This is a genomic window from Rhizobium sp. AN80A (genome assembly GCF_030053015.1).
GTDB lineage: Bacteria > Pseudomonadota > Alphaproteobacteria > Rhizobiales > Rhizobiaceae > Rhizobium > Rhizobium metallidurans.
This window is the reverse complement of the sequence record NZ_JASJPX010000001.1, coordinates 1329044-1378329: the sequence shown is the minus strand read 5'-3', so window position 1 is coordinate 1378329 and position 49286 is coordinate 1329044. Positions and strand designations below refer to the sequence as shown.

Here is a 49286-nt window from a genome sequence, read left to right as displayed (position 1 = left end):
CGCCGAATTGCCCGACGACCTGACCTCCCGCCAGTGATGGAAGCAATAGCGCTGGGGCCGAAAGGCCCCGGCGAATTTTCGGGATGTGAGGTCATCAGCGCGCTCGGCGCCAACGCCGACAGTCTGTACGATTTGCTTATGTCATGTTGCTCCTGCTAGGACCGAGCCGGCGGGCGTTAGACTGACAGCTCAAGCATTTGAAATGACATACTTTCGAGCGTGCCTCGAACTTGTCGACCACGAGTGACGCAAGTCCAAATGCTTCGACGGGCAAAGAGTAAAGTTCCGCGTCCTCCGTCTTCGAAACATGCGCCGCGCGTCTCAGCCTTAAACTCCAATTCAAAATCAGTACCGCACCTTCGGACGCTTCCCGAGGGGGGCGGCGTCGCACAACTCGTCGCCCCACGAAGCGTGCATTTGCGCCTGCGGGATAATACCAGTATACATCCAGTTGATTTTTCTTGAGTTCTCCTTCGGCGGATTTCCCATGACAGACAATCAGGTCATCGATGCAATCGGGAAGTCTCTTGACCGGCTTCCAGCCGATATCCCGCGCTACAAGCGATTGAAGCTGGCAATCGAGGAGGCGATCCAGACACAGGCCTTTCAATCCGGCAGCGTCCTGCCTGGCGAGAGGGTGATTGCCGCGACTTTTTCGCTCTCCCGCGTAACCGTGCGCAAAGCTTTGGCACTGCTTGACGAGGAGGGCCTGCTGAACCGCCGCCATGGCTTCAAAACGGAAATCGGCTCGCGCGTCGAGAAATCTCTTTCCACGCTCACCAGCTTCTCCGAGGATATCCGCGCCCGAGGCCAGATGCCTGGATGTATCTGGATATCAAAGCAGATAACCCGCGCGTCTTCGACCGAGATGATGGCACTCGGAATTGCGGGAAATGCCAATGTGATCAGGATGAAGCGGATTCGAACCGCGAACGGCCTGCCGATAGCACTGGAGACATCGATCGTCCCCGTCCGCTTCGTGCCCTCACCCGACCTGATTGGCCAGTCGCTCTACGAGGTGCTGGAATCCGCGGCTTCATGCCGGAACGGGCGATCCAGCGCATGCGCTCGCGAGCGGCGACCGCCGAAGATGCCGACCACCTTCACTGCGAGGCAGGCTCACCGCTGCTGGTGACCGAGCGCCGTTGTTACCTGGCGGATGGCCAGACCGTCGAGCTGTGCGAAACCCGCTACAAGGGCGAGGTTTACGACTTCGTCTTCGAACTGCAGCGATGATACCAGTCATTAACTGGTTGCTATCTGGTATTTTCTATCTATCGTGATCTCCGAAATGGAGCATCCCGTGAAGCCTGAAGACATCAAAAGCAGCCTCATCGTTTCCTGCCAGCCGGTGCCCGACGGCCCGATGGACGATGCGCGCTTCGTCATCGGCTTTGCCAATGCCGCAGCGGCCGCTGGCGCAAGAGCCGTCCGCATTGAATCCGTCGACTACGTGAAAGCCGCCCGGCCGCATGTGACAGTGCCGATCATCGGCATCGTCAAGCGCGATCTCGACGACAGCCCTGTGCGCATTACGCCCTTTATCGCTGATGTCGAGGCGCTGGCGGATGCGGGCGCCGACATCATCGCCTTTGACGCGACCGATCGCATTCGCCCTGCACCTGTCGAAGCGCTGGTGTCTGCGGCAAGAGCCAGGGGCAAGCTGACCATGGCGGATTGCTCCTCGCTCGACGATGCCAAGCGCGCACTGGCCGCCGGTGTCGATTTCGTCGGCACAACGCTGTCAGGCTATGTCGGCGGGCCCGAACCGGTCGAACCCGATATCGCGTTGATTTCTGCGATGCGCGCGCTGACGCCTTATGTGATCGCCGAGGGCCGCATTCGCACACCGGAGCAGGCGGCGCGTGCAGCCGATGCCGGCGCGCTCGCGGTCGTCGTCGGCTCCGCCATCACCCGCACGGAACATTCGACGGCCTGGTTTCGCGAGGCGATCGAGGCGGCGTTCTCGGCGCGCGGGGCCGCGGCCAAGCCGGTCCTCGCGATCGATATCGGCGGGACCAAGACAATGATCGCCCTCGTCGACCACGACAAAGTGCTGGAGGAACGCGTCGTGGGCACGCGGCGCGCGGACGGTCCTGACGCCTGGCTGGACGCAATCGCCGCCGAGACCGCCGGGTGGACCGGCCACTTCGTCCGCGCTGGTATAGCCGTGACCGGCTTCGTCGAAGCCGGCAGCTGGTCGGCGCTCAATCCGGCAACCCTTGGGATTCCAGACAACTATCCGCTGGTGACGCACGCAAGGGACCGTCTCGGGGTGCCCGTCACAGCGATCAACGACGCGCAAGCAGCAGCCTGGGGCGAATACAGGTTCGGCGCCGGACGCGGCGAGGATATCGTCTTCCTGACGATCTCGACCGGGATCGGCGGCGGCATCGTCATCAATGGCAGGCTCGCCTCCGGCCTCGCCGGTCATTTCGGCCTGATCCGCGGTCCGTCGCAGGACGCGGAACCGCTGGAAGACATGACATCCGGCCTCTGGATCGCCGCACAGGCGAAAGCGGCCGGCCATCACGCTGACGCGGTGACCGTGTTTGCCGAGGCTGCGAACGGCGCGATCTGGGCGAAGGCGATCGTCGAGCGGTCCGCCGGGCGCGTTGCCCTGCTTTGCCGTGATATCAAGCTGATGCTCGATCCGAAGCGGATCGTCATCGGCGGCGGCATCGGCCTCGCTCCTGGCTATCTCGATCAGGTGCGGTCACAGCTTGGTGGCTTGAATTCACGCATCACTCCCGACCTCGTCGCGGCGGAACTCGGCAGTCGCGCGGGCATCGTCGGCGCCGCGGATCTGGCGCGCACCAAAGCATGAAGAGACGACTTCTGCGACAAGCTGCAGGCCGATATGGCGCCGGTTCGACGGCAAGCAATATGGCGTTCCGACCGATCTTTCCCTGCACTTCATCTTCGGCTTCATCACCGCCTGGAATGAGTTCCTGTTCGGGCTGATGTTGACGACCAACAAGGCGGTGCCGATGACCGTCGGCGCATCGTTCTTCTTCGCCGCCAGCGGTGGCGGCGTGCAATGGGGGGTGGCGTCGGCAGTCATGACACTTGGTGCACTGCCTCCCGCCCTGCTTGGGCTGTTGATGTACCGACAGATCTCGGGTTCGATGACATCGGGTGCCGTCAAGGGCTGACGCCGCCCGATGCTCGGTAAAGCGTCGGCTGCAACAGCGGTTTCGATCCTGGCCACCTTCTATCGCCGGCGTGAGCGGCCATGCCCTTTTGCATACGCCTTGGCCACTTGCCAATCGCCAACATCCACCATCACGGGCGCCGTCCCGGCGATCCGGTCCGCGGCCGCAATCCTCTGAGTTCTGCCAATGGCTGTCGCGCCCTCTTCGGATCGCGATGAGCGACGGAAACTCATCCAGTTGACAGATATCCTACAAGTGGATATCTACTTATTGACCCTGATAGAAAGCCGGAAGAAGCATGGCCCTTAAGTCGATCAAACCTTTGACACGCGCTCCCCTGCTTCACGTTTCCGTGCAGGAAAGCCTGCGGGCATACATAGACGACAACGGGCTCGAGCCGGGCACGATGATGCCGCCGGAGTCGGAGCTTGCGACGCAGCTCGGGGTCAGCCGCAATTCGTTGCGCGAAGGCATCAAGGCCTTGGAATCGGTCGGCGTGCTGGAATCGCGACGTGGCATCGGGATCTTCGTGAAGGCGTTCTCGTTCGAGCCGCTGCTCGACAACCTGGCCTATGGCCTCGGCGGCGCGCTTCGACAGATCGAGGAAGTCATCGAGATCCGTCGGACGCTCGAAGTCGGGCTGATCGGCAAGACGCTCGAGATGATCGGCGATGAAGACATTTTGGAATTGCGGGCAACTGTAAATCGGATGGGCGAACATGCTCGGCGCGGCAGAATCTTTCGCTGCTGACGACCAGCAGTTCCATACGCTGCTGTTCCGGTGCCAGAACAACGAGATGCTGGCCCGCCTGCTCGATGTGTTCTGGCTTGCCTTCTACAAGGCATCCGATTTCGTAAATCTCGCAAATATCGACCCCCTTTCAACCTGGAAGGATCATGCCGCGATCGTCGAGGCGATCGAAGCCAAGGACGTGGCGGAAGCGCAGCGGCGCATGGACCGTCACTACGAAGGCATCTTGCAGGTTATCGCCGCCAACAAGACGAATTCAAATGTGGGAGGAACACGATGAATCGACTGGCAAGACTATCATCCGCCATTACGCTCGCCGCGATGATGGCAACGACCGCCGTTCCGGTCTTCGTTGCCGCTCGGGCGCAGGCGGCGACCTTGTCGGGGGGCTTCGACGTCGGCCCCGGCGGCTTCCAGGGCAATTTCAATCCACTCGCGGCGACAAGCGGCTTCACCTGGCTCAGCATCTATTTCGAGCCCCTCGTCACCTATGACGAAAAGCTCCAGAAAGTCGTCGGCAAGCTCGCCTCGTCCTATGAGGTCACCCCCGACAAGCTGACCTATACCTTCAAGCTCGCGGATGCCAAGTGGCACGATGGCAAGCCATTTACCGCCAAGGATGCGAAGTTCACGATGGGTCTGGCGCAGAATGCCAAGACCGGCTCGGTGCTGGCTGCGCGCCTGACCGCCGTTTCTTCGGTGGAGGCACCTGATGACAAAACGCTCGTGATCAAGCTTTCGGCGCCCTCGGCCAGCCTGATGGACACCTTGACCAAGGTCATGATGCTCCCGGAGCACGCGCTTTCACAGATCCCCGCCGATCAGCTCGCCAAGAATAGCTGGTGGTCCACGTCACCGATCGGGACCGGTCCATTCAAGTTCACCAAGTATGTGAACGACCAATATGTCGAGCTCGCCGCCAATGCCGATTATCGCGGCGGAAAGCCGGCCCTCGAGAAGATCATCAACCGCTATTTCGCAAATCCGGCGGCCGCCATCGCAGCCTTGCGGGCTGGCGAGATCCAATTCACCTATGTCGACGCCAACGATCTGACGGCCTTCAAGGACAGCAGCGACTTCAAGGTGATCGAGGGCGACTCCTTCGTCGTCAACTATCTCGGCTTCAATCACGATTCGCCGATCTGGAAGGATCTCCGCGTCCGCCAGGCGGTGATGTATGCGATCAACCGCGATGCCATCATCCAGAGCCTTTATGGCGGGGCGGCAAAGCAGGCAAACTGCGCCTACGTTGCCGACCAGATCGTGCCGAAAGATGTCGAAACCTATGCCTACGATCCCGAGAAGGCAAAGGCCCTGCTCGCAGAGGCTGGCTGGGATAAGATCAACGGCGACAAGCCGATAACCCTCTTGACCTATTATACGACGCCTCTTGCCGCGAATGTCATGGCGGCGGTGCAGGCAATGCTGGCGCAGGTCGGCATCAACGTCACGCCCCGCGCCGTCGACACGCCCACCTATAACAGCATCGTGCTCAACGCGAAGCCGGATACAGCGCAATTCCAGATGGTCTATGCGGGCCTGCAGAACGGCCCTGATCCGGGCAGTATAAATGTCGGACTGAACGAGAAGCAGATTCCGCCGGCGGGTCCGAATGTTGCGCGTGTCCGCATGCCCGATCTGACGAAAGCACTCGATGCGGCTCTTGCCGAAACCGATGCCGGAAAGCGGGACGCTCGCTATCAGGATGTCTGCAAGGTGATGAACAGCCAATTGCCCTGGGGCACGCTCTGGGTCGCAAATCGCTACGGCGTCGTCTCCAGCAAGCTCAAGGATTTTGTCTGGACTCCAGCACCGGGCGGTGGGCCCTACGAGGCACAGCCGGAAAAGTGGGCGATCTCCGAGTGAGGATGCCTTAACAGCAAAGAGGTGGTGGCCAATGCCGCCACCTCATTGAAGCGGAAATCTCATGTTGACCTACAGTCTCCGGCGCTTGCTGATCGGAGTGGGCATGCTTGTTGCCTTGAGCGTGCTGATCTTCGTGATGCTGCGTCTCACACCCGGCGATCCGATCGACGCCTATATAGACCCCAACGTTCCGGTTTCTCCGGCCGTGCTTGCGGAGCTGCGCCTCAGGCTCGGCCTGGATCAGCCTTTGCCGGTTCAATATCTCGCCTGGCTGCAGGAGGCTCTTACCGGCAATCTCGGCTACTCCACGAAGCGTCCGGATCAACCCGTCCTCGGTCTCGTTCTCTCACGCATCGGTCCGACTGTCCTGCTGATGGGAACGGCGATCGCCATTGCAATCGTTGCCGGCATCGCCTCGGGCATCATCAGCGCCGTGCGCCGCAATTCCATTGCCGACTTCTCGTTTTCCATCCTTGCCGTGACGGGCATTTCCAGCCCGCCTTTCCTGAGTGCGCTTGTCGGCCTATATCTCTTCTCCGTCTATTTCAGCATTCTCCCCTCGGGCGGCATGCTGACGCCCGGGCGCGATTTTTCTCTTGGCGACCTGCTCTATCACCTGATCCTGCCGGCATCCCTCCTGGCGGTAGCTCAGACGGCGCTGATCATGCGGTATATGCGCGCCTCGATGCTGGAAGTGCTGAACCAGGACTATGTCCGTACCGCCCGTGCGAAAGGCGTGTTCGAGTTCTGGGTGATCGTCAAGCACGCCACCCGCAATGCGCTGCTGCCCGTGGTAACGCTGATCGGCTCGACCATCGGGCTGGCCATCGGCGGCGCCATTTTCATCGAAAGCGTCTTCAACTGGCCTGGCATGGGGCTCTTGATGGTCAATGCCGTCGAGACGCGCGACTATCCCGTGATCATGGGCTCGACCCTGGTGATCGGCGCCTGCGTGATCTTCGTCAACATCCTGACCGATCTTGCCTATGCCGTGATCGATCCGCGCATCAAGGTGGGCTAAGCGATGCTGGCAAGAACACCCCAACGCAGTCCCGGCCCGCTGGCACGCGCTTTCGACCGCTTCTGTCTGAACAGGGCGGCACTCCTCGGCGTTGCGATCATCGTTCCTGTGCTGGCTGCAATCCTCAGCTATTCTCTCTGGCTGGGGTTCAAGCCCAACGACATTGATCTCCTCGCCATGAATGCCGGGCCGAGTGCCAAGCACTGGTTTGGCACCGACGGCGTCGGGCGCGATATATTTGCCCGTGTCCTGGAAGGTGGCCGCATATCGCTGATGGTTGCGCTTGCATCGACGGTGATCTCCGCTGCTATCGGCTTCCTGGTGGGCGCAATCTCGGCTCTTGCCGGCCGACTCACGGACGCATTCACCATGCGTTTCGTCGATCTCGTCATGACCCTTCCGCCGGTCATCTTCCTGCTGGTACTCGCCTCGATAGCGGGAACCGGCATCGTCCCGACGGTGTTCGTCATCTCGTTGCTCTCCTGGCCTCTTCTGGCCCGTATGGTTCGCGCGCGGCTTCTGGAGCTTCGCGAGCGTGATTTCGTCACCGCGGCAAGAGGAATGGGCGCCGGGCTCCCGCATCTTCTGTTCCGGCACGGTCTTCCGAACTCGATCGATATCCTCGTCGTTTTCGCAACGTTGCAGATCGCCAATGCGATCCTGCTGGAGGCCGGACTTTCCTTCCTCGGGCTCGGCATCGCTCCGCCGGCGGCAAGCTGGGGCAACATGCTGAATGCAGCCCGTTCGACCGCCGTCCTCGAGCAATATCCCTGGCAATGGCTGTTTCCCGGTGGGGCGCTCGTCCTCACCGTCCTTGCCATCAACTTCATCGGCGATGGTCTTCGCGACGCGTTCGACCCTCGCGCGGACCTAAACTGACCATCGAAAGAAAGCTAAAATGAGCAAGTTCAAGGGTGTCGTTCCTCCTGTCGTCGTACCGCTGAATGTGGATTTCACCGTCGACTATCCGTCCTACACGCGGGTTCTCGAAAATCTTATCGAAGCGGGGTGCCACGGGCTTTTCGTTCTCGGCTCCACCAGCGAGGTCGTCTTCCACGATGCCAAGACGCGCCGCGAGATCATCGAACACTCGGCCAAGGTCAACAATGGGCGGGTACCACTGATCGTCGGCGTGATCGACGCGACGACCGATCTCGTCATCAATCATACGAGGATCGCGAAGTCGGCGGGGGCGGATGCCGTGGTCGTTACGGCGCCCTACTATACCGTCACCAGCCAGAGCGAGATCCTCGATCACTTTCGCTTCATCCGCGACGCCGTCGATGTGCCGCTGATCGCCTATGACATTCCGGTCTGCGTCCACGTCAAGCTGCAGCGTCAGACGACAGTCACGCTCGCCAAGGAAGGCACGATCATCGGCCTGAAGGATTCCAGCGGCGACGACGGCAATTTCCGCTATGTCCTGCTCGATCTCGCCGGCAACAAGGAAATCTTCCTGATGACGGGCTCCGAGATCGTTGTCGACAACGCGCTTCTCATGGGTGCCCATGGCGTCGTGCCCGGAATCGCCAACGTCGACCCGCACGGCTATGTCCGCCTCTGGAACGCTGCGAAGAGCGGCGACTGGGAAGCCGCCCGCAAGGAGCAGGAACGCCTCTGCAAGCTGTTCGAGATCGTCTGGGTGGGAAGCGGCCGCGTCAGTGGCGGAGCCTCCGGCATCGGCGCCTTCAAGGCTGCGATGAAGAGCCTCGGCATCATCGACACTGCCCTCATGCCCCGTCCGCGTGCAGCACTGAACGAAGCCGAGACCGCCAGGATCAACGACATCCTGCGCGCTACGGGCCTTCTTTCCTGATGGAAGCGATGACCATGACGGCTGGCACCATTCTCGACGTCAAGGGGTTGCGAACCGTCTTTCGCATCCGCTCGGGCGAAGTGACGGCCGTCAACGGCGTCGATCTGACGGTTGCCGCCGGCGAGACCTTGGCGCTCGTCGGCGAATCCGGCTCCGGCAAGTCGGTGACGAGCCTCTCGGTCATCCGCCTCCTCACCCGCGGGATCGGCCAGATTGCGGACGGCTCGATCCATCTGAAACGGAAAAACGGAACGGTCAGCGAACTGACCGCTCTTGGCGAACCGGATATGCGGGCAATTCGTGGCAATGATATCGGAATGGTGTTCCAGGAGCCGATGTCGAGCCTCAATCCGGTCTACACGATCGGCGACCAGATTTCCGAGCCTCTGCGTATTCACCGCCGGGCGGACAAGAAGTCCGCCATGGAAGCGGCAATCGCGTTGCTCGACATCGTTGGCATTCCGGATGCGCGCCGCCGGGCCAATGAGTATCCGCACGAACTGTCCGGCGGCATGCGCCAGCGCGCCACGATTGCCATGGCGCTCGCCTGCGATCCGACATTGCTGATTGCCGATGAACCAACGACCGCGCTCGATGTCACCATCCAGGCGCAGATCCTCGAGCTTCTGCAGAGGCTGCAGCGCGAGCGTGGCATGGCGATGCTGTTCGTCACCCATAATCTCGGCGTGGTCGCCGAAATCGCTCACCGGGTCGCCGTCATGTATGCGGGCCGGATCGTCGAGACGGGTCCGGTGGCAGACGTCTTCCGCAATCCGAGGCATCCCTACACAATGGGTCTCCTCGCATCGATGCCGAAGCTCGGCGACGCAACCCGCATGAAGCAGGCGGGGGAGATGCTGAACGCCATTCCGGGCGTGGTGCCGAGCCTTGGAAACATGCCGCCCGGCTGCGCCTTCGAACCGCGGTGCCGCTTTGCGACAGAGGACTGTCGTCGCGCCATACCGCCGCTTTTCGACGTGGATGCAAAGCACAAGAGCCGCTGCATCCATTGGCAGGAGATCTAGACGATGAGCGAACCACTCCTTTCGGTCCGGGACCTTGCAAAGGATTATGTTTCCGGCGGCAAGACGATAAGGATCCTGCGCGGCATCTCCTTCGAGATCGGCAAGGGCGAAGTCGTCGGTCTGGTTGGAGAATCGGGCAGCGGCAAGACAACGATCGGCCGCGCCGTGCTGCGGCTGGTCGAACCGACCGCCGGCAGCGTTCGCTTTGCGGGAAGCGATATCACCAAACTATCCGCATCCGAACTGCGGCGCGCGCGACCACGGATGCAGTATATCTTTCAGGATCCGTTTGCCAGTCTCTCGCCGCGCATGACAATCGGCGAAATCCTCACCGAAGGCCTGAAGATACAGAGGATCGGCACCTCCAGGGAGCGGGCCGAACGGGCTCGCAAGGCGCTGGAGCAGGTCGATCTGCCGGCCGATGCCGTCAATCGTTATGCTCATGAATTTTCAGGCGGGCAACGCCAACGTATCGGCATCGCCCGGGCCCTGACGCTTGCCCCGGAGTTCATCGTCGCGGACGAGCCGGTCTCGGCGCTCGACGTGTCGATCCAGGCGCAGGTCATCAATCTGCTGCGTGATCTGCAGCAGCGGCTCGGCCTGACCATGCTGTTCATCAGCCACGATCTCGCCGTGGTCGAATATATCTGTGACCGTGTAATCGTCCTTTATCTCGGCCGCATCATGGAGATCGCCCCGAGCGCCGAACTCTACGCCCGGCCCCAGCACCCCTATACGAAGGCGCTCCTTTCGGCGATCCCCTCGCTTGATCCCGGCGCTCCGCGCAACCGGCAGATACTGAAGGGCGACATTCCGAGCCCTGCCAACCCTCCAAGCGGCTGCGTCTTCCGCACCCGCTGTCCCAACGCCCTGCCAAAATGCGCTGACATCATACCCGAGCTCAGAGAAATAAGGCCCGGTCATTTCAAGGCCTGCATCCGCGATGATCTGAACTGACAGAGAAAGACACACGATGACCAAGGCCGCGCGGCGCCATCCAATTTCCGGCAACTGGGCAACCCTGGTCCTGCCGATCGCTGAAGACGACAGCATCGATTTTGCCGCTCTCGAAAAGGAAATCGACGCCCTGATCGCGGCTGGAGTTGACGGCATCTATTCGAATGGAACGGCCGGCGAATTCCACAACCAGACCGAAGACGAGTATGACCAAGTCCAGGAAATTCTGGCCAGTCGCTGCCAGGCAGCCGGGATGCCTTTCGTGATCGGTGCCTGCCAGCCCGCTCCTGTCATCATGCTCTCGCGTCTGCGCCGCGCCGTCTTGCTGAAGCCATTGGCAATCCAGGTCATTCTTCCCGACTGGTGGCCCGTCACCGATCTCGAAGCCATCGACTTCCTGAAGCGGGCATCCGAGGCCGCGGACGGCATCCCGTTGATCCTCTACAACCCGCCGCATGCCAAGCGCGTACTCGGCCCCAGGGAGCTCAACGACATTTGCTCTCCCTGCCCTTCCGTTGTCGGCATCAAGCTCGCCGATGGCAACGCAGATTGGTATACAGAGGCTCGGGCTCATCTGGGCCAATACAGCCTGTTCATCCCGGGTCATCACCTGGCGACGGGCGTGAAGGAAGGGGTTGCCGCGGGGGCCTTTTCCAACGTCGCGTGCCTGAGCCCGAAAGGTGCCCAGATGTGGACCGAGTTGATGAAGACAGACATCGATTCCGCTCTCGACATCGAGCAGCGCATCTGCGCTTTCATGGACCGCCATATCGTGCCGTTCCGGCGCGATCAGGGCTATTCGAACGCGGCATTGGACAAGTTGCTCACGGTCATTGGCGCCTGGGCCCCGGTTTCCAGCAGGTTGCGTTGGCCGTATCGATCGATTGACATGGACCGGGCCGCTAGCCTTCGAGACGTCGTCATCGGGATGGTTCCGGAACTCTTCGTCTCCGAGGTGCGGTAGCGAGCCGGAGCACGCGCGGCATACGAGGCTCGCCTGCCTGATCGCAAGGGCAGCGCTCATGGCTCGGCCTCACATATTCGGATAGACCGGCCCGTCGCCGCCCTGCGGCGGCACCCAGTTGATGTTCTGGTTGGGGTCCTTGATGTCGCAGGTCTTGCAGTGCACGCAGTTCTGGGCGTTGATGACGTAGGTCTCCTCGCCATCCTTCTCCACCCACTCGTAGACGCCGGCAGGACAGTAGCGCGTCGAGGGGCCGGCGAAGACGTCGTGCTCCGACGACTTCTGCAGCGCCATGTCCCTGACCTTCAGATGCACAGGCTCGTTCTCCTCGTGATTGGTGTTCGACAGGAACACCGAGGAGAGACGGTCGAAGGTGAGTACGCCATCGGGCTTGGGATAGTCGATCGGCTTGTGCTTGGAAGCCGGTTCCAGCGACTGGGCGTCGGTCTTGCCGTGACCGAGCGTGCCGAAGAAGGAAAAGCCAAGCAATTGGTTGGTCCACATGTCGAGACCGCCGAGTGCGACGCCGACAGCCGTGCCGAACTTCGACCACAGCGGCTTGACGTTGCGCACCTTCTTCAGATCCTTGCCGATGTCGCTTGCGCGCCATTCGTTCTCGATCTCGATGACCTCGTCATTGGCGCGGCCCGCCGCGATGGCGTCTGCGATCCTGTCCGCCGCCAGCATGCCCGAAAGCACCGCGTTGTGGCTGCCCTTGATGCGGGGGACGTTGACGAAGCCGGCCGAGCAGCCGATCAGGGCGCCGCCCGGGAAGGTCAGCTTCGGCACCGACTGGTAGCCGCCCTCGGTGATGGCGCGGGCGCCATAGGACAGACGCTTGCCGCCCTCGAACGTGGTGCGGATCGATGGGTGCGTCTTGAAGCGCTGGAATTCCTCGAAGGGATAGAGATAGGGGTTCTTGTAGTTCAGATGCACCACGAAGCCGACGGCCACGAGGTTGTCTTCCAGATGATAGAGGAAGGAACCGCCACCGGTCTTCATGCCGAGCGGCCAGCCGAAGGAGTGCTGCACGAGGCCCTGCCTGTGGTTCTCCGGCTTGACCTGCCAGAGTTCCTTGATGCCGATCCCGAATTTCTGGGGCTGGCGATCCTTCTGGAGGTCGAACCTTGATATCAGTTGCTTGGCGAGCGAGCCGCGCACGCCTTCGCCGATCAGCGTATATTTGCCGAGCAGCTCCATGCCGCGGGTGAAGTTCGGGCCGGGTTCGCCGTTCTTCTCGATGCCCATGTCGCCGGTGGCGACACCGATGACGGCGCCCTCCTCGTTGTAGAGCACTTCGGTGGCAGCGAAGCCCGGATAGATCTCGACGCCCAAGGCTTCCGCGTGGCCCGCCAGCCAGCGACAGACGTTGCCGAGCGAGACGATGTAGTTGCCGTGATTGCTCATCAGCGGCGGCATGGCGAAGTTCGGCAGGCGGATCGAACCGGCCGGGCCAAGCAAGAGGAAGTGGTCGTCCTTGACCTCGGTCTTGAAGGGATGATCGGCCTCTTCACGCCAATCCGGCAGCAGGCGATCGATACCGATGGGATCGACGACGGCGCCAGAGAGGATATGCGCGCCAACCTCCGCCCCCTTCTCCAGCACGACGACGGAGAGCTCGGGATTGACCTGCTTCAGCCTGATCGCCGCCGACAGGCCGGCGGGACCGCCGCCGACGATCACCACGTCGAATTCCATGCTTTCGCGTTCGGGCAGGTCTTGCACTGGAGGGGTTGTCTCGCTCATCATTGCTCCTCGAGGCTGCGAATGCGCGCAAGTATCGAGCGCGCCCGCGTTCTGACAGGCTCATCGATCATTTTCCCATCAATCTTGACGGCACCGGACGAAGGTTCCAGCACGCGCTTCGCCCACGCGATTTCCGTATCCGTCGGCCGAAAGCCCTCGAGGGCCGGAGCGATCTGTGACGGATGGATACAGAGCTTGCCACCGAAGCCGAGACTTCGAGAATAGCGGGCGTCATCTGAAACGTCTTGAGGGGCATCGATGCTGGCCGTGACACCGTCCAATGGTGCCAGAAGGCCGGCCAGCCGTGATGCCAGCACCAGTTCGAGACGTGCCAGCAGAAGGGCCTCCCGAACGTGACCGCAACCCATATCCGCGCAGAAATCGATCGAACCAAAGGCAACTCGCGCCACCCCCTCGGTCTCAGCGATCCGCCGTGCGTTCGCGACGCCCCGCGCCGTCTCGATGAGCGCGATGACCGGCATTCCCGTGCGCTTGTGGACGTCGCGCAGGAAGTCGGCATTTTCCGCCTTGGGCATCATGACGCCCGCGAACGTCCGCTCGGTCAATGCCGCGACATCGTCATCGAACCAGGCGGTATCCCGCCCGTTTACTCGCACGACCACCGGCAGCGCGGTGAAATCGGCCCGAATGGATGCGCGCGCCTTATTCTTGTTCTCCGCCGCTACCGCATCCTCCAGATCGATGATGACGGCATCCGCGCCACGGGCGGCCGCCTTCGAAAACCGGTCCGGCCTGTCGCCGGGAACGAAGAGCGGTGCGACGAAATCGAGACCCATCGCCGTCAACCTTTCGCCATCGGCCGCTGCAGCAACCCGCGCGCGATTACCTGCGCCTGAATCTCGGCGGCACCTTCGAAGATGTTGAGAATGCGCGCGTCACATAGCACACGCGAGATGGCATATTCGGTCGCGTAGCCATTGCCGCCGTGGATCTGCAGGGCATTATCGGCCGCGGACCAGGCGACCCTGGCCGCGACGAGCTTCGCCATGCCCGCTTCGACGTCGCAGCGGGCACCCGTCTCCTTCAACCGCGCCACCCGCTTGACCAGCTGCCGGACCATTGCCTGTTCGACCGCCATCCAGGCGAGCTTGCCGAACACGCGTGGAAACTCGATCAGCGGCCTGGCGAACTGAACCCGATCCGTCGCATATTGGAAGCCGAGCTGAAAGGCATTCTGGGCAACGCCAAGCGCCCGCGCCGCCGTCTGGATACGCGCAAGCTCGAAGGTCGTCATCAATTGTCGAAAGCCCTGGCCTTCGACGCCGCCCAGCACGTTGCCCGCCGGGATTTCAAAGCCATCGAATCCGAGCTCGTATTCACGCATGCCCCGGTAACCGAGGACATGGATCTCGCCGCCGGACATGCCCTTCGCCGGGAACAGATCGCCCTCCGTGCCGCGTGGCTTCTCCGCGATGAACATGGTCAGGCCGCGATGGCCGGAATTGGCTGCGCCGGTACGCGCCAGGAGAACCATGATATCGGCGCGCGCCGCATGCGTGATCCATGTCTTGGCGCCATGGATGCGATAGACATCGCCGTGGCGTTCGGCGCGCGTGGTGAGGTTGGCGAGATCCGAACCGGTGTTCGGCTCGGTGAAGACAGCGGTCGGCAGAACTTCACCCGATGCGATGCGCGGCAGCCAGCGTTGCTTCTGCTCTTCCGTGCCGCCCAGACGGATCAGTTCGCTTGCGATTTCCGAACGCGTTCCAAGCGAGCCGACCCCGATATAGCCCGCCGACAGTTCTTCCGTCACCACGCACATGGCCTCGGCGCCGAGTTCCGATCCGCCGAATTCCGCCGGTGTCGTCATGCCGAACACACCGAGTTCGGCGAGTTCGGACACAAGCTCGATCGGGATCAACTGGTTCTCGCCGTGCCATGTCTGGGCATGCGGCACGATCTTGTCGCGGGCGAAGGATCTGAACTGTTCGCGGATCATGGCGGCGGTTTCGTCAGTGGCGTCGCCGCTGTCGATCACCGCGTCCGGACCGGCCTGTCGCAGAAGCGCGATCAGCTCGGCGTGTCTTTCGGTTCCGGTCGATGTCAGCGAGCGAACGTCGGCAGAGGTCAGGAAATCCTGCGCTTCGCGACCCAGGCCGTAGCTGTCCGGGCGGATGATTTCGTCCTGCGACATGGCAATGCCATGCCCGATCTGGGCGAGATATTCGCCAAACCCGATTTCGAGCACGAGCCCAGGCAGGCGCCCGAGCGCACCTTCGGCCTCGAGCTCTTCGGCCCAGCTCAGCGTCGCCTTGAGGATTTCGACGTAGGACGCCATCCAGGCATAGCCGTGCGCCTCGATCTGGTTCGCGTTGAGCGCGGCGGCATCGAAATCCTCGTCCGGCAGACAGAGCGCGGCGACACGGGCGCCTACGGCCGCGAGCAGCGTTTCGGCCGCCTGCAGCGCCGCCTTCGCGCGGCCAAGTGTCTCGGTGCTGGTCGAGAGTGTGTGGTCAACGGTCATCGCTGTTCGTCCTTTTTCATGCACGGAGAGCTTCGGCCGTCATCGCGACGGCGCCGGCCTGGTCAAAAGCGGTCAGTGAAATTGCGCCGTTCTCTTCACACGAGCCTCTCAGCGAGACGGTGCCGTCGCGAAAGAGCGGCTTCTGGGCCCGGAAGGAAAACGAGGACACTGCGGCGCCGCCGGTCTCGGCGAGCCCGCTCAGCATCATCGCCGTCAACGGGCCATGAACGACGAGGTCCGGATAGCCCTCGACGCCGGTCGCATAGGGATGATCGTAATGGATGCGATGGCTGTTGAACGTGAGGGCGGAAAACCGGAAGAGCCTGACGGCGTCCGCCGTGAAGGAGCCAGACAGCGCGGCATCGGGGATGGGCTGGCCGGCGGATTGCCCAGGGTTTCCAGGTTGAGGGTCGAGATAAACGTAACTCTGCTCCTCCTCGAGGCAGGTCACGCCATCCTGCACGAAGCGATACGAAACCGTCACGAGCACCATCGGGCCGTTGCGACCCTGCTTCTCCTCGATCCGCTCGATCGTTTCGCGGCGCACCGCCGGCGTTCCGAGTTTCAACGGCGAACGTATCGTCGTTCGGCCGCCGGCGAACATGCGGCGGTGCAGAGGGACGGGAGGCAGGAAATCGCCGCGCCTGGGGTGACCGTCATCGCCCGTTTCGGCTTGCGAAACGACAGGCAGGAAAAAGACCCATTGCCACAGGATCGGCAGTGCGTCGCCACTCTGGAAAGTATCGCCCCGCCCGAGGACGGCCGCGAGAGCCGAGGCTTTCCAGGGGTCGAGCATATCCGTGGCTTGCCGGGACCGGCCCAGATAGGTGTCGAACTCGCTCATCGGAACTGACCCCCCATGCTTGGATCGGCCTCTGGGCCTGCAACGATGCCCTGGTCGTGCAGCTTGCCGATCGCGCCGCTCGACAGGCCGAGAACGTCGGACAGGACGGCGTCGGTATGTTCGCCGAGAACCGGCGCCGCGACGACCGGGCCGCGCTCGATGCCGGCAAACCGCGCGGTCGCGCCAGCGGCGATATGTCGGCCCGCGCCTTGCGTCTCGATCATCTGAAAAACCGGGTTCTCGGTCGAAACGCGACGGTCGCCCGAGACGAGTTGCCGGGCGCTCTTGTAATCGCCCCAGCAGACGCCCGCCGCATCGAAGGCTGCCGCGATCTCCGAGAGGTCGCGCGCCGCGATCCAGGGCCGGATGGCATCGGCAATCGCATCCCTCGCCGCGTAGCGGTCGGCCTCGAGGGCGAGAGAGAGCCCCTTGCCCGCTTCGATGGCCCCGACGGCATCAGCCAGGCCGCAGGCCGCGACAAGGGACTGCCATTGTCGGGCCGAGATGGCGATCACCATGATCCGCCGCCCGTCCCTGCACGCGAAGTCACGGCCGAAGCCGCCATAGACATCGTTGCCGATCGCCGGGCGTTCGTGATCCAGAAGCTCCGCGTCCGCCAGTACGCCGAGATGCGACAGCGTCGAGAACGCCACGTCGGCAAGCGAGATGCGCATCTCGGCACCTTCACCGCTCACCTGGCGCCGGGTATGCGCCGCAAGCACCGCGAATGCCGCCTGGCCGGCACAGGCCACGTCCCAGGCGGGAAGAACATGGTTGACCGGCCTGTCGGCCCCGGCGTCGCCGGTGATCAGCGGATAGCCTGTCGCGCAATTGACCGTGTAGTCGACCGCCGTCGTGCCATCGGGATTGCCTTCGATGGTGCAGGTGATCACGTCCGGGCGCGCCTGCGCGAGTTTTTCGTGCGACAGCCAGGGGGCCGCAACATTGGTGAGGAGAACGCCGCTTTCCTGCGCGGTGACGAGATCGGCGACCAGCGCGCGCCCTTCGGGTTTGCGCAGATCGACGGCCAGCGATCGCTTTCCCTTGTTCAGCCCCGTCCAGTAGAGGCTGCGGCCGTTCGGCATGACGGGCCAACGCGCGTAGTCGATGCCGCCGCCGATCATGTCGATACGGATGACATCGGCGCCATGCTGTGCAAGCGTCAGCCCGCCGAGCGGGGCGGCGACGAAGGCGGAACTTTCGATGACCCGAAGGCCTTTCAGGAAGCCGTAGGTCATCGTGTCACACCACCCGCTCGAAGATCGCCGCGAGCCCCTGCCCCCCGCCGATGCACATGGTCTCGAGGCCGTAGCGGCTCTCCCGACGCTCCATCTCCCGCAGCAGCGTCGTCAATATACGGACGCCAGTGGCGCCGACGGGGTGCCCGAGGGAAATCCCCGACCCGTTGACATTCATGCGCTCGAAATCCTGCTTGCCGAAACCCCATTCACGCGTGCAGGCAAGAACCTGGGCGGCGAAGGCTTCGTTGAGTTCGATGAGGTCCATGTCCTTGAGCGACAGGCCGGTCCGGGCCATCAGCTTTTGCGTGGCGGGGACCGGACCTATCCCCATCAGATCAGGAGCGACGCCCGCCGCGGCCCAGCCGACGACCCGTGCCAGCGGCTTGAGGCCAAATTTTTCCGCCATGGCGCGGGTGGTTACGATGCAGGCGGCGGCGCCATCGTTCTGGCCGCTTGCATTTCCGGCGGTAACGGTCGCCTGCGCGTCCTGGGCCGACATGATCGGCTTCAGCTTGGCAAGCGTCGAGACATCGGTGTCGGCGCGGGGGTGTTCGTCACGGTTCAGGGTGACGGGCGGCTTGCCGCGCTTTGCCGGAACCATGACCGGCACGATTTCCTCGGCGAAGCGTCCGTCCTCGATCGCGGCCATCGCGCGCTGGTGGGAGATCACGGCCAGCGCATCCTGCTCGTCACGACCGACATTGTACTGCCGGCGCAGGTTTTCCGCCGTCTCCAGCATTCCACCCGGAACCGGATAGCGTTCGCCACCTGCCGTCACGCGTCCGCGACCCAGTCTGTCATGGAGTACGGTATCCCGTCCCCGGGCGCCCCAGCGGACGTCCTCGGAATAGTATTCCGCACGGCTCATGCTTTCCGCGCCGCCGGCGATCACGAGATCGCAGACGCCGGTCTGGACCCGCATGGCGGCGTCCATGACGGCCTGAAGCCCGGAGCCGCAGCGGCGGTCGATCTGAAGGCCTGGCACCGTGATGGGCAGGCCCGCATCGAGCGCGGCGACACGGCCGATCGCCGGCGCCTCGCCGTTCGGATAGCATTGCCCGAACAGCACGTCATCCACGCGCTCGGGATCGACCCCGGTCCTCGCGATCAGCGCTTCGATGACGGTTCGTCCGAGCGTGGCTGCGGGCACGTCGATATACATGCCGCCATAACGGCCGACCGCCGTGCGCAATGGCTCGCAGATGACTGCATCCCGATCGCTCATGATACAACTCCTTCGGTGGGAATCTTGAAATCCGGATCGGCGCTGAAGGCTTCGGCCCACTGGCGGAGCGTCGCGGCCTTGACCTTTGTGCCGTTGACGCCCGACGTCACCGGCATCTCCGGGATAATGTGAATGACGCTTGGAACCTTGTAGCGGGCAAGCTTTGCCGCGCACCACGCAATCAGTGTCTTCGCGTCCAGTTCGAGCCCGGCGCGCGGCACGACGAAGGCAACCGCGATCGTGCCGCCGTCCTCGCCGCGGATGCCGACCACCTTGGTGATCTCGACAGCCTGATGTTCACCGATGCGCGTCTCGATTTCCGCCGGTTCGACGAGAAAGCCCTTCAGCCGGAGAACGTCGCCGATGCGGCAGAGATATTCGAAGCTGCCGTCTTCCTTCACCGAGCCGAGATCGCCGGACTTGAACCACTTGTCGTCGGTCAGAGCCGTCGCCATTCGTTCGGGATCGCCCAGATAGGCATCGACCACGTTTGGACCCTGGAACTGAAGTTCGCCGATCTCACCCCGAGGCAAAGCGGCCCCGGTTTCGGGATCGCCAGCCCTCACCTTGATATCGGCGGAAACCGGGAGGCCGCCGCCGCGCCAACGATCCGGCGTCCCTACATCGTCGCGCCAGAAGGACGTCAGGGCGAAGAGTTCCGAGGAGCCGTAGACGCCCGCGGCGGTCAGGCCGATCGTCTCCTCGGCCCATTGGGAGATCTGTTCGCTTCGGCCGTTGAAGTCGGCCATCAGCAACCGCTTCCAGCGCTTCAGGTCGCGCGGCCGGCGCTGGAGCGCCTCCACGATGCGGCCGACGATGTCGTCGGCGCCGACAAGATGGCTGGCGCCGAAGCGTTCCATGTCGGCTGTTATGGCATCCGGGTCGAAGGAGGGCTCGAGCAGGCACTGGCCGCCCGCGGCGATCGTCGCCAGGGCGGGAACATAAGAGAACACGCCTGTCAGAGGCAGCGCATTGACGGTCACGCTGTCGGCCGTCCAGCCTCCCGCCTTCGCGCAGGCAAGCGCGTGGCCCGAAACCGCCGATACCTTGTGAGCCGCAAGCTTCGAGCGCCCGGTGGAACCTGACGTCGTGAAGGCGACGGCCAGCGCATCGGGACGATCGTCGAGGTCGACCTGGTCCAGCTCTGCACCACCGGATGCGGCAGGCGCCCAGGCGCCCGCGCCGACGTCGTAGACCCCGACTTCCTCGGCGGTCGCGGCTGGCTTGTGCGGTCCCTTGAGCACCGCGACGGACGGCGGGTTCGATGTCGATGCCGCAACGGCTTCGCGGAGCCGGCCACCGAGATCGAGACCGACGAAATCATCGGCGATGGCGAGCACGACGGGCCTGGCGAGATTGAGGACATTGGTGACCTCCTCGACGTTGTAGCGCGTGTTGATGCCGATGACATGGGCGTTGAGAGCGACGGCGGCGAATTGCCAGACGAGCGAATCCGACCAGTTCGGAAGCCAGACGGCGACGCAATCGCCCGATCGGACACCGCGGCTTTCCAGCTCCACCTTCAGCGTCACGACCCGGCGCCAGAAGGCACGGCGCGACACGATCAGGGGATGTTGCGGGTGCGCGTCGATCAGGATCGGCGCCTCGGCGTCTTCACTCAGCAGATGCTTGACAAGTGCGATCATGGACATGGTCAGGCGTCCTCCTTCCTCGGGATCGTCGAAAGTTCCTTAAGCCAGCGGTCCAGCAACTCGTCGAAGCCCTCCATCTCTTCCATGGGATAGTGGCCGATGCCGTCGAGCAGGGTAAAACGGGCCTGCGGCATCGCCGCCGCCGTCCTTTTCACCGCATCCGCGTCGATCCACAGATCGTCGTCACCGGCGACCATATGAACGGGACAGCGCGCCGACCGCAGGCGGGACCATGCGTCGAAGGACGCCCAGCCGATGAGGTCCGAATTCGAGACGATCGGATCCTCGCGTCTGTGCATGTCGGCGATCAGCCGTCGGCGTTCCTCGGGAACCTTGCGGCCGACCACGGCCAGGGTGCCGAAATACGTACGGTCGGAGCGGCTCGCGGCGGCTGAATCCTCGAGCTCGCGCACAAGGCCGCGGCTCATCCGCTCGCCCGCGCCCTTGGCCATGCCGGCATCCGCCGCCATGGCGATGGCGCCCGACAACGTCGCGCCGCGGCTGCAGGCGAGCTCGATCGCGATCTTGCCGCCGATCGAGCATCCCACGACATAAGGGCGCTCGAGCTCGAGCTCATCGATCAGCCGCCCGCACCAGGCCGCGTAGTCGACAAGGTTCTGGACAGCGCCGGATCTCGGCAGCTCGGAACGTCCATGCCCGGGCAGGTCGGGTACGATGACGCGATAGCCGCGCGCGGCGAGCGCCGCGCCAACATGTCGCCACTGCACGCCTCCCTGGCCGGCGGTATGAATGCACAGGACCGGCTGTCCTTCGCCGATATCCTCATGAAACGACAACGAGCCGTCGATCTGCCGATACGCCGCACGCATCATGCCAGAGCCTCCTCGCGATAGAATGTTCGGATGACGTCGATCATCGCGGTGAGCGCCTTCGTCAGGCGCAGATATTCGTAGGCTGAACCCGATACGGAGAACTGTCCCTGCATCGCCCGTTTCATCAGATCGTTGGTCTCGCCGGTGAAGAGCCCGGCCCAGACGATTTCCTCAGCCTTCATCACGAAGGCCGGGCCGTTGGCCGATCTTTGTCCAGCTTCGAGCACGGCTCCCTTGAAGACGCGCAGCTGGACCTCATCGTCATCGCAGCCGATCGCGAACGTGCCGTCCCAGGTGGCCGTCGCGCTTCGGAAAGCCGCGTCGTTGCAAAGCCGCTCTCCGAGCCGCGACGCCCATGCGCGGGTAAAGAATTCCTGGCCGATACACAGCTTGCGCCCATCCGCCTTGATGAGCAGCGCGGACCGGCCCTCCTGCAGCAACTCACCCGATTGGTTCGTGACGCGGACATGGCGGCCGACCACACCGCGATCGCCCGACGAGCTACGGCGGCAGCGCGTGATCGTCATCTCGAACGAGATCTCGTCTCCGACGGTGATCGGCTTCAGGTAACGCCAGTTGGAGTCCAGCATCGCGATCAGGCTGTTCCTGGCGACCCCCGTCTCGAAGAACCAACCGAGAAAGGCGGCGATCCCGAACGGCCCGTGAAGGATGGGCCGGTCGAAACCGGCTTGGCTTGCGAAGGCCTTGTCGGTGTGCAGCGGATGCCGATCCCCGCTTATCGAAGCGAAGGACGCCAGGTCTTCTTCCAGAACCAGGCGTGGTGGCGACGTGAAACGCGAGCCGACCCGAAAGTCCTCCAGAAACATCGGGACGGCGCCCGCCTCGTGGACGACGCCGGTCATGATGCCAGGGCTTTCGCGGCGGAGGACTCCTCGTTCAGCGTCGACCACTCGGCGAAATCGACGAGCTTGATCCAGTCGTTGAAAGCCATCGTCTGGTCTTCGAACGAATTGCAGTCGCCGGTTTCCCTGAACTGGGCGGCGGTATCGGCAATCGTCTGCATGACCGCGGCGATGAACGATGTGCCGACGGTGAGGAGGCTGTAGCCTTTCTCATGCAAGGTTCTGGCGGTGTTAGCGGCCTCCTTTCGGCCGCCGGCCCCGGTGCGGCCCTGCGCCCGGTCGCCGGCCACCGATTGCGACATGTGGCCGCTGATTTCGCGGCGCGCGCGCAGGAGGTCGTCTTCGCTGTAGACGCGGGGCCAGACGATATCGGCGCCGGCTTCCTTCCACATGTGAAAGCGGCGAAGGCTTTCCTCGAAGGCTTCCTCCTTGCTTCTGAACGAGATCGAAGAGGTCGCGCCCGAGCGAACCATGATCAGGAAGTCATCGCTCTGCCGGCGGTCGCAGATCGCCTTGATCTTGTCGGCGATGCTTTCCGCCGACATCAGCACGGGGAGATAGGGCGGCAGCCACGGGCATTTCTCGTCGCCGTAATCGTCGATATGGATCGATGCGGCTCCGGCGCGTTCGAACTCGTGCGCCCAGCGCACGGCGTTGGCGATATCGCCCTCGCTGCCGAAACCGCTTTCGAAATCGACCATCAGCGGGATCTCGATGCGATCGGCGATCCGCCAGATGGCGTCGCGCGTCTCGGCCGCCGAAAGCAGGCCGATGTCGGGCAGGCCGAAGGATGCCGCGAGCTGGGACGAGCCCAGTTTGACAGCGTCGATGCCGGCCCGCTCCTCGATGATGGCGGAGAGCGGATCCCACACGCCGCCGCACAACACCATCTCGCCTCTGTCCAGTTTCAGGCGCAGATCTGCCTTAGCCATGATGACTTCTCCATTTGCTCGGATGTTTTTCGGTGTTTAGTCGGCGACGACCGCGGTGTGGTGCGGGGCGAAGCAGAGGCTGACCTCGCTGCCCACGGGAAACTCCGTGTCGGCCGCGGCGTGCGTCTGAACGAGCATGTCGCCGCAGCGAACCTCGTAACGGTTCATCGAACCGATGAAGGAGACAAGCTCCACCGTTCCGTCCAACTGATTTTCACCGGCCGTCGCGGTCTGCTTTGGCGAAATGCGGATGTTTTCGGGGCGGATCGAAAGCTCCACTTTCGTGCCTTTCGCCTGCGGGGCCGGGAAATTGCCGCGGATGAGCGCGCCGTTCGGCAATCGGACGGAACCCGTTCCGTTGGCCGCCGCGGCATCCTCGACGCTGCCGGCCAGGAGGTTCGTCGTTCCGATGAAAGTCGCGACGAAACGGTTCGCCGGTCGAAGATAGATATCCTTCGGCGTCCCAAGCTGCACGATCACGCCTCGGTTCATGACCGCGATCTCGTCCGACATTTCCAGCGCCTCCACCTGGTCGTGGGTGACATAGACGGTGGTGACGCCAAGCTGACGCTGCAGGCGCTTCAGCTCGGCCCGGGTGGTTTCGCGTAGCGCTGCGTCGAGGTTCGACAGCGGTTCGTCCAGCAAGAGAAGCTGCGGCTCGGCGACAATGGCGCGCGCCAGCGCCACGCGCTGCTGCTGGCCGCCCGACAGCTTGGTCGAAGGTCGATCGTAGACCTCTTCGAGAGACACGGCGGCCAGCGCGCGCCGTGTCTTCGTCTCGATCTCGCTTTTTGACAGCTTTATGTCGGAGCGCACGCGAAGCGGAAACGACACGTTTTCCGCCACGCTCATATGCGGCCAGATCGCATAGCTCTGGAACACCATGCCGATGCCGCGCTCGTTGAGCGGCACGGAGATCCCGCGGGCGCTGTCATAGAACGGACGCTCGCCAACGCCGATGTAACCCGTGTCCGGCTGCTGCAGTCCGGCAACCGACCGCAGCGTCGTCGTCTTGCCGCATCCCGACGGGCCGAGAAGCGTGAAGAATGTTCCGGGCGCGAGCTTGAAGGACACGTCCTTGATTCCGACGCTCTTGTCTCCGCCCGTGGCGAATAGCTTGTTTAGCGCGCGTACTTCGAGGGTCATGACGATCTCCGATCATTCAGTTCTTTACGGGCGTAGGGATGCGGAAGCGCGATCATTTCTCGAACAGGTCCTTGTAGATCTTGACCCAGCCGTCGAACTTGGTGGTGAGATCGTCCATCGTCACCATGTAGGCCTTGAAGCCGCCCGTATCGGCGCGCAGCGACTTGTCGGCCGGCGGAACCTTCGGATGGTTGGATATCTGGCCGGTCGACGCGATGACCTTCTGGCCTTCTTCCGACATCACGTAATCGACGAAGAGCTTGGCGGCGTTGGGATGCTGCCCGCCCTTGGTGATCGACCAGTAGGTCAGCGTTCCGACCGTCGGCTCGAAACGGACCCAGTCGACTGGCGCACCCTTTTCGATGGAATTCTGGACGTGGTGGTTGAAGACCATCAGCGCCAGCGGACGTTCGCCGGCAATCGTCTGATCGAGAACGACGCGTTGTGACGCAGGGACGTTGACGATGTCCTGCTCCGCGAGCTTGCGCAGGTATTCCATGCCTTTTTCCTGGCCCATGGTGGCCAGGACCGCGCCGATGAAGCCGGGCGCGCCCGTGGCATTCAAGCTGGTGGTCCAGCCCATCTTGCCTTTCCACTTCGGATCGAGAAGGGCCTCGAAGGTCTTTGGCGCCTCGTCGGGCTGAACGTCCAGCGTGCTATAGGCGACAGTCAGGAAACTTGCGGTCGGCGCCACCCAAAGCTTGTTCGGATCGACATAGCCGGCAGGATAGTCCGCGGCCGAGTCCGGCACGAAAGGTTCCGCGTAGCCCGCCTTGTACAGAGGCAGACAGTTTGCGCAGTCGAACAGGTCGGAGGCCATCCGGCCTGCCGCGCCTTCGTTGTTGATCCGCAGCGTAATGTCGGCGCCGTTGGAACGGGTGTATTCGACCTTGATGCCGTATTTTTCCTCGAAGGCCCTCGTCAGGGGTACGACGAAGTCGTTGACGATATAGGTCGTGTACCAGACGAATGAGCCTTCCTTCTTGGCGGCGTCGATCAGTGCCTGGTCGGCGGCGAGCGCGGGATATGTAACGCCAAGCAGCAAGCTGGCGCCCAACGCGGCTCTCTTCAGAAAATCACCCATGGTCTCTCCTCCGTGATTAAGGTGTTTTTCGTTCGTTCCGATGTCAGAACGTCTTCGTGCGATTGCGATGGGATAGCCAGAAGGCGAACATCGCGATCAGCGTCATCACCACCGTCCAGGCGAGGCCCAGCGCGGCAAGCTCTCCCGTCTGGCCGTTCGCCCACAGGTCCAGCATGGCGACGGCCAGAACCTTGGATCGCGGTCCGGACAACAGCACCGCCAGGGCGAGCTCCTTGGCGCAGATGAGAAAGATGAATATCCATGCCGCGGTCGCCGACGGCGTCAGCAGCGGCGCGATGATCCGCCGGAAGGTGCCCATGACCGTCGCGCCGGAGACGCCTGCGGCCTCTTCGAGCTCGCGGTGGATCTGCAGCACGCCGGAATAGTTGTAGCGCATGCCATAGGGCAGATAGCGCAGTATATAGGCGAACAGGATGATCCAGAGCGTCCCGTAGACCGGCAGCGGCAGCCGCAGAAAGATCTGCAGGATGGCGACACCCATGACGATGCCTGGGAAGATCAGCGGAACCGTCGACAGTTGATCGATCAACCAGGCGAAGGGGCCGCGGCGCGCCGCGATCCAGGCCGCGAAGGCGGTGATCAGGACAACGACCGTCGCGGCGCCGGCGGCGACCAGCACGGTGTTGATGCCATATTCAAGATACTGCGGAGCCTGGAAGAGCGCGGCGTAGTTGCTGCCGTTGAGATAAGGAATGATGCGCAGCGAGAATCCGCTGGCGAAGGGGACGAGCGACATCCAGACCAGCGCGAGGATCGGCAGCAGAAGGACGATCAGGAAATAGATCAGGACAAAAGCGCCTGCAATCCAACGGCCCTTGCCGAGGTCGAAAGGACGTGGGCGGAACGCCTTGCCTGTAACGCTCTGGTACTTTTCAGCATTCTTGGAGAGGCGGCCGTAAAAGCTGAACAGCACGCCCACGAAGATCAGCATCACGACCGAAAATGCCGAGGACTGCCCAAGCTGCGGGGGGACGACCTTCATGCTCTCATAGACCTCGGTGGTCAGAACCCGGATGCCGCTCGGCGTTCCGACCAGCAGCGGCACCTCGAAGGCCTCGACGGCACGAATGAAGACGAACATGGCCAGCGCGATGATTGCCGGGACGGCGAGCTTGATCGAAATATGCCACACGGTCTGCAGAACGCTGGCGCCGCTCATGCGCGCCGCTTCCTCCATGTCCGCATTGGCGGACCGGAAGCTTGCCGAAAGCATGAGGAAGACCAGCGGCGACCAGAGGAAGCCTTCGATCAGGATCATCCCGAACATGCTGTTGACATTGATCAGGTCGCCGGAAAATCCGAGGCCGCGCCAGGATGCATTGACCGGCCCGATACGACCGAGCAGGAACAACCAGGCAATGATGTAAAGCACATAGGGCGTTCCCATCGACACGATGGCGGTCACATGGGCCAGGATCTTGAAGCGCACATTGGTGCGCTCGACCAGCCAGGCGAGCACGCCACCGACAGCGAGAGCCAGGATCGCGCTTCCGACAGCAAAGACGATGCTGGAGAAGAACGCGCCGCTCAGGCGTGGATTGCCGAGAAGATCGAGGTAGTTCGAAAGCGTAAATCCGCCGATTGCGCCAGTCACCTGATTTTCCGCGAAGCTCGTGCGGATCAGGATGAGGACGGTAGGCGCGACGATTGCCAGCAGAAGCGCCAGCAGGATCAGTGCGATCCACCTCCTGGCATCGGCTTTTTGCGCAACAACGTTCGTGGCTTGGATAGCGGCCATCGACGTCTCCTCCCGAGCATCGCGTGTTTTCCAACTGCGATGATGGGTAGCATGCGGTGAGTCATCATGATAATAGAAAATACTTCAAAGAGTTTTCAGTTTTTTGGAACGGTCGATGGAATCACGCCAGCTCAAGGTCTTTGCCCGGGTCTACGAGGAGAGGCACCTGTCGCGCGCCGCTTGGCAGAGCAACATCTCGCAATCGGCTGTCAGCTTTCACCTCAAGCAGTTGGAAGAGGAATACGGCACGCAGCTTTTCGTGCGCGAGGCTCGCGGAATGCGGCCGACCGCCGCGGCGGAGCGCCTGTATCGCCATGTAGCGCCGATCCTGCGGTCAATGCGCGCGCTCGACGAGGATATGAAACGGTCTCCCGACCGACTGGCCGGAGACATTGCGATCGGCATGGCGACCTCGGCGATGAAAGCGATCGGGCGAGACCTGATCAGCAGCGTCCTTCAGAAATATCCCGAGGTCAGGCTCTCCATCATGGAGGCCATACCGGGGTCGACGCTTCTCGAGGTTCTCAAGACCAACACCGAACTGGCCGTCGTCTTCAATCCGTTCGATTATCCCGAACTGAAGAAGAAGCCGATCCTCAAGGAGGAAATGGTTTGTGTTGGACGGCCTGACATCATTGGGGCAACGGACGAGGCGATCGAAGTCGACGAACTTCTGGCGCTGCCGCTCATTTCCTTCCGCCGTCTCGGCAAGCTGATCGACGATTCCCTGCTGCTCAAGCAGATCGATGCCCGCGCAGGGATCAGGATCAACTCGATGCAGGCGATCGGCGACGCCATGCTGGATGGCCACGGCTGCATGCTCGGAAGCCGCCTTTATTTTCGCGAGCATATCGAGGCAGGCCGGCTGCACTTCCGCCCGATTGCGGGGCCGCCGGTGGAAAGAACGCTGTATATCTGCGAACTGGCAGAACGCCCCGCGACGTCGATCACCGAGACGATGTCGGATCTGCTGGTCAATCTGCTGGCATCCAAGGTCAGGGATGGCGCATGGCGCGCGACACTGCTCGTCAATTGCGAGACGGCGGATCACGCGCGCGATTGATGCGCAGCCCACATGTCACGCGCAGCGCACCACCGCCATGCGCGTTCGCACGATCAGGAACGCGGCGCCCCGGCCATCCTCGGTCGTTTGCCCTGCTTCATGCTGAGTTGGTCGCTAGTTTTCCAGCGCCGGAGACAGCCGGCTAGCCCCGCCCATCATAGGCTTTTTGCGCAGCAAACACCTCATCCATATTTTTCTCGGCCCAATGCGCCAGCGCCGATACCGTTTCCGTCAGCGTTTCGCCCAAGGGCGTGAGCGCATATTCGACCGTGACCGGAACGGTCGGGAACACCGTTCTGGAGACGAGGCCGTCACGCTCGAGCTTCTTCAGCGTCTGCGACAGCACCTTTTGAGAAACCCCCGCCACGTCGCGCCGGATGACATTGAACCGTACCGGCTCTCCATCGAGGCGGTCGAGCACCAGAAGCGCCCATTTGTCTGCCAGTCGATCCAGAACCAGCCTTGTCGGGCAGTCGCTTTCGTAGATGTTGTATGGCCGTTCCATTCCGTATCTCCAGCGGACGCACGGTTTCCTTGAAGAAACCAGGTGAGCAGAAAGTGCTCTCTTTTCGAGTTTCAAATCGATTGCTAAATAGCACCTGGAAAGTTAGTATCCAATAGATACCAGGAGAAAACCATGGGAAAGACACTCGTTTTCGGAGCGACCGGAAATGTCGGGCGGCCACTGGTCAGAGGGCTCGTCGCGCAGGGATTTGACGTGCGGGCCGCCTCGCGCGGCGGGGCCGTGGTCGACGGCGCGGAAGGCATCGCGTTCGAATTTGGAAAGCCGGCGATGCTGGACGGCGTATTCGACGACGTAACGCAGGCCTATGTCCTGCTGCCTTCCGGCTATGTCAACGTCAAGGAATTGCTATCGCCGATCATCGAGACCGCGATCGAGCGCAAGGTCAAGGTGGTGTTCCAGAGCGTTTTCGGGGTCGATGCCGATGACAGCATCCCCTACCGACAGGTCGAGATCGCGCTGGAGAATGCGGCCATCCCTTACGTGATACTGCGGCCGAACTGGTTTTCGGACAACTTCCATACCTTCTGGAAGCCGGGCATCGACCATGGCCGGATCGCGCTTCCCGCGGGCGAAGGCAAGAGCAGCTTCATCGACGCTCGCGATGTAGCGGCCTCCGCGGTTGCCGTTCTGAGCTCGACCCAGTTCGATGGTCGCGCGTTCAATCTGACGGGGCCCGATGCCCTCTCCTATGCGCAGGCAGCATCGATCATTGCGAATGTCGTCGGCCGGCCGGTTGAATACGAGGCGATCACGGACGACGCCTTTGTCGGGATCCTGACCGGCGCGGGCGTGCCTGGAGACTACGCGCATTTCCTCGCCTCCATCTTCTACCCTGTCCGCGAGGGCTGGACCGCCGCCGTGACCGGCGACGTCGAGACCCTCACCGGCAGGGCGCCGCGTTCGGTCGAGGAATATGTTTCCGACAATGCCGCTCTTCTGAAAGCCTGACCGCCCACGGCAGCGCAGGATACCGGACCAAGCAACCAAAAATGCACGCGCAAGGGCCGCGGCGGGCGACCGTCCGCCGACGGCACTTGCATCCAACCGGACTTGGAGCCGGTGAAGCGAGCGGATCCGCGCGGCGCACACGCGTGCTTCGTCGTGTCGTCCGCAAACACATTCAAGTGAGCGCTGAGGACCCACCTTGAAAAGCTTGTGAAAATTGGTCGGAAAAGGCCAGTCTTTATCTTGACTCTTTTAGTAATGTTTTTAATTGATGCGCGCAACGGCGTGTTTGCTGCAATGCGAAACGCCGTCTCGATATTTTAGTTTGCGTCAGCTGTCCGCCGGCGCCTCTGCTTGCCGGGAAGGGTCCGCGCCATGTCATTTTCTTTCCAACGAACCCCTAAGCATCGCGGCCTCCTGAGTTCGACGATGCTTGCCGGTATCGTCGCGGCAACAGTGCTGAACGCATACGCGGCCGCCGCCCAGGACGGCAACGCCACGGACCTCCAGACAATCACGATCAGCGGCGACAAGGCCAATCCCCGGTCCATCAGCGAGGACAACAGCACGGTCGTGCCCAAGCGCACGATCTCAGGCACGAAGACGGATACCCCGCTGGTCGAGACACCACGCTCCGTATCCGTCGTCACCGGCGAGGAGATGGAACAGCGCGCCGTCACCGACATGATCCAGGCGGCCCGATACAGCTCCGGCGTAACGACCGGCGCGTTCGGCTACGACCCGCGATCCGACCAGATCTACATTCGCGGCATCGAGACCACGACGACGGGCGATTTCCGCGATGGCCTGCGCCAGCCGATCATGAACTACGGCTCGTTCATGACGGAAGTCTATACGGTGGATCGTATCGAGGTCCTGAAGGGCCCGGTATCGGTGATGTACGGCGCGGCCAGCGCCGCCGGCATCGTCAACCGCATCTCGAAGCTGCCGCTCGCCGAAGAACATCGCGAAGTCGAGCTGCAATACGGCACGATCGGCCGCAAGCAGGTCGCCTTCGATTTTGGCGGAGCGATCAATGACGAAATCGACTACCGTCTGGTCGGGTTGGCGCGCGAAGGCGAAGGAAGCTACGACATCGCCGACGACCGCTACCTCCTGCAGCCGTCCGCCACCTGGAAGCCAAGCGAGGACACGACCTTCACGGTCTACGGTCTGGCGCAGAAAAGCGAGACCGGCGCCAGCGCCTGGAGCTACCTGCAGGGCGATGACGTCTTCCTCTACACCGACCCGGATTTCAACAGCCAGACGGTCGAGCAATACCAGCTCGGTTACCAGTTCGAGCAGAAGTTCGACAACGGCCTGACCTTCCGCCAGAACGCCCGCGCCGGCGATGTCGACCTGAAGGCCAATTACCTGAACCGCGTTCTTGCCAACACCGACGGCAGCTGGCCGACGACCGCGGTGACGGAGACCATGCGCAGCTACCAGATCGACAACCAGCTCGAGGGCCAGTTCGATACCGGCAACGTCTCCCACACGCTGCTCACGGGCCTCGACTACACCTGGGTGTCGTCCGACTTCGCCAGCGGCACCGGCAGCGTAGCGGCCAACACGCCGGCCGCCGGCGTGCCTCTTCCCGCGCTCAGCTACTTCACGGGCAGCAGCCTCAACCAGACCGGCATCTATGCGCAGGACCAGATGGAAATCGGCAACTGGCGCGCCGTGGCGGGTCTTCGCTACGACTGGGCAAACCAGGAAACCACCGTGAAGGGCACCGGCGGCTCGACCAGCGAGAAGAACGACGGCGTCCTTTCCGGCCAGGTGGGGCTTCTCTATCTGTTCGACAACGGCATCGCACCCTATGTCAACTACGGAACGTCGTTCGTCCCGTCGACGGCCCTGTCGGAAGACGGCGCGGTTCTCGATCCCACCAAGGGGCGCCAGATCGAAGTCGGCGTCAAGTACCAGCCGGAAGGTGAAAACTACTCGCTGAGCGGCGCCGTCTATCGGCTGGTCGAAACCGGCAAGCCGCAATATGCTTCCAACTTCCTGTTTTCCGAGAACTCCGGAGAGAACACCTACACCGGCTTCGAACTGGAAGGCCGCACCGAGTTCGACAACGGCATCAGCCTGATCGCCGCCTACACCTACGCCAATGCGGAAATCACCGGCAACAACAACGCTTCGGTGATCGGCAATGCCCCCTCCACGGTGCCGCGCCATGTCGCCTCCTTGTGGGTGAACTATCAGATGCCGGAGACCTCGGTCATCCCCGGCCTGACGATCGGTGGCGGCGTCCGGGCCATGAGCAGCTCTTACACCAGCGATGCGAACACGGCGAAGAACGGCGGCGCCGCCTATTTCGATGCGGCGGTCTCCTACGATTTCGGCGCCGCGTCTCCCGATCTCAAGGGCCTGTCGCTCGCGGTCAGCGCCACCAACCTCGCCGACCGGCGCGAAGAGGTCTGCACAGACGACTTTTGCTATACCGGCCGGGGTCGTACGGTCATGGGGTCGCTGAAGTTCAAGTGGTAACCGGCCCCGTGGCCGGTCGCCGATCGACGCAAGCGACAAGCGGGGCGAACATGGCGGAACGAACATGACTGAAAAGGCTCATGCCTTGCCGGGAACGGTTCAGTTTGAACTGGAGCCGATGGACGGTGGCGATCCCTATCGCATCCTGCTGTTCATCCCAAAGGGAGAGCCGCCCGCCGGCGGCTGGCCTCTTCTGGTGATGACCGACGGCAATGCGACCTTCCCCTTCGCCTTCGCCAGCACGGTGACACAGGCGCCCTACCCCAGCGGCACCAATGTCGACTGGGGGGTTGTTGCCGCGATCGGCTATCCCACCGACGAAGCCTATGATGGAATGCGCAGAGCCTGGGATCTCGGCCCTCCGCCGGTCAAGTCCTATCCGCCCTATGTCGAGGGAGGGCCTCCCGTTCGCATCGGCGGCAGCGGTCAGCTCGTCGACTTCATCGAGCATCGGCTTTTTCCGCGGCTTGACGCGATGGCACGCATCGATCCGACGCGCAGATCGCTGTTCGGGCATTCCTTCGGCGGGCTTTTCGCGCTTTACGCGCTGTTCGAACGCCCGAGCCTTTTCGCCAACTGGATCGCCGCCAGTCCGACCATCTACTGGGAGGCGAGCGAAATTCTGAACAACGAGGCAGGCCGGCAGCCTGTTGCCGGCCCGTCGGTCTTCCTTCACCTGTCGGCCGGCGAGTATGAGGGGGACGCGCTTGCGCCCTTCCAGTATCGCAACGAAGACGCCGCATCCCGCATCGAGAAGAGGAAGAGCGAACGCACCGTGGCGCTCGCACGCGAGATGGCGGATCGGCTGCATGATCCCGCCACCGGGATACGCACGCAGTTCGAGCTCTTCGCGGGACAGACGCACATGTCCGTGCTCGGACCGGCCGTCAATCGCGCCGTGAGTATCGCGTTTGAACGCGCGCGCGGATGATGATCAACAGCCGACCTGATAGTCGACGCTCAATCGGAGAGGAAACACCTTGACCTCGCACAAGTCCGGGCAGGACATGCCCCAGTCGGAAAAAGCCTTTGAAGTCAGAAACGTTGGTCTTTCGATGCAGGGCAACCCGATCCTGTCCGATGTCAGTCTCGAATTTCCGGCGGGCGAAGTGGTGGCTCTGGTCGGGCACAACGGATCGGGCAAATCCAGTCTCCTGAAGATCCTTGGACGGCAACTGTCGTCCACATCGGGAACGATCACCTGCGGCGGCCGCGAACTCGGCCATTATGGCGACCGCGATTTCGCGCGAGCCGTCGCCTACCTGCCGCAGGATCTGAACACGGGCCTGGAGATGACAGTTCGCGAACTTGTCGGTTGCGGACGCTATCCATGGCACGGAGCGCTCGGTCGCTTTTCCGAGATCGACAAGAGCAAGGTCGATGCGGCGCTTGCCGCGACACACATAGAGATGCTTGCCGATCGCCTGGTGGGCACGCTCTCCGGCGGCGAACGACAGCGCGCCTGGATCGCGATGCTGGTCGCGCAGGACGCGCGCTGTCTGCTGCTCGACGAACCCACGGCGGCGCTCGATGTCGCCCACCAGATCGAGGTGCTTTCACTCGTGCGTCGCCTTGCGCATGAAGGCGGTCGGAGCGTGGTGATCGTCCTTCACGATATCAACATGGCGGCGCGCTTCTGCGATCGCATTCATGCACTCAAGCGCGGCCACGTCGTTGCCAGCGGCACGCCCGCCACAATACTCGTGCCCGACACGCTGCACGATATTTACGGGATCGACATGAACGTTATCTCCGCGCCCAATCTGAACCACCCGCTCACCTATGCCTGCTAAGTCCGGGGTTCCGATGTCCGTCTCGCGAAGAGCCTTTCTGCGATATGCGGCGGCGATGACGGTCGTCCCCGCCCCCGTGTTCGCTCAGGCATCCGGCCAACGGATCGTCAGCCTCGACTATGGCTTGTCGTCCACGCTTCTGTCGCTCGGCCTGCCGCCCGTCGGCATATCCGATCTGGCGGACTGGGGTCGGTGGGTGGTCGAGCCGGCCATGCCGGCTTCCGTGGTCGATATCGGCAGCTCGTTCGAGGTGAACCTCGAAATCCTGGCCCAGCTGAAACCCGACATCATCCTGACGACACCTTATCTCGACGAGCTGCAGCCCAGGCTGAAGCCCTATGGGAAGATCGTCCGCCTGGAGATATTCACGCCCGACAGCGGACCCGTTCTTGGCTCGGCGATTGCCGCGACACGCAAGCTGTCTGCGGAAATAGGCCGCGAGAGGGAGGCAGAAGCGTTCCTGCAGCAATCCGAAACCTTCTTCGAGCGTTGCCGCCAGCGGCTGGCGGGAAAAGACATACCGCCGATCGCGTTGGTGAACTTCATGGATCCGCGTCACGTCCGCATCTATTCGAACCCTGGGCTGTTTCACGGCGTGCTCGAGCGGCTCGGCGTCCCGAACGCCTGGACGAAGCAATCGAACTTTTGGGGTTTCGAAACCATCGGCATCGAGGAGCTGGCCAAGATCACGGACCCGAACGCACGCATGGTGGCCTTTGATCCCGTGCCGCCGGATGTCCTGCCGAAACTTGCCGAGAGCCCGCTCTGGAACCGGCTTCCATTCGCACGCCCCGGACAGCTGTCGATCCTTGCCCCGGCCCTGATGTTCGGAATGGTGAACGAAGCCGTCCGGTTTGCCGGTCTTCTGACTGATCTTCTGGAGCGCGACCAATGATCATCCCTCGCCGAGACGTCCTCGGACCCGCGCTCGTCGTCGCCCTGTTTCTCATCGTCGGAAGCGGCGCCTCGCTGCTGCTCGTGACGCCCTCCTTGAGCAGCCCCTCCGACGCAAGCTACGACGCAACGCGATTGGTGCTCTATTATTCGACGCTCCCGCGTCTGGCGACGGCAATCCTTGTCGGTGCGGCGCTTGCGCTGGCCGGCGCCCTGTTCCAGCAGGTTCTGCGCAATCCTCTAGCCGATCCGACGACGCTCGGCGTCTCGGCAGGCGCGAACCTCGCACTGGTGGTGGCGTCGCTCTTCGTTCCGGGGCTGCTTGGAGCCAGCCGCGATCTCGTTGCGCTCGGCGGGAGCACGATTGCCGCGGTGATCGTGCTCGGTCTCGGCGCGCGACGCGGGTTTTCGCCCTATTCGCTGGTGTTGTCAGGACTGGTGCTGAGCCTGTGGTGCGGCGGCCTCTCCGCAATCCTGACCTATCTCAACCAGCGCTATCTCGCGAGCCTGTTCATCTGGGGAAGCGGATCGCTGTCGCAACAGAGCTGGGCCATCCCTGTCTCCCTGGCATGGAAAATGGCGGCGGTGGCGGTCGTTTGCGCCTTGATCGTAAGGCCGCTGTCTATCCTCGATCTCGGCGATAGCAGCTCCTCCTCGCTCGGCGTCAGGGTGGGACGGCTCCGCTTCATCGCCATCGCCTGCGCCGTGGCGCTTGCCGCCTTCGTTACCAGCGCTATCGGGGTGATCAGCTTTATCGGCCTGGTCGCGCCGACGCTTTCGCGGCTGTCGGGCGCCCGGCGTCCGGGGCAACTGATCTTCTGGTCGCCGCTCATCGGGGCCAGCCTGCTATTTTGCGCCGATGCCGTGCTCCAGCTGGTCTCCGGTGGAATAGGCGACTTCCTGCCGACGGGCGCGGTGACGGCAATCTTCGGATCCCCCCTTCTGCTGGCGCTGCTGCCCCGCCTGAAGATCCGCCATCGGATACAGCAGTCTTCCACATGGATCAGGCCACGGCGATCACACGCGACGGCATCGATCGCCGTCGTCGGGGTTGGGCTGTTGCTGGCCCTGGCCATCAGCCTCTTCGTCGGACGCGGCATCGACGGCAGCCTTTCAATCCTGTCCGGCGACATCGCATCGGAGATCCTCGCCATCCGGGCGCCGAAGGTCTTCGCCGCCCTGGCCTCGGGAGCAATGCTTGCCGTCGCGGGTTCGATCCTTCAGCGGCTCACCGGCAACGAGATGTCGAGCCCAGAGGTTCTCGGCATCAGCGCGGGTTCGACATTCGGCGTCGCCATCGGCCTGTTTGCGATTGCGCCGGGCCTCTTCGGCCAGTTCACGTTCGCCGTTGCCGGCGCGATCGGCGTGCTTTCGGTCATTTTCCTGAGCTCCCGGCGATCCGGCTTTTCTCCCGAGCGCGTTCTGCTCGCGGGCATTGCGTTGAGCGCGATGGTCGATGCCGTCGTCGGCGTGTTGAGCTCCACGGGCGATCCGAGAGCGGCCCTGCTCATGCGCTGGATGAGCGGCTCGACCTATCTGGTCGACGGACCGACCGCCGTGGCGGAAATGGGTATCGGCGCGGTGTTGATGACCATGGCTTTCGCGAGCCGGCGCTGGCTCGATATCCTTCCGCTCGGCCCGTCGCCGACATCGGCCATCGGCATATCGCTGGCGAAATCGAGGCTTGTCCTCTTCGCGCTGGCGGGCCTGATGACCGGCGCGGCGACGCTGACCGTCGGTCCCCTGTCGTTCGTCGGCCTGATGGGACCGCATCTGGCGCGGGAGGCCGGCTTGACGCGCGCATTGCCGCAAATGGTCGGCGCGGCTTTCATCGGCGGGGCGCTCATGGTGACCGCCGATTTCCTGGGACGTATGATCGTGTCTCCTTACCAGATCCCTGCTGGTCTGGTCTCCGCCATGATCGGCGCACCGTTCCTGATGTTCATGATGCGGAAAAGAGCCTAGTCCGGAAAGACACTTCGTGGCCAATCGTTAGAATCCATCGTATGATGACAGCCTTCCATTCTGAATTCGCAAAGATTCACGATGACATTCGAGCAGCTGGTTATCTTCGTGGCGACCGCCGAGCGGCAGCATCTGACGCAGGCGGCGCAATCGTTGCGACTGACGCCATCGGCCGTCAGCGCGGCTATCAAATCGCTTGAGACCTTCTATGAGGTGAAGCTGTTCGACAGGGTGGGCCGTGGCATCCAGCTGACCCGCGAGGGACGCGTATTCCTGCGCGAGGCCAAGGAAACGCTGGCGAAGGTGAAGGCGGCGGAGGCCGTTCTGGCCGAACTCGGCAACCTCAAGACCGGCATCCTCGACGTCCAGGCGAGCCAGACGATCGCGAACTACTGGCTGCCGCCGCGCCTGCTCGGCTTTTCTCAGGCCTATCCCGGCATCGACGTCAACCTGACGATCGGCAATACCGCCGCCGTCGCGGCAGCCATCATCAATGGCGACGCCGAGCTTGGCTTCATCGAGGGAATACTCGACGAACCGGCCTTGTCCACCTCCACCATCGCCAGCGACAAGCTGGTCGTCGTCGCGGCATCGGAATTCCGCGATGTGGAGAACGTGACGGATCTGTCGCGGCTGCAATGGATCATGCGGGAACGCGGATCGGGAACGCGCGCGGTTCTGGAACAGGCGCTCATCGAGCTCTCCGTGAATCCTCGGGAGCTTGAGATCTCCCCTCATCCTGCCCTCCAACGAAGCGCTCTTGAGCGCCGTCAGAAGTGGCGGCTGCGTGACGGCGCTGTCGGAGACGATCGTCGCACCCTTCGTCGAGAACGGGCAGTTGCAGATCCTCGAATTCGACCTCCCGCCACGGCGCTTCACGCTTCTCAGGCACAAGGAACGCCACCGGACGGCGCCGGCCAGGGAGTTCGAAGCCTTCTGCCGGGCCGCCATGCAATGATGACGAGCAAGGGGACCGAAGTGGTCCCCTTGTCTTGTCTTCTTGCTGTCAGGCCCTCTTGCTGTCAGGCTTTGCCGGGGCGATTGATCGTCAGGAAGTGGCGGACGACAGGCTTTTCGGGGCCGGCGTGATAGCCAAGCACCTTGCTCTGCAGATCGGCGTCGGCGTTCGACACCCGCTTGTGCTGCCTGAGATGCTCCGCCCAGGATTCCACCATGAACCATTCGACGATCTTTCGCGGATCAGCGGAGTCTTCCGTGACACCCCAGCCATAGGCGCCATCCCGGCGGCGTTCCTGCGACATGTCGTTCAGGGCGCGGAGGAAGGCCGAGCGGTTGTCCTTCTCGACATTGTATTCGATCAGGATCAGCACCGGTCCACGGTCATGGGCGACGGGTTCGGCGACAAGCGGCTCCGGCCAGTGGCTCGACGGCACCAGATCGGCATCGCCGGCAGGCAGCTTCACGCGATGCATGATGAGACCGGCGACGAGCAGACCGACCGCGCCGATCAACAGGGCGTAAGGGACACCGACCGCTTCGCCAACGGCACCCCAGCCGAGGCTGCCCGCCGTCATCGCGCCGTTGAAAACGGTGAGGTAGACGGCAAGACCGCGACCACGCACCCAGTTCGGAAGGACAGCCTGCGCCGCGCCATTGAGCGTCGTCAGAGCGGTGATCCATGCGCTGCCGAGGAAGAGCAGAGCGGCGATCGCAACCGCCTTCGGCGGAGCGAGCGACAGGACGGCCATGACGACGGCGGTCGTGATAGCCGCGCCAAGCAAAAGCCCATCGGCGCTCAGACGCTGACGCAGCCTTGGCATGACCAGCGCTCCGCCGATCGCACCGGCGCCGACAGCGCCAAGCAGAATCCCGTAGAAGCTTGCATCACCGCCGAGAAGCTGGCGGGCGACGAGCGGCAACAGGGCCCAGACGGCACTGGCGAAGGCGAAGAAGATGGCGGCACGCAGCAGGACGACATGCAGTGGGCGGCTGGCCCGGGTGTAGCGAAGGCCGGCCCGGAAGGCGCCGAGGAAATTCTCCTGCAGGGCATCGTTCGCGTTTCTGGCGCGCGGCCACCAGACCAGCGCGGCGATAACGATGATGTAGCTCGCAACGTCTGCGCCATAGGTGAGACCCGCGCCGAACGCGGCAAGCAGAATGCCGCCGGCGGCCGGGCCGATCGAACGGGCGATGTTGATGCCGAGGGAATTCAGCGCCACCGCGCTCTTGACGTCCTCGCGCTTGACGAGTTCGGGCACGATCGCCTGCCATGTCGGCCCCATGAGCGCCGCGCCGATGCCGCCGAGGAAGGTGAGACCGATGAGGGCGCTGACGGACAGCATGCCCGTCTGGGCAAGAAGCATCAGGCTGATGCTGACGGAGGCAAGCAGCAGCTGGACGGCGATCAGGAATTTGCGGCGGTCGAGAATGTCGGTCAGCACGCCCGCCGGAATGGCGAGGAGGAAGATCGGCAGCGTGCCCGCCGCCTGGACCATGGCGACCGCGGCCGGCGAGGCCGAGAGATCGGTCATCAGCCAGGAGCTTGCGACATCGCGCATGAAGCTGCCGGTGTTGCCGAGAACGGTGGCCGCCCAGAGAACGGCGAAGACGGGTTGCGCGAGAGGAGCGAAACTGCCCCCTGAGGATTTTGCGGTACTCATATTTCAGATCCCTTGCTGACATCGAAGATGCAGCCATATTGGCGAGAACCACTGCCACCAACAATTGCATCAATAGTTTCGATTTAATTGCAATATTTGTAATTATCAGCCAGGGACTTTTGCTGTTTGAAGATGTTTGGGCAGCGGCTCCCCGCTGCCCAATACCCGATGCCCGGTACAATGCGTCGTTCGGTGATCGCGCCGGTATCAAACAGCCCAGCAGGAGCATCCGAGCGCGCCGAAGAAGCCCTTGAGATCCGCTATCGGCAGCCTGGATGTCCACGCGCCGGCATGGTCGTGGCCGTGGACGCCGCAATCGCTGGCGCAGCCGCAGGTGGAGATGGCCGTGCGGCGCAGCGAGCGGGCACCCGCGCCGTCGGGCTCACCCCAGGCGGCGTAGCCGCCGAACCTGCGCACCGGCGACCAGTCCGGCATGGCTGGCGGGATGTTGCTTTCGTCGAGCGCCTTGAAGTCGCCGGCGCCATAGACGATCTTGCCGCCGACCATGGTCAGTTCCGACGTCAGGAACGAGATCTCGTCCTCGGCGCAGGCAAAGAAGTCCTTGCTCGGCACCACGAGATCGGCGAACTGACCCTTCTCGATGCGGCCCTTCTTGCCCTCTTCGTTGGAGAACCAGGTGACCTTTTCCGTCCACATGCGCAGCGCGGTCTCGCGGTCGAGGCAATTGGCGCGTGGATAGAGCTGCATGCCGCCGACCGTCTTGCCCGTCACCATCCAGGAGAGCGATACCCAAGGATTATAGGAGGCGACGCGGGTGGCGTCGGTGCCGGCCGAGACATTGACGCCCTTCTCGATCATGCGCTTGATCGGCGGCGTGGCTTCGGCGACGCCGTGGCCATAGCGCTCGACGAAATATTCGCCCTGATAGGCCATGCGGTGCTGCGTGGCGATGCCGCCGCCAAGCGCCGCGATACGGTCGATCGAGCGCTCGGAAATGGTCTCGGCGTGGTCGAAGAACCAGTTGAGGCCCGCCAGCGGAATGTCCTTGTCGACCTGCTCGAATACGTCGAGCGCACGGGAGATCGTTTCGTCATAGGTGGCGTGCATGCGCCACGGCCAGCGGTTTTCGGCCAGGACGCGCACGACCTCCTCGAGCTCGCCTTCCATCTCCGGCGCCATTTCCGGGCGCGGCTGGCGGAAGTCCTCGAAGTCGGCGGCGGAGAAGACCAGCATCTCGCCGGCGCCGTTGTGGCGGAAGTAGTCGTTGCCCTGCTTGTATTTGACCGAGGACGTCCAGTTGAGGAAGTCTTCCTTCTCCTGCTTCGGCTTCTGCGTGAAGAGATTATAGGCGAGGCGGACGGTCAGCTGGTTTTCGTCGGAGAGCTTCTGGATGACCTCGTAGTCATCGGGATAGTTCTGATTGCCACCGCCGGCATCGATCACGCCGGTAACGCCCAGCCGGTTGAGTTCGCGCATGAAATGTCGGGTCGAATTGACCTGGTAGTCGAAGGGCAGCTTCGGGCCCTTGGCGAGCGTCGAGTAAAGAATGCCGGCGTTCGGCTTGGCAAGAAGCATGCCGGTCGGGTTGCCGTTGGCGTCACGGGTGATCTCGCCGCCGGGCGGGTTGGGCGTATCGCGGGTGTAGCCGACGGCGCGGAGCGCGGCACCGTTCAAGAGCGCGCGGTCGTAGAGATGCAGCAGAAACACCGGCGTATCCGGCGCGACCGTATTGATCTCCTCGATTGTCGGCAGACGCTTTTCGGCGAACTGGTGTTCGGTGAAGCCGCCGACGACGCGAACCCATTGCGGGGCCGGCGTGATCGCCACCTGGCGCTTCAGCATGTCCATCGCATCGGCCAGCGAACGCACGCCATCCCAGCGCAGTTCCATGTTGTAGTTCAGGCCACCGCGCACGACGTGGGTATGGTTGTCGATCAGGCCGGGCAGGACGCGCTTGCCCTTGAGATCGACGATCCTGGTGTCGGGGCCGGCGAGCGCCATGATCTCGGCGTCGGCGCCGACATCGAGAAAGGTCCCGTCCTTGATGGCGACGGCGCTGGCGGTCGGATTGGTGCGGTCGAGCGTGGTGATCAGACCGTGGTGGAGGATGAGGTCGGCGAACATGGGATATGCTCCTGGCTTCATTATTAAGATTGATTTCAATGCTTTGCGTCGCGGCAAGCGCCCACCGCAAGCGAATCTCCCCTTGCGGTCTCAGCTATCAGATGCGGGCTGATCCTGGCGAGACGCAGCGACGTCATTTCGGCTCTCGCCCTTCGGCATGTGCCCGAACATGTGAGGCTTGATCTGGTTGATCCACGACATCGCCGCCGGCTCCCTGGCGATCAGTGTCTTCGCGAAGGGAATGAGCTGTTCGCCGAGCAAAATGCCAAGCAGGCCGACAAGGGCCACGACCGGCGGCGCGGGAGAGCGAACATTGAGCAGGCTGTAAACAATACCGACCAGAAGACCGGCGCCGATGGACAGGAGGTAGAGTTTCATGGGGGCATTCCTCGATCGATCAATGAAAGCCGCTTCCGCTTTTGGACACTCGATCCGGCGGAAGCGGCAATGATGCTGATTATCTGGCTGGGTTGGGGCCGATGCGCTTGCCGTGGCCGACCCGCTCGTCGCCGCCGTGGACATGCGTGACCGCGTAGTCGATGCCCATTCCGTAGGCGCCGGAATGTTCCTTCACCAGCGCGGTGACCGCGTTGTAGGTTTCCTTGCGGGCCCAGTCGCGCTGCCATTCGAGCAGGACCTGCTGCCATGTCACGGGGATGACGCCGGCCTGTACCATGCGGTCCATCGCATATTTGTGGGCGTCGACCGAGGTGCCGCCGGAGGCGTCGGCAACCATGTAGATTTCGTAGTCGGGAACATCGTGGAGGGCCGACAGTGCGAAGGTGGTGTTGCACACTTCCGTCCAGAGACCGGACACGACGATCTTCTTGCGACCGCTTGCGGCGTTCCTGGCAAGGGCGTCACGAACGTTCTGGTCGTCCCAGGAATTCATGGAGGTGCGCTCCAGAATGTCGTTCTCCGGGAACACGCCGAGCAATTCCGGGAAGGTATTGCCGGAGAAGCTTTCCGTCTCGACCGTCGTGATCGTGGTCGGGATGTCGAAGATCCTGGCCGCCTTGGCGAGACCGACGACGTTGTTCTTCAGCGTCTGGCGATCGATCGACTGCACACCGAAAGCCATCTGCGGCTGCTGGTCGATGAAGATAAGCTGGCTGTTTGCGGGGGTCAGGACTTCGAGCTTGGACATTTGATTTCTCCATTTACGTTTTTGATCGCCGGCATGGCGGTTAAGGATTGGGATGCCTCCGGCGGTCGGCTGCCTGCCTCAGGCAGCCGTTCGAAGGCGGAAATTATTGGCGTTAGAGATGCGCGGCGGCTTGCCGTGCGGGTTATGCCGCCAGCGGGACCAGGTTCTCTTCGATCTGGCCGCGATAGGCTTCATACCGGCTCGGCAGCTTCAAGGCCTCGCCGAGGTGGGCGGTATCTTCGTCACGGTCGAAGCCGGGTTCGTTGGTTGCGATTTCGAACAGGATCCCGCCCGGCGTTCTGAAGTAGATCGCCCAGAAGTAGTCGCGGTCGATGACCGGCGTCACCTGATAGCCCGTGTCCATCAGGGCCTTTCGCACTTCGAGCTGCTTCTCGCGGTTCTCGACGGCAAAGGCGATGTGGTGGACCGAGCCGGCGCCCTGGCGGGCAAACGGCGTTTTCGGTAGCGACGCGATGTCGATGGTATCGGCACCATTGCCACCGGGAATGATGAACCGCGTGACGTCACCTTCGACCTCGGCGCGCTCGTAGCCCATGAACTGCAACAGTTCCGATGTGGCGGCGGTGTCGTGCAGGTCGAAGCGCGCACCGGAGAAGCCGCGGATCGCATTGTCTTCAGAGATACCTTCGGCAAGCCATGGGGCGCGGGCGTCTTCGGCGGTTTCGATCAGCGCCAGTCCGTCGCCATCAGGGCCGGCGAAGCGCAGGCGGTTGGCGCCGAACACCGTGTCGGCCTTCAGACCGACGACACCCTGGGCCGTCAGGCGGTCCTTCCAGAAAGCCAGCGATCCCCTGGGGATGGAGAACTGCGTCTCGCTGACTTCACCGACGCCGGGACGGCCGGTCATCATGTGCGGGAAGGGAAAGTAGGTCATGACGGTGCCGGGCGTGCCGTTTTCATCGCCGTAATAGAGGTGGTAGACGCTCGGGTCGTCGAAGTTGACGGTCTTCTTGACGCGACGCAGGCCGAGTGCGCTGGTGAAGAACCGGTTGTTCTCTCGGGCATCCGACGCCATCGAAGTGACGTGGTGCAGTCCCTTGATATCCTTGATCATGGCCGTTGCCTTTCTCTGTGGGCGTTGCCGTTTCGATGACCAGAGATGTAACCGGCTTGATTGCATCGCGGAATTGCAATATTCCTGTCGAATGAATTGCGATTTTTGAAATAATTGAGATGAACGACTATAAAGCCCTGAAAACCTTCCTGCTTGCCGCCGAAAAGCGCAACTTCGCGCAGGTCGCCCGCGAGCTCGACATGACACCCGCCGCCGTCACCCGCGCGATCGCGGCACTCGAAGACGATCTCGGCGTCCAGCTCTTCGTGCGCACCACGCGCCAGGTATCGCTGACGACGGATGGCGCCGTCTTCGCCGCGCAGATCCAGCCGGCTGTCGAAGCATTGGAAAACGCGCGCAAGGACGTCAGGAACGCGCACAAATCCGATCAGGGCCGGTTGCGGATCAGCGCGCCGACCTGGCTCGGCAAGACGATACTGACGCCAATCCTGTCGGGCTTCCGCGACCTCTATCCGAAGATGAGCTTCGAGGTTTCGCTGTCGGACGGCTTGGTCAACATCATCGACGACGATTACGATCTCGCGCTCCGCATTTCCTCCGCTCCCTCGGACAAGTTCACCATCTGGCGCAAGATCCGGGCGGTGCCGAGGATACTGGTGGCGGCGCCGGGCAGCCGGTTCACGCGGATGCAGCATCCCAGCGAACTGACGCCGGACGATTGCCTGGCCTACAGTGGCGAAAGCCGGCGGGAGCACTGGGCGCTGTCGGACGGCGGATTGAGCATCTCGATCACGGCCGGACGCGCATTCAGCGCCAACAATGGCGAGGTGCTCGCCGACATGGCCGCCGATGGCGTCGGCGTCGCCATGCTTCCGGGCTTTCACATCGCCGAGCATATCCGCACCGGCCGGCTGGTTCACGTCTTGCCGGGCTGGGCACCGCCGGAGCTCTGGCTGACGCTTTATTACCCGCCATATCAGGCCCTGCCGCCGCGTATCGCGACGTTCTCGAAATTTTTCGAGGAGCAACTGCCGGCGCATATGGTCATGCTCGATTGACGGTATATTGATCGCGCTGTGAGCTATCACCGATAAGTTGGTTGAAAGCGGCACGGTTGCGGATATCTTCGCGCGATTGATGACCGATTTTTGCGTATGCTACGCCAGCCGATACCGGATGTTCCGGCCCCGTCGGCGGCGGCATGTATATAGTGACCTGGAGCAAGCATGACCTTTTCCGTTCCCTCCCTCGACGCGCTCGCCGACGAAGCCAAGGGCTGGCGCCGAACGATCCACCAGCATCCCGAACTGCTGTTCGACCTGCCGAAGACGGCCGCGCTGGTGACGGAGAAACTCACGGAATTCGGCTGCGACGAGGTCGTCACCGGCATCGCCAAGACCGGCGTGGTCGCCGTTATCAACGGCAGCAGGGGTCCGGGCCGCACGATCGCGCTGCGCTCCGACATGGATGCGCTGCCGATGGCCGAGCAGACGAACCTGCCCTACGCCTCGAAGGTGGAGAACATGATGCATGCCTGCGGTCATGACGGGCACACCGCCATGCTGCTCGCGACCGCCAAGCAGTTGGCCGAAAGCCGCGATTTCGCGGGCAAGGTGGTACTGATCTTCCAGCCGGCGGAGGAAGGCGGCGCAGGCGCGCGGGTGATGATCGAGGAAGGTGTGCTCGAACGCTTCGGCATCGAGGAGGTCTACGGCATGCACAACCAGCCGGGCCTCGATATCGGCTCCTTCGCGATCCGCGGCGGCCCGATGATGGCTGGAGGCGACCGCTTCGTGATTACAATCAACGGCAAGGGCGGCCACGCCGCCTATCCGCATCTCTCCCACGACCCGGTGGTCGCCGGCGCCCAGATGATCGTGGCGCTGCAGGCGATCGCATCGCGCTTCACCAACCCCTTCGATCCCGTGGTCGTGTCGATCACTTATCTCGAGGGCGGCAATGCCGGCGCGCTGAATGTCATTCCGGCCGCGATCCGCCTCGGCGGCACCATCCGCACCATGAACACCGAGACTCGCAAAATGGTCGAGGAACGGTTCCGCGAGGTCGTCTCCAGCACCGCGAAGTCCTTCGGCTCCGAAGCCGTGATCGACTGGCGCCCCGGCTATCCCGTGACGGTCAACGATCCGGTAAAGACGAAGCTCGCCGCCAAGGCCGCCGCCGCGTTGCCGGCGCCGAGAAGGTCGATACCGACTGGCCCGCGACGATGGGCTCGGAAGATTTCTCCTACATGCTGGAAAAGCGTCCCGGCGCACTGATCTGGCTCGGCAACGGCGACAGCGCCGATCTGCACAACCCGGCCTACGATTTCAACGACGGCGCCATCGTTCACGGCGTCCGCTACTGGCTGTCGCTGGTCGATCAGCGCCTGAACGGCGCAGCGGGAGAGTGACCGGAGCGGCGGTCACGACAGCGCGAAAATCCTGACCTCGCGGCCGATGCCCTGGAGCTCGGCCATGCGCGACACGGAGTGAACACTGCGCTCCCGCAGCATGTCCGACACACGGCTGTCGTGCACGACGGCCTCCGTGGTCATGATGACGTTCGGGTCGGCGAGACCCTGGACGCGTGAGGCGATGTTGACCGTCTGGCCGAAATAATCCTGGCGATCGTTCAGGTTGACGGCGAGGCATGATCCCTCATGGATGCCGATCTTCAGGAGAAGGTCGTCGGCGCCGTGCTCGGCGTTCAGGCGCAGCATCGCCTGACGCATCCGCAGAGCCGCCGCCACCGCCCGGTCGGGGGTCGGAAAGCTCGCCATCACGGCGTCGCCTATGGTCTTGACCACAGCCCCCGTTTCGGCGGCGACGATCTCGTTGAGGACGCGGAAATGGGACCGGACGAGATCGAAGGCCGCGATGTCGCCGACGCGTTCGTAAAGCGCCGTCGAGCCCCTTAGATCGGTGAACAGGAAGGTCAGGCTGGTGATCTTCAGGCGCTGATCGACGTCAAGCGTGTCGGTTCTGAATATGTCGCGAAAGCTCTGGTTGGTCAGCAAGCGCTTGGCGGTCAGAAACGGCCGTCTGCGCCCCAGAAGATCATGCAATTCGTCGCCGGCGACACAGACATTCGGCACCACCCTGCGGTCCGTGTGGTTTTCAAGCGCGAGCCTGAGCAGGCCCGGACGCAGAGTAATCGTCTCGCTTAGAACATGGCTCCGGGTGATGACCATCGACAGCGACTGGCGCTCGCTCGTGGGCTCCCCCTGGACATCGATGAACTGCGCGGCATGCGTCACCGCGTCGAAGATGATGACGAACTTGGACGGCAGCTGCAGCGAGACGAAGGCTTTTTCGCCCGGCGCCAGCTCGATCATCTCCAGTTGAATAGGCGCGAACTTCTCTTCCAGATCGTCAGGCAGATCGACGCCGGAACTGAAAAACATCTGCCGGTAATATTCGAGCGGCGGCAGGAGATCGGGGTCGTGCGCGGCGATGCGGCGCACTCGCGGGTTAACGGTGAACGTCACCTCCACCATCTCGTCGAGCGTCGGCTCGTATCCCGCGGCGCACAGCCCGCAGTGATAGACATCATGGACGACGCCCTTCAGGCTTGCTCCGGTGTCCAGCACCCCGCCGCAGCCCGGGCAGAGCACGTTCCAGGTCATGTCGAAAATGCCGAGACGCGCCGCATGCAGGAACGCGGCGATCGTCCGCTCCTCGTCGAGCCGATGTCCGCCTGCGAAAGCAAGCACGTTGATACGGTTGAGATCGCGATCGGCGCCGCGCGCGACAACGGCTTCGATGCACGCCGCCGTCTCTGCGTCGGCCGCCTGTCGCAGGGCGGCAAAAAGGGCCTCGACATCGCTCATGTGACCATTCCGATACGGACAATCGACAACAGACATCGCCAATGAGCTAATATAATATCACGGTAAACCACGGAATGCATGGGGGAGCACGGCGCCCATCGTATTTGGTCGGTGCCGCGACTGTAAGCCCGCGGCACCGCTGGAACGTTACGCCACCCGTGTCTGTTTCTTGACCGCCACCTTGGCGGTCTCCAAGCGCTGGGCGACGGCGTACTGGATCGCCAGGCCGATCATGAGCGTCGTGATTTCGACCGCCGACGAGAACACATACGCCTCTCTCAGCACCTGCAATACGATGGCGACAAGCGAGCCCCAGGCAAACACGGCAAGGCCCTGCTTTCCAAGCAAAGACACGGCAGCCAGCTTGGCACTTCCCGCGATCGTGCGGAACACGGCGATCTGCGAGACGACATATGCCAGCGCCAGGGCATGCATCAGTCGCGGCAGCGGCAGGATGCCCTTTTCGAAACCGACCAGCAGCGCGGGACTGTCGCCCCAGGCCGTCAGCTCATAGTTTTGTCCCTGGATGACGAACATCGAAAAGCCGAGATAGGTGATCGCAACCGTCATCAGGACGGGGCTGTAGCCGACAAAGGTCTCGCCCTTCTTGGCAGAAATACCTGCGCACAGGCCGATGCAGTAGATCAGCTGCCAGGAGAAGGGATTGAGGAACCAGGACCCGTCGGTGGGAAAATTGGGCAGGTTGATATTGTTCCATCCCGCGATGGCCCAGATCGATACCGACACCGACAGCAGGAGAACGCGGCTTCGGGCGGCGAGGGCGAGAAAGACCGGCGTTGCGGCCAAAAGCAGCATGTAAAGCGGAAGAATGTTGAAGTAGCCCAGCTGGTGCGTCATCGTGAGGACGCCGAGCGCGGTCGTCCACGGCGCTTCCAGATAGGACATCATGTTGACGCGCTCCGAAAGCGCGGTCGTGCCCAGGAAATCGTGGCCGGTCATCAGGACGATGACGGCAAGCACCGTTGTCAGCAGGTGGACGCCGTAAAGCCGGCCGGCGCGGCGAAGGACACGCGCGACCGCGTTGATGCGATCGCGGGCATAGGCGTTGGAATAGGCGAGACCGGCGGACATGCCGGACATCAGCACGAAGGCCTCGGCCGCGTCGGAGAAGCCGAAGTTCTTCGACGTGACGGCTTCCAACATGTTGCCAGGCACGTGGTTGATGAAGATCATCACCAGAGCCAGGCCACGAAAGAAATCAAGGCGCGGATCTCGGCCGGCCGATTGAGCGGCAGGGTGCTGCATGGTTAACTTGTCCCGCTGATTCATTTCTGTTTTCGATGAACCCACGGTAACAACCGCCGGATGAAGCCCACATGAACGGGCGGTTCACCTTTCCGACATCAGCGGAGAGATCTGTGAAGAAACCGCTACGGCGATCAGGCCGGCCAGTCCTCCATCGCGACCTCGCCTGACGGCATCAGCCTGGTGCAGACGAAATGCGAGAGCCTGTCGTGCCGGATGACGGCGGCGCTGAGGCGACCGGTCCGGTAGGCGGCG

41 protein-coding genes and 4 pseudogenes (1 of these 45 cut by a window edge) are annotated in these 49286 nt (G+C 62.8%); 23 read left to right on the top strand and 22 right to left on the bottom strand.

Annotation, left to right across the window (positions count from 1 at the left end):
• The first annotated feature begins 487 nt into the window (after positions 1-487).
• The 12 genes and pseudogenes from P3R82_RS06315 (at position 488) to P3R82_RS06265 (ending at position 11555) form a co-directional block, all read left to right on the top strand.
• Positions 488-1135, top strand: a complete 648-nt coding sequence (locus tag P3R82_RS06315) for a GntR family transcriptional regulator (protein ID WP_349294036.1) — start codon at positions 488-490, stop codon at positions 1133-1135.
• Positions 1063-1236, top strand: coding sequence for a UTRA domain-containing protein (locus tag P3R82_RS30215; RefSeq protein WP_349294035.1), 174 nt, complete (start codon positions 1063-1065; stop codon positions 1234-1236). The genes P3R82_RS06315 and P3R82_RS30215 overlap by 73 nt, the downstream gene beginning before the upstream one ends.
• Positions 1237-1303: 67 nt before the next feature.
• Positions 1304-2827 carry a putative N-acetylmannosamine-6-phosphate 2-epimerase gene (locus P3R82_RS06310; RefSeq protein WP_283193458.1) on the top strand — a complete coding sequence of 508 codons (1524 nt, stop codon included), beginning with the start codon at positions 1304-1306 and terminating at the stop codon, positions 2825-2827.
• An 88-nt stretch (positions 2828-2915) separates the two neighbouring features.
• Positions 2916-3155, top strand: a pseudogene (locus P3R82_RS06305) (carbohydrate ABC transporter permease); the annotation flags it as partial.
• Between the two features lie 298 nt (positions 3156-3453).
• A pseudogene (locus P3R82_RS06300) lies at positions 3454-4186 on the top strand (FadR/GntR family transcriptional regulator).
• Positions 4183-5772 (top strand): ABC transporter substrate-binding protein, encoded by a 1590-nt coding sequence (locus P3R82_RS06295; protein WP_283193457.1) that lies wholly within the window; start codon positions 4183-4185, stop codon positions 5770-5772. The pseudogene P3R82_RS06300 and the gene P3R82_RS06295 overlap by 4 nt, the downstream one beginning before the upstream one ends.
• A gap of 61 nt (positions 5773-5833) precedes the next feature.
• Positions 5834-6793, top strand: a complete 960-nt coding sequence (locus tag P3R82_RS06290) for an ABC transporter permease (protein WP_283193456.1) — start codon at positions 5834-5836, stop codon at positions 6791-6793.
• Positions 6794-6796: 3 nt separating this feature from the next.
• Positions 6797-7672, top strand: a complete 876-nt coding sequence (locus tag P3R82_RS06285; protein WP_283193455.1) for an ABC transporter permease — start codon at positions 6797-6799, stop codon at positions 7670-7672.
• 19 nt (positions 7673-7691) lie between these two features.
• Positions 7692-8609 (top strand): dihydrodipicolinate synthase family protein, encoded by a 918-nt coding sequence (locus P3R82_RS06280; protein ID WP_283193454.1) that lies wholly within the window; start codon positions 7692-7694, stop codon positions 8607-8609.
• Positions 8609-9634, top strand: coding sequence for an ABC transporter ATP-binding protein (locus tag P3R82_RS06275; protein WP_283193453.1), 1026 nt, complete (start codon positions 8609-8611; stop codon positions 9632-9634). Before P3R82_RS06280 ends, P3R82_RS06275 begins: the two co-directional genes overlap by 1 nt.
• 3 nt (positions 9635-9637) lie before the next feature.
• Complete coding sequence (locus P3R82_RS06270; protein ID WP_283193452.1) at positions 9638-10591, top strand: oligopeptide/dipeptide ABC transporter ATP-binding protein; 954 nt, start codon at positions 9638-9640, stop codon at positions 10589-10591.
• A gap of 16 nt (positions 10592-10607) precedes the next feature.
• A complete protein-coding gene (locus P3R82_RS06265) occupies positions 10608-11555 on the top strand; it encodes a dihydrodipicolinate synthase family protein (RefSeq protein WP_283193451.1) in 948 nt (315 codons plus the stop codon).
• A 69-nt stretch (positions 11556-11624) separates the two neighbouring features.
• On the opposite strand, the gene P3R82_RS06260 is transcribed toward P3R82_RS06265, so the two are convergent.
• From P3R82_RS06260 to P3R82_RS06200, 13 genes are read right to left on the bottom strand one after another with little or no spacing between them, the layout of a single operon-like run.
• On the bottom strand, positions 11625-13301 hold the full coding sequence (locus tag P3R82_RS06260; protein ID WP_283193450.1) for an electron transfer flavoprotein-ubiquinone oxidoreductase: 1677 nt from the start codon (positions 13299-13301) through the stop codon (positions 11625-11627).
• Positions 13301-14098, bottom strand: coding sequence for a CoA ester lyase (locus tag P3R82_RS06255; RefSeq protein WP_283193449.1), 798 nt, complete (start codon positions 14096-14098; stop codon positions 13301-13303). The genes P3R82_RS06260 and P3R82_RS06255 overlap by 1 nt, the downstream gene beginning before the upstream one ends.
• 5 nt (positions 14099-14103) lie before the next feature.
• A complete protein-coding gene (locus tag P3R82_RS06250) occupies positions 14104-15786 on the bottom strand; it encodes an acyl-CoA dehydrogenase family protein (protein WP_283193448.1) in 1683 nt (560 codons plus the stop codon).
• 16 nt (positions 15787-15802) lie between these two features.
• Entirely contained in the window at positions 15803-16630 is an 828-nt protein-coding gene (locus tag P3R82_RS06245; protein WP_283193447.1) for an acyl-CoA dehydrogenase, read from the bottom strand.
• On the bottom strand, positions 16627-17868 hold the full coding sequence (locus tag P3R82_RS06240) for a CoA transferase (protein ID WP_283193446.1): 1242 nt from the start codon (positions 17866-17868) through the stop codon (positions 16627-16629). The genes P3R82_RS06245 and P3R82_RS06240 overlap by 4 nt, the downstream gene beginning before the upstream one ends.
• Positions 17869-17872: 4 nt before the next feature.
• Positions 17873-19096, bottom strand: a complete 1224-nt coding sequence (locus P3R82_RS06235; RefSeq protein ID WP_283193445.1) for an acetyl-CoA C-acetyltransferase — start codon at positions 19094-19096, stop codon at positions 17873-17875.
• The gene (locus tag P3R82_RS06230; protein WP_283193444.1) at positions 19093-20748 is read right to left on the bottom strand and encodes an AMP-binding protein; all 1656 of its coding nucleotides are present in this window, start codon (positions 20746-20748) and stop codon (positions 19093-19095) included. Before P3R82_RS06230 ends, P3R82_RS06235 begins: the two co-directional genes overlap by 4 nt.
• Before the next feature lie 2 nt (positions 20749-20750).
• Positions 20751-21581, bottom strand: a complete 831-nt coding sequence (locus tag P3R82_RS06225) for an alpha/beta hydrolase (protein ID WP_283193443.1) — start codon at positions 21579-21581, stop codon at positions 20751-20753.
• A complete protein-coding gene (locus P3R82_RS06220) occupies positions 21578-22444 on the bottom strand; it encodes a MaoC/PaaZ C-terminal domain-containing protein (RefSeq protein ID WP_283193442.1) in 867 nt (288 codons plus the stop codon). Before P3R82_RS06220 ends, P3R82_RS06225 begins: the two co-directional genes overlap by 4 nt.
• Complete coding sequence (locus P3R82_RS06215) at positions 22441-23376, bottom strand: isocitrate lyase/PEP mutase family protein (protein ID WP_283193441.1); 936 nt, start codon at positions 23374-23376, stop codon at positions 22441-22443. Before P3R82_RS06215 ends, P3R82_RS06220 begins: the two co-directional genes overlap by 4 nt.
• 36 nt (positions 23377-23412) lie before the next feature.
• A complete protein-coding gene (locus tag P3R82_RS06210; RefSeq protein WP_283193440.1) occupies positions 23413-24522 on the bottom strand; it encodes an ABC transporter ATP-binding protein in 1110 nt (369 codons plus the stop codon).
• A gap of 52 nt (positions 24523-24574) precedes the next feature.
• Positions 24575-25606 (bottom strand): extracellular solute-binding protein, encoded by a 1032-nt coding sequence (locus tag P3R82_RS06205; protein ID WP_283193439.1) that lies wholly within the window; start codon positions 25604-25606, stop codon positions 24575-24577.
• Positions 25607-25649: 43 nt separating this feature from the next.
• A complete protein-coding gene (locus P3R82_RS06200) occupies positions 25650-27365 on the bottom strand; it encodes an iron ABC transporter permease (RefSeq protein ID WP_283193438.1) in 1716 nt (571 codons plus the stop codon).
• 115 nt (positions 27366-27480) lie between these two features.
• Between P3R82_RS06200 and P3R82_RS06195 the strand changes: the two genes are divergently transcribed.
• Complete coding sequence (locus P3R82_RS06195; protein ID WP_283193437.1) at positions 27481-28428, top strand: LysR family transcriptional regulator; 948 nt, start codon at positions 27481-27483, stop codon at positions 28426-28428.
• A 142-nt stretch (positions 28429-28570) separates the two neighbouring features.
• Here the strand turns inward: P3R82_RS06195 and P3R82_RS06190 are convergent, their stop codons facing one another.
• Positions 28571-28933, bottom strand: coding sequence for a helix-turn-helix domain-containing protein (locus P3R82_RS06190; RefSeq protein WP_283193436.1), 363 nt, complete (start codon positions 28931-28933; stop codon positions 28571-28573).
• 132 nt (positions 28934-29065) lie between these two features.
• Between P3R82_RS06190 and P3R82_RS06185 the strand changes: the two genes are divergently transcribed.
• The 8 genes and pseudogenes from P3R82_RS06185 to P3R82_RS06150 all read left to right on the top strand — a co-directional run bounded on the left by P3R82_RS06185 (position 29066) and on the right by P3R82_RS06150 (position 38005).
• Positions 29066-29902 carry an SDR family oxidoreductase gene (locus P3R82_RS06185; RefSeq protein WP_283193435.1) on the top strand — a complete coding sequence of 279 codons (837 nt, stop codon included), beginning with the start codon at positions 29066-29068 and terminating at the stop codon, positions 29900-29902.
• Positions 29903-30328: 426 nt separating this feature from the next.
• Positions 30329-32395 carry a TonB-dependent siderophore receptor gene (locus tag P3R82_RS06180; RefSeq protein ID WP_283193434.1) on the top strand — a complete coding sequence of 689 codons (2067 nt, stop codon included), beginning with the start codon at positions 30329-30331 and terminating at the stop codon, positions 32393-32395.
• 64 nt (positions 32396-32459) lie between these two features.
• Positions 32460-33326: an alpha/beta hydrolase-fold protein gene (locus tag P3R82_RS06175; RefSeq protein ID WP_283193433.1), complete on the top strand. Its 867-nt coding sequence runs from the start codon at positions 32460-32462 to the stop codon at positions 33324-33326.
• A gap of 76 nt (positions 33327-33402) precedes the next feature.
• A complete protein-coding gene (locus tag P3R82_RS06170) occupies positions 33403-34188 on the top strand; it encodes an ATP-binding cassette domain-containing protein (RefSeq protein ID WP_283193524.1) in 786 nt (261 codons plus the stop codon).
• Between the two features lie 13 nt (positions 34189-34201).
• Complete coding sequence (locus P3R82_RS06165) at positions 34202-35083, top strand: iron-siderophore ABC transporter substrate-binding protein (RefSeq protein WP_283193432.1); 882 nt, start codon at positions 34202-34204, stop codon at positions 35081-35083.
• The gene (fhuB, locus tag P3R82_RS06160; protein ID WP_283193431.1) at positions 35080-37047 is read left to right on the top strand and encodes a Fe(3+)-hydroxamate ABC transporter permease FhuB; all 1968 of its coding nucleotides are present in this window, start codon (positions 35080-35082) and stop codon (positions 37045-37047) included. Before P3R82_RS06165 ends, fhuB begins: the two co-directional genes overlap by 4 nt.
• Positions 37048-37128: 81 nt before the next feature.
• Positions 37129-37752, top strand: a pseudogene (locus P3R82_RS06155) (LysR substrate-binding domain-containing protein); the annotation flags it as partial.
• Between the two features lie 16 nt (positions 37753-37768).
• Complete coding sequence (locus tag P3R82_RS06150; RefSeq protein ID WP_349294041.1) at positions 37769-38005, top strand: LysR substrate-binding domain-containing protein; 237 nt, start codon at positions 37769-37771, stop codon at positions 38003-38005.
• Positions 38006-38069: 64 nt separating this feature from the next.
• Here the strand turns inward: P3R82_RS06150 and P3R82_RS06145 are convergent, their stop codons facing one another.
• The 5 genes from P3R82_RS06145 to P3R82_RS06125 form a co-directional block, all read right to left on the bottom strand.
• Positions 38070-39668, bottom strand: coding sequence for an MFS transporter (locus P3R82_RS06145; RefSeq protein WP_283193430.1), 1599 nt, complete (start codon positions 39666-39668; stop codon positions 38070-38072).
• A gap of 207 nt (positions 39669-39875) precedes the next feature.
• Complete coding sequence (locus tag P3R82_RS06140; protein WP_283193429.1) at positions 39876-41753, bottom strand: amidohydrolase; 1878 nt, start codon at positions 41751-41753, stop codon at positions 39876-39878.
• Positions 41754-41843: 90 nt separating this feature from the next.
• Entirely contained in the window at positions 41844-42131 is a 288-nt protein-coding gene (locus tag P3R82_RS06135; RefSeq protein WP_283193428.1) for a XapX domain-containing protein, read from the bottom strand.
• A 79-nt stretch (positions 42132-42210) separates the two neighbouring features.
• A complete protein-coding gene (locus P3R82_RS06130) occupies positions 42211-42900 on the bottom strand; it encodes a hydrolase (RefSeq protein ID WP_183898703.1) in 690 nt (229 codons plus the stop codon).
• Positions 42901-43042: 142 nt separating this feature from the next.
• Positions 43043-43975, bottom strand: coding sequence for a VOC family protein (locus P3R82_RS06125; protein WP_283193427.1), 933 nt, complete (start codon positions 43973-43975; stop codon positions 43043-43045).
• Between the two features lie 119 nt (positions 43976-44094).
• On the opposite strand from P3R82_RS06125, the gene P3R82_RS06120 reads away from it, so the two are divergent.
• Entirely contained in the window at positions 44095-44994 is a 900-nt protein-coding gene (locus P3R82_RS06120) for a LysR family transcriptional regulator (protein ID WP_283193426.1), read from the top strand.
• A gap of 168 nt (positions 44995-45162) precedes the next feature.
• Positions 45163-46346 (top strand): annotated as a pseudogene (locus P3R82_RS06115) (amidohydrolase).
• A 12-nt stretch (positions 46347-46358) separates the two neighbouring features.
• Here P3R82_RS06115 and P3R82_RS06110 read toward each other — a convergent pair.
• The 3 genes from P3R82_RS06110 to P3R82_RS06100 all read right to left on the bottom strand — a co-directional run.
• Complete coding sequence (locus P3R82_RS06110) at positions 46359-47765, bottom strand: adenylate/guanylate cyclase domain-containing protein (RefSeq protein WP_283193425.1); 1407 nt, start codon at positions 47763-47765, stop codon at positions 46359-46361.
• A gap of 147 nt (positions 47766-47912) precedes the next feature.
• Positions 47913-49031 carry an OpgC domain-containing protein gene (locus P3R82_RS06105; RefSeq protein ID WP_283193424.1) on the bottom strand — a complete coding sequence of 373 codons (1119 nt, stop codon included), beginning with the start codon at positions 49029-49031 and terminating at the stop codon, positions 47913-47915.
• Positions 49032-49165: 134 nt separating this feature from the next.
• A protein-coding gene (locus tag P3R82_RS06100; protein WP_283193423.1) for a metallophosphoesterase crosses the window boundary here: on the bottom strand, positions 49166-49286 show its 3' portion. Its footprint extends 509 nt past the window's final position; only the last 121 of its 630 coding nucleotides appear in the window; its start codon lies beyond the right edge, outside the window; the stop codon is at positions 49166-49168.

What these genes read in the sequence shown, in the direction of transcription:
- P3R82_RS06270 (WP_283193452.1), top strand. Translation starts at nt 9,638, where the DNA reads ATGAGCGAACCACTCCTTTCGGTCCGGGACCTTGCAAAGGATTATGTT.
- P3R82_RS06170 (WP_283193524.1), top strand. Translation starts at nt 33,403, where the DNA reads ATGCCCCAGTCGGAAAAAGCCTTTGAAGTCAGAAACGTTGGTCTTTCG.
- P3R82_RS06175 (WP_283193433.1), top strand. Translation starts at nt 32,460, where the DNA reads ATGACTGAAAAGGCTCATGCCTTGCCGGGAACGGTTCAGTTTGAACTG.
- P3R82_RS06295 (WP_283193457.1), top strand. Translation starts at nt 4,183, where the DNA reads ATGAATCGACTGGCAAGACTATCATCCGCCATTACGCTCGCCGCGATG.
- P3R82_RS06265 (WP_283193451.1), top strand. Translation starts at nt 10,608, where the DNA reads ATGACCAAGGCCGCGCGGCGCCATCCAATTTCCGGCAACTGGGCAACC.
- P3R82_RS06135 (WP_283193428.1), bottom strand. Translation starts at nt 42,131, where the DNA reads ATGAAACTCTACCTCCTGTCCATCGGCGCCGGTCTTCTGGTCGGTATT.
- P3R82_RS06215 (WP_283193441.1), bottom strand. Translation starts at nt 23,376, where the DNA reads ATGGCTAAGGCAGATCTGCGCCTGAAACTGGACAGAGGCGAGATGGTG.
- P3R82_RS06245 (WP_283193447.1), bottom strand. Translation starts at nt 16,630, where the DNA reads ATGAGCGAGTTCGACACCTATCTGGGCCGGTCCCGGCAAGCCACGGAT.
- P3R82_RS06200 (WP_283193438.1), bottom strand. Translation starts at nt 27,365, where the DNA reads ATGGCCGCTATCCAAGCCACGAACGTTGTTGCGCAAAAAGCCGATGCC.
- P3R82_RS06130 (WP_183898703.1), bottom strand. Translation starts at nt 42,900, where the DNA reads ATGTCCAAGCTCGAAGTCCTGACCCCCGCAAACAGCCAGCTTATCTTC.
- P3R82_RS06180 (WP_283193434.1), top strand. Translation starts at nt 30,329, where the DNA reads ATGCTTGCCGGTATCGTCGCGGCAACAGTGCTGAACGCATACGCGGCC.
- P3R82_RS06185 (WP_283193435.1), top strand. Translation starts at nt 29,066, where the DNA reads ATGGGAAAGACACTCGTTTTCGGAGCGACCGGAAATGTCGGGCGGCCA.
- P3R82_RS06250 (WP_283193448.1), bottom strand. Translation starts at nt 15,786, where the DNA reads ATGACCGTTGACCACACACTCTCGACCAGCACCGAGACACTTGGCCGC.
- P3R82_RS06290 (WP_283193456.1), top strand. Translation starts at nt 5,834, where the DNA reads ATGTTGACCTACAGTCTCCGGCGCTTGCTGATCGGAGTGGGCATGCTT.
- P3R82_RS06190 (WP_283193436.1), bottom strand. Translation starts at nt 28,933, where the DNA reads ATGGAACGGCCATACAACATCTACGAAAGCGACTGCCCGACAAGGCTG.
- P3R82_RS06140 (WP_283193429.1), bottom strand. Translation starts at nt 41,753, where the DNA reads ATGTTCGCCGACCTCATCCTCCACCACGGTCTGATCACCACGCTCGAC.
- P3R82_RS06240 (WP_283193446.1), bottom strand. Translation starts at nt 17,868, where the DNA reads ATGACCTACGGCTTCCTGAAAGGCCTTCGGGTCATCGAAAGTTCCGCC.
- P3R82_RS30215 (WP_349294035.1), top strand. Translation starts at nt 1,063, where the DNA reads ATGCGCTCGCGAGCGGCGACCGCCGAAGATGCCGACCACCTTCACTGC.
- P3R82_RS06235 (WP_283193445.1), bottom strand. Translation starts at nt 19,096, where the DNA reads ATGAGCGATCGGGATGCAGTCATCTGCGAGCCATTGCGCACGGCGGTC.
- P3R82_RS06285 (WP_283193455.1), top strand. Translation starts at nt 6,797, where the DNA reads ATGCTGGCAAGAACACCCCAACGCAGTCCCGGCCCGCTGGCACGCGCT.
- P3R82_RS06125 (WP_283193427.1), bottom strand. Translation starts at nt 43,975, where the DNA reads ATGATCAAGGATATCAAGGGACTGCACCACGTCACTTCGATGGCGTCG.
- P3R82_RS06230 (WP_283193444.1), bottom strand. Translation starts at nt 20,748, where the DNA reads ATGTCCATGATCGCACTTGTCAAGCATCTGCTGAGTGAAGACGCCGAG.
- P3R82_RS06145 (WP_283193430.1), bottom strand. Translation starts at nt 39,668, where the DNA reads ATGAGTACCGCAAAATCCTCAGGGGGCAGTTTCGCTCCTCTCGCGCAA.
- P3R82_RS06225 (WP_283193443.1), bottom strand. Translation starts at nt 21,581, where the DNA reads ATGATGCGTGCGGCGTATCGGCAGATCGACGGCTCGTTGTCGTTTCAT.
- P3R82_RS06280 (WP_283193454.1), top strand. Translation starts at nt 7,692, where the DNA reads ATGAGCAAGTTCAAGGGTGTCGTTCCTCCTGTCGTCGTACCGCTGAAT.
- P3R82_RS06165 (WP_283193432.1), top strand. Translation starts at nt 34,202, where the DNA reads ATGTCCGTCTCGCGAAGAGCCTTTCTGCGATATGCGGCGGCGATGACG.
- P3R82_RS06205 (WP_283193439.1), bottom strand. Translation starts at nt 25,606, where the DNA reads ATGGGTGATTTTCTGAAGAGAGCCGCGTTGGGCGCCAGCTTGCTGCTT.
- fhuB (WP_283193431.1), top strand. Translation starts at nt 35,080, where the DNA reads ATGATCATCCCTCGCCGAGACGTCCTCGGACCCGCGCTCGTCGTCGCC.
- P3R82_RS06315 (WP_349294036.1), top strand. Translation starts at nt 488, where the DNA reads ATGACAGACAATCAGGTCATCGATGCAATCGGGAAGTCTCTTGACCGG.
- P3R82_RS06120 (WP_283193426.1), top strand. Translation starts at nt 44,095, where the DNA reads ATGAACGACTATAAAGCCCTGAAAACCTTCCTGCTTGCCGCCGAAAAG.
- P3R82_RS06220 (WP_283193442.1), bottom strand. Translation starts at nt 22,444, where the DNA reads ATGACCGGCGTCGTCCACGAGGCGGGCGCCGTCCCGATGTTTCTGGAG.
- P3R82_RS06110 (WP_283193425.1), bottom strand. Translation starts at nt 47,765, where the DNA reads ATGAGCGATGTCGAGGCCCTTTTTGCCGCCCTGCGACAGGCGGCCGAC.
- P3R82_RS06210 (WP_283193440.1), bottom strand. Translation starts at nt 24,522, where the DNA reads ATGACCCTCGAAGTACGCGCGCTAAACAAGCTATTCGCCACGGGCGGA.
- P3R82_RS06195 (WP_283193437.1), top strand. Translation starts at nt 27,481, where the DNA reads ATGGAATCACGCCAGCTCAAGGTCTTTGCCCGGGTCTACGAGGAGAGG.
- P3R82_RS06105 (WP_283193424.1), bottom strand. Translation starts at nt 49,031, where the DNA reads ATGCAGCACCCTGCCGCTCAATCGGCCGGCCGAGATCCGCGCCTTGAT.
- P3R82_RS06255 (WP_283193449.1), bottom strand. Translation starts at nt 14,098, where the DNA reads ATGGGTCTCGATTTCGTCGCACCGCTCTTCGTTCCCGGCGACAGGCCG.
- P3R82_RS06275 (WP_283193453.1), top strand. Translation starts at nt 8,609, where the DNA reads ATGGAAGCGATGACCATGACGGCTGGCACCATTCTCGACGTCAAGGGG.
- P3R82_RS06260 (WP_283193450.1), bottom strand. Translation starts at nt 13,301, where the DNA reads ATGAGCGAGACAACCCCTCCAGTGCAAGACCTGCCCGAACGCGAAAGC.